This window comes from Alteromonas sp. BZK5, assembly GCF_014349115.1.
Lineage (GTDB): Bacteria > Pseudomonadota > Gammaproteobacteria > Enterobacterales > Alteromonadaceae > Alteromonas > Alteromonas macleodii.
This window is the reverse complement of sequence record NZ_JACSOE010000040.1, coordinates 1-41,131: the sequence shown is the minus strand read 5'-3', so window position 1 is coordinate 41,131 and position 41,131 is coordinate 1. Positions and strand designations below refer to the sequence as shown.

At 45.0% G+C, this 41,131-nt stretch carries 30 protein-coding genes and 2 pseudogenes; 22 read left to right on the top strand and 10 right to left on the bottom strand.

All coding sequences use genetic code 11. The features are described 5' to 3' along the window. Positions 1-212 precede the first annotated feature (212 nt). Positions 213-749 carry a redoxin domain-containing protein gene (locus BIZ39_RS12625; RefSeq protein WP_014975770.1) on the top strand — a complete coding sequence of 179 codons (537 nt, stop codon included), beginning with the start codon at positions 213-215 and terminating at the stop codon, positions 747-749. Between the two features lie 130 nt (positions 750-879). Here BIZ39_RS12625 and BIZ39_RS12620 read toward each other — a convergent pair whose 3' ends face one another. Next, positions 880-1,482 carry a YigZ family protein gene (locus BIZ39_RS12620; protein WP_187447135.1) on the bottom strand — a complete coding sequence of 201 codons (603 nt, stop codon included), beginning with the start codon at positions 1,480-1,482 and terminating at the stop codon, positions 880-882. Between the two features lie 322 nt (positions 1,483-1,804). On the opposite strand from BIZ39_RS12620, the gene BIZ39_RS12615 reads away from it, so the two are divergent. Then, positions 1,805-2,128 (top strand): DUF3718 domain-containing protein, encoded by a 324-nt coding sequence (locus BIZ39_RS12615; protein ID WP_187447134.1) that lies wholly within the window; start codon positions 1,805-1,807, stop codon positions 2,126-2,128. A 125-nt stretch (positions 2,129-2,253) separates the two neighbouring features. On the opposite strand, the gene BIZ39_RS22625 is transcribed toward BIZ39_RS12615, so the two are convergent. After that, a complete protein-coding gene (locus tag BIZ39_RS22625) occupies positions 2,254-2,661 on the bottom strand; it encodes a methyl-accepting chemotaxis protein (protein WP_321825600.1) in 408 nt (135 codons plus the stop codon). A 123-nt stretch (positions 2,662-2,784) separates the two neighbouring features. Beyond that, positions 2,785-3,096, bottom strand: a pseudogene (locus BIZ39_RS22620) (PAS domain-containing protein); the annotation flags it as partial. A 665-nt stretch (positions 3,097-3,761) separates the two neighbouring features. Between BIZ39_RS22620 and BIZ39_RS12605 the strand changes: the two are divergent. From BIZ39_RS12605 to sstT, 5 genes are all read left to right on the top strand, one after another. After that, positions 3,762-5,054 carry a TMEM143 family protein gene (locus BIZ39_RS12605; protein ID WP_187447132.1) on the top strand — a complete coding sequence of 431 codons (1,293 nt, stop codon included), beginning with the start codon at positions 3,762-3,764 and terminating at the stop codon, positions 5,052-5,054. 262 nt (positions 5,055-5,316) lie between these two features. Next, positions 5,317-6,888, top strand: a complete 1,572-nt coding sequence (gene sbcD, locus BIZ39_RS12600) for an exonuclease subunit SbcD (RefSeq protein ID WP_187447131.1) — start codon at positions 5,317-5,319, stop codon at positions 6,886-6,888. A 4-nt stretch (positions 6,889-6,892) separates the two neighbouring features. Next, the gene (locus BIZ39_RS12595) at positions 6,893-10,630 is read left to right on the top strand and encodes an AAA family ATPase (protein ID WP_187447130.1); all 3,738 of its coding nucleotides are present in this window, start codon (positions 6,893-6,895) and stop codon (positions 10,628-10,630) included. Positions 10,631-10,755: 125 nt separating this feature from the next. Continuing rightward, complete coding sequence (locus BIZ39_RS22530; protein ID WP_187447129.1) at positions 10,756-12,177, top strand: S41 family peptidase; 1,422 nt, start codon at positions 10,756-10,758, stop codon at positions 12,175-12,177. A gap of 114 nt (positions 12,178-12,291) precedes the next feature. Continuing rightward, on the top strand, positions 12,292-13,512 hold the full coding sequence (sstT, locus tag BIZ39_RS12585; RefSeq protein WP_187447128.1) for a serine/threonine transporter SstT: 1,221 nt from the start codon (positions 12,292-12,294) through the stop codon (positions 13,510-13,512). 34 nt (positions 13,513-13,546) lie between these two features. Here the strand turns inward: sstT and hutG are convergent, their stop codons facing one another. Beyond that, positions 13,547-14,515, bottom strand: a complete 969-nt coding sequence (hutG, locus tag BIZ39_RS12580; RefSeq protein WP_187447127.1) for a formimidoylglutamase — start codon at positions 14,513-14,515, stop codon at positions 13,547-13,549. Continuing rightward, positions 14,508-15,767 carry an imidazolonepropionase gene (gene hutI, locus BIZ39_RS12575; protein ID WP_187447136.1) on the bottom strand — a complete coding sequence of 420 codons (1,260 nt, stop codon included), beginning with the start codon at positions 15,765-15,767 and terminating at the stop codon, positions 14,508-14,510. Before hutI ends, hutG begins: the two co-directional genes overlap by 8 nt. Before the next feature lie 192 nt (positions 15,768-15,959). On the opposite strand from hutI, the gene BIZ39_RS12570 reads away from it, so the two are divergent. From BIZ39_RS12570 to BIZ39_RS12555, 4 genes are all read left to right on the top strand, one after another. Next, positions 15,960-16,784, top strand: a complete 825-nt coding sequence (locus tag BIZ39_RS12570; RefSeq protein WP_187447126.1) for a UTRA domain-containing protein — start codon at positions 15,960-15,962, stop codon at positions 16,782-16,784. 105 nt (positions 16,785-16,889) lie between these two features. Continuing rightward, positions 16,890-18,629 (top strand): urocanate hydratase, encoded by a 1,740-nt coding sequence (hutU, locus tag BIZ39_RS12565; RefSeq protein ID WP_049589035.1) that lies wholly within the window; start codon positions 16,890-16,892, stop codon positions 18,627-18,629. A 2-nt stretch (positions 18,630-18,631) separates the two neighbouring features. Then, positions 18,632-20,215, top strand: a complete 1,584-nt coding sequence (gene hutH, locus BIZ39_RS12560) for a histidine ammonia-lyase (RefSeq protein ID WP_049589036.1) — start codon at positions 18,632-18,634, stop codon at positions 20,213-20,215. Between the two features lie 131 nt (positions 20,216-20,346). Next, on the top strand, positions 20,347-20,841 hold the full coding sequence (locus BIZ39_RS12555; RefSeq protein ID WP_230962271.1) for a CreA family protein: 495 nt from the start codon (positions 20,347-20,349) through the stop codon (positions 20,839-20,841). Between the two features lie 111 nt (positions 20,842-20,952). On the opposite strand, the gene BIZ39_RS12550 is transcribed toward BIZ39_RS12555, so the two are convergent. Continuing rightward, positions 20,953-21,717 (bottom strand): MipA/OmpV family protein, encoded by a 765-nt coding sequence (locus BIZ39_RS12550; protein ID WP_049589038.1) that lies wholly within the window; start codon positions 21,715-21,717, stop codon positions 20,953-20,955. A gap of 256 nt (positions 21,718-21,973) precedes the next feature. Between BIZ39_RS12550 and BIZ39_RS12545 the strand changes: the two genes are divergently transcribed. From BIZ39_RS12545 to BIZ39_RS12535, 3 genes are read left to right on the top strand one after another with little or no spacing between them, the layout of a single operon-like run. After that, positions 21,974-22,849, top strand: coding sequence for a BadF/BadG/BcrA/BcrD ATPase family protein (locus tag BIZ39_RS12545; RefSeq protein WP_187447125.1), 876 nt, complete (start codon positions 21,974-21,976; stop codon positions 22,847-22,849). Beyond that, on the top strand, positions 22,846-23,988 hold the full coding sequence (gene nagA, locus BIZ39_RS12540) for an N-acetylglucosamine-6-phosphate deacetylase (protein WP_187447124.1): 1,143 nt from the start codon (positions 22,846-22,848) through the stop codon (positions 23,986-23,988). Before BIZ39_RS12545 ends, nagA begins: the two co-directional genes overlap by 4 nt. A gap of 47 nt (positions 23,989-24,035) precedes the next feature. After that, positions 24,036-24,941, top strand: a complete 906-nt coding sequence (locus BIZ39_RS12535) for a hypothetical protein (protein WP_187447123.1) — start codon at positions 24,036-24,038, stop codon at positions 24,939-24,941. A gap of 96 nt (positions 24,942-25,037) precedes the next feature. Here BIZ39_RS12535 and BIZ39_RS12530 read toward each other — a convergent pair whose 3' ends face one another. After that, positions 25,038-26,630: an ABC-F family ATPase gene (locus tag BIZ39_RS12530; protein ID WP_039230708.1), complete on the bottom strand. Its 1,593-nt coding sequence runs from the start codon at positions 26,628-26,630 to the stop codon at positions 25,038-25,040. A 655-nt stretch (positions 26,631-27,285) separates the two neighbouring features. Between BIZ39_RS12530 and BIZ39_RS12525 the strand changes: the two genes are divergently transcribed. From BIZ39_RS12525 to BIZ39_RS12515, 3 genes are all read left to right on the top strand, one after another. Beyond that, entirely contained in the window at positions 27,286-27,666 is a 381-nt protein-coding gene (locus BIZ39_RS12525) for a PA2779 family protein (protein WP_187447122.1), read from the top strand. A gap of 4 nt (positions 27,667-27,670) precedes the next feature. Further along, positions 27,671-28,600 carry a PA2778 family cysteine peptidase gene (locus BIZ39_RS12520; protein WP_187447121.1) on the top strand — a complete coding sequence of 310 codons (930 nt, stop codon included), beginning with the start codon at positions 27,671-27,673 and terminating at the stop codon, positions 28,598-28,600. A 315-nt stretch (positions 28,601-28,915) separates the two neighbouring features. After that, positions 28,916-30,019 (top strand): mechanosensitive ion channel family protein, encoded by a 1,104-nt coding sequence (locus BIZ39_RS12515; RefSeq protein ID WP_061094348.1) that lies wholly within the window; start codon positions 28,916-28,918, stop codon positions 30,017-30,019. A gap of 82 nt (positions 30,020-30,101) precedes the next feature. On the opposite strand, the gene BIZ39_RS12510 is transcribed toward BIZ39_RS12515, so the two are convergent. Beyond that, entirely contained in the window at positions 30,102-30,677 is a 576-nt protein-coding gene (locus BIZ39_RS12510) for an outer membrane beta-barrel protein (protein ID WP_061484841.1), read from the bottom strand. Between BIZ39_RS12510 and BIZ39_RS12505 the strand changes: the two genes are divergently transcribed. Next, positions 30,571-31,050 carry a DMT family transporter gene (locus BIZ39_RS12505; protein ID WP_081106129.1) on the top strand — a complete coding sequence of 160 codons (480 nt, stop codon included), beginning with the start codon at positions 30,571-30,573 and terminating at the stop codon, positions 31,048-31,050. The genes BIZ39_RS12510 and BIZ39_RS12505 overlap by 107 nt on opposite strands. Before the next feature lie 69 nt (positions 31,051-31,119). On the opposite strand, the gene BIZ39_RS12500 is transcribed toward BIZ39_RS12505, so the two are convergent. Beyond that, positions 31,120-33,441, bottom strand: coding sequence for a TonB-dependent receptor domain-containing protein (locus tag BIZ39_RS12500; protein ID WP_230962272.1), 2,322 nt, complete (start codon positions 33,439-33,441; stop codon positions 31,120-31,122). Between the two features lie 312 nt (positions 33,442-33,753). On the opposite strand from BIZ39_RS12500, the pseudogene BIZ39_RS22295 reads away from it, so the two are divergent. The 4 genes and pseudogenes from BIZ39_RS22295 to BIZ39_RS12485 form a co-directional block, all read left to right on the top strand. Next, positions 33,754-33,992: pseudogene (locus tag BIZ39_RS22295) on the top strand (DUF6444 domain-containing protein); the annotation flags it as partial. A gap of 146 nt (positions 33,993-34,138) precedes the next feature. Beyond that, entirely contained in the window at positions 34,139-35,191 is a 1,053-nt protein-coding gene (locus BIZ39_RS12495) for an HlyD family secretion protein (RefSeq protein WP_053103809.1), read from the top strand. Next, the gene (rbbA, locus tag BIZ39_RS12490) at positions 35,191-37,923 is read left to right on the top strand and encodes a ribosome-associated ATPase/putative transporter RbbA (RefSeq protein WP_061484848.1); all 2,733 of its coding nucleotides are present in this window, start codon (positions 35,191-35,193) and stop codon (positions 37,921-37,923) included. The genes BIZ39_RS12495 and rbbA overlap by 1 nt, the downstream gene beginning before the upstream one ends. A gap of 3 nt (positions 37,924-37,926) precedes the next feature. Then, entirely contained in the window at positions 37,927-39,048 is a 1,122-nt protein-coding gene (locus BIZ39_RS12485) for an ABC transporter permease (RefSeq protein ID WP_187447119.1), read from the top strand. A 566-nt stretch (positions 39,049-39,614) separates the two neighbouring features. Here BIZ39_RS12485 and BIZ39_RS12475 read toward each other — a convergent pair. Then, entirely contained in the window at positions 39,615-40,790 is a 1,176-nt protein-coding gene (locus tag BIZ39_RS12475) for an MFS transporter (protein WP_262385757.1), read from the bottom strand. Positions 40,791-41,131: the final 341 nt, after the last annotated feature.

Here is a 41,131-nt window from a genome sequence, read left to right as displayed (position 1 = left end):
AAAGCAGCTCAATTGAGCTGCTTTTTTTGTGTCTGTCGCTGGTATAGAAAACGCGAGAGGAAAGATAATAAAAATTTGAACAATTGTTCAAATAAACGATCTGAAAGTTGGGTACAACGTATAGAATTTTACTTTGATGTGTATCTGTACAAAGCAGTTTATCGCGATCTCGCTTGTACTTTGAAGGATTAAACCGACTTTAAGGAGTTTTTATGTATACGCAAAAAATGCATCCAGCAACGACATTTCCCGATGTCTCAGCAACCCTATCCACAGGGGAAACGGTGTCGCTTACCAATAAAGAAGAGGGATGTGATTGGAAAATGGTGGTCGTTTATCGCGGTAAACACTGCCCAATATGTACTAAATTCCTGAACAAATTAGAAGATTATAAAGGTCGTCTACGTGAGCTCAATATTGATTTGGTGGCTGTAAGTGGTGACAGCAAAGCACAGCTCGATGAGCATCTAGACGACCTGTCGATTACGTTCCCTATTGCTTACGGTCTCTCGCAAGAAGATATGGAAAAACTTGGGCTATACATCTCCAAGCCGCGTTCAGATAAAGAAACCGACCACAATTTTGCTGAACCTGCGCTATTTGTAGTGAATGAAAAAAACGACATTCATATTGCTGAAATAGCAAACGCGCCGTTTGTGCGCCCTGACTTAGAGCAACTTGTATCAGGCTTGGAGTTTATACGTAACCCAGATAACAACTACCCCATTCGAGGCACCTTTAAAGGATAAGGTTAACAGGCCCTAGTTATGTGTGATTAAAAGGTAAGGCTCTGGTGGTTTTCAGAGCCTTTTTTATTTACATATAGAAACCATCAAAAGCTAGCCCTAATTTTATCGCTTGCTTATTGTTTTCTAGGGCTTACTCGTTTTCAACTGACACTGAAAAAGCAATGGGGGCCATCTGCTTTTTAAAGTCTTCCAGTGCATCTAAAGGTAGCTCAACATTTATTACCACACTGCTTCCATAGTTACAGTTCGCAATTTTACCTTGAGCTTGCTCTACCAAGTGACGTACAAACTGCTCGTGTTTGAAATCGATGTCTACGCTAAGCGCTTCCAGCTTTATCTCTTGTCTTACCTCAAGAGCATCTACGGCTTGCTGTGCTGCAGCCGAGTAAGCCCTTACCAATCCCCCCGCACCCAATTTAATTCCGCCAAAATAACGCGTGACAATAATCATGATGTCGCCGATATCTTTGTGCTGGAGTACATTTAATATGGGTTTACCGGCAGTGCCGCTAGGCTCGCCGTCATCAGCCATCGCCGCGCTACTTGGCGAGTTAGGGTTGCCAAAAACATAAGCCCAGCAATGGTGTCTGGCGTCGGGATACCGTTGTTTCACACTATCTAAAAGCGCCATTGCACTTTCACGAGAATTTGCAAAGCCGGCACAAGCAATGAATTTGCTTTTCTTAATTTCGTACAGGGTTTCAACCTGTTTAGCTGGAACGGGATAAGTCATCAGCGCATTGTAAGCTAAGACAATTTTTTATTTAAGCCAAATAAGGTAAGCAGTGTGTTTTATCACTTAATAAAACGAAATTTTAGACGACGATAGGCTCAGATAGAACGCAGTGGTCAAAAATACTACTATTTGGCGAATTATCTTGAAAGGTCGTATTTCGTTTACCGTTCTAGCGAGTCCTTATTTCTGTATTTAAAGTTAAGCATCTGAATTTAAATGTTTTTATAAAGTTGGCGCAGTGATTGTAATAGTGAATATGAGTGTGGCCAAGGCGTAACGCCACAACAACGTAACTTCGTCCCAATAAGGAAATCATGCTATGAAATCACGTATTACTGCTATCGCTATTGTTGCTCTTACCTCTGTGTTCACCGGAAGTGCTTTAGCTTCTGTAGAATTTAAGCCTACCGACGATTCGGTCACCTCTAACCTTTGCGTTGCTGCCGCTACCGGGAACAGGTGGAAGCTTCATGAACAAATTAAAGAATCTGCACTAGATAAAAAGTACGTAGCACAGGACATGACGTGTAACGGACTATCTGTCGCTGCGTTTGTTGATCAATATGGCAAGAACGGGGACAGCATCAAGAAGTACCTCAATATTCAACAGAAGCAGATTGCTAGCGTGGTGCACGCAAAATAACCCCTACAATTAAACGGTGCTAGGCTTGTACGTATGCGTACGCGAAAAATCGTTTGTGTGAAAAAGCGGATTAAAAAAGGGCTGTTGATGATACAACAGCCCTTTTTACTAATTTAACATGACTGCTAGCGTAGAATACCTGATACAGTTTCAGATACATTCAATGCGCCTTTTTGAATTTCATCAATAATGCTTTGCACTTGCGCAATCTGTTGACTATTTTGGTCAACACTGTCTTTAACGCCTGCCATTTTCTTCGTGGATTTGTCAGCAAGCTTTCTGTTCTCTGCCACTACACTTTCAATCTCCACAGTCGAATCGCTGGTACGTTGCGCTAGCTGCCTCACTTCATCTGCTACTACAGCAAATCCTCTACCTTGATCGCCTGCACGTGCAGCTTCAATAGCGGCATTTAGTGCTAAAAGGTTGGTTTGCTCAGCAATGCCACTAATCGTTGTCACAATGGTTTCAATTTTTAGCGATTGCTCACTCAGTTCGTGCATAAGTTGATTGGTTTGCTCAACTTCTAACATGGCTGTATTGAAAATCTCAACGCTTCGTTGAAGTGACGAGGCACCTTCATGGGCAATTTGAGACGTCTCTTCTGCCGTTGATACTGCGAGTTCCGCCGCCTGTGCGATTGCATTCTTTTCGTTAATTGCATCGGTAATGTTAGATGCAAATTTAATAACTTTTACTACTCGGCCCGAAGCGTCAAACACGGGGTTGTACGTTGCTTCCAACCACAATGCGTTACCGTGCGCATCTACACGCTCAAACTGGCCTGAAGAGAAATTACCGCGGGCAAGGTTATCCCAAAAATTAGGATTTTCTTGATAAAACTTATCGCGACAGAACATGCGATGGTGTTTACCTTGAATGTCGGCCAAACTGTATTTCACTGTTGCAGTAAAATTCTCATTTGCCGTGATAATTGTTCCATCAGGATGAAACTCAATCACCGCCATCGACTTGTTTAGTGCGTCAGTCACTGCTTTACCGGCAAAATAGGCGTTTTCATGTTCAGTGATATCGTGGTAAATGGCATGAATTTCTGTAACGCCATGCTTATTCACCGCTACGTAGCTTGCCTTAAGCCACTTCGTTTCACCTAACGCCGATTTTCTTGCAACCGTGTCGCTAAAGCTGCCGCCATTGACCAAGTGTTGCCAAAACGATTTGTACTGTGACTCAGGTTCAACACCTTCAACGCGCATTGCCGCATGGGAAAACGACGTTGCGGTTGAATTTGGGTAATCCAAAATGGAAAGTAATACGGGAGAGGCAAATGTGCACTGTCCACCGGTACTATAAATGGCATAGGCCATTGTGTTTTTGAACGCATCCAGCGTACCAAGCAAGCCTTGGCTCTCGTCCCTAAGAGCCGAAATGTCATTATTGTATCGAGAACTTGATACGAACATAACGTCTCCGAAACTTACAAGTATAATTAAGAATTAGTGTAGTCTATGTTAACTATATTTAACATTTATGTCGTTTAGACATTAGGCGAAGCCTATGTCTAAGGCATTATCAATTAGACTTAATTTATCTATAAGTGGTTGTTTTCATTGTTACAGTACGGTAACTATTTCCATCTAACAAGAAACATACGAACTAATAAGACCACTCGATGCCATTAGAACGCTTTATCCCATTTCGCAAACATGATGTTAGTAGATTGTGTGAAAACGTAATTGTGCAAGAGAGGACTCTTTTTCGTACGCTCTCAACATTGCTCGTTAATCGCATACACTATCAATATCATGAGCAACTTGAGGATCTGAAAGATAGCTATAACGACTTTGATCCAAACAAAGACACCCGCGATCTTACACCTTCAAGTGAAGCTACGAGAAAGCAAAGCCAAAAGGCGTTTTCGAGTGCGTTTGCCAATCTATTAAACGCAGCCAATTTTGAAAAAGTCACAAACGAAGATTTAGAAGCAGCATTAAACGAAGAGTCGCTGTTTAAAGTGCGCCTTGCGGTTAGCTTCGAAGACTTTGAAGATGTGGTGTTTTATCGACGGGGTGAGTCGGTAAAAACTGAAACGCTGCGTACTTTTTTCGGGTTGCGAAAAAAGCAGGTGTCATTTACCAACTACGACAAAGTGGCTGTTTATATCACATTTAAAGATGAAGCCTACTTCAAAGAGAAAGGGCAAACGCCAGTCACCTTTAAACCTGGCTCCACCATAGTAAAGCTTTTCCAAAACGTACCTAAAGCAGACTTGGAGATGCTGTTTCCCAATAGCGAAGTCAAAATGCGTCCCCTAGATAAGTTGATCATTAGTGCATCGGCGGCAATAGGTGGCACCGTGGTGCTAGTGACTAAGTTAGGCGCGTCGTTACTTCTCATGGCATCTTTTCTGGCCTTTTGGCTTGGCTTTAAAGACGATGAAGTGGAATTGACTAAGCAAAGCCTAATCACTTTTGGTATTGGCATGGGTGTATTCGGCAGCTTTATCTTTAAGGAATGGACAAAGTTTAAAAACAGAAAAATCAGGTTTATGAAAGCCTTGTCTGACAATCTCTATTTTAAAAATTTAGACAATAACGCAGGCGTGTTTCATACATTAATTGATGCTGCAGAGGAAGAAGACTGCAAGGAAGCATTGTTGGCCTACACATTTTTGCTGAAGTGTAGTGAAGCCTTTTCTGAAAACTCCGCCGCATTTAGCGCATCACGTTCAGAAAAAGAGATTGCCGCGGGCGGCATGACATTAGCATCTCTTGATAGTGTGATAGAAAGTTACTTTTCAGAAGAGCTTGATTGTGCGCTCGATTTCGACGTTACTGACGCTATTAATAAGCTGGTGGACATGGAACTAGTCGAACAAGACGGCGATGTTTTTGTAGCGCGGCCGCTTAACGATGCTGTGAAGATACTTGATGACTACTGGGATAATATTTATCAGCCTGTTTAATGTGCGCTTACGTCGCCCTTATTTAGAGCAAGTTAGCATATTCCACAATGCGCGCTTTATGACATCAGTTTTCTCGATGAGCAGTACGCAGAAATAACTATTTCAAACGAACAATTACGCTATCAATCCATTGTCATAAAACCACAAAATCTCTATAGTTGCTGTACGGTGCGTTGACCAACCTCGACACTCCATAGCAGCAGCGCCATTGCGCCGAATGCGTTTCTCTATCTCCAATGCAACAAGCCTGGTTCACTTCTACATGAAAATATTGCATACATCTGACTGGCACCTAGGTCAGAGTTTTTTTACGAAAAGTCGCAAAAACGAACACGCCGCTTTCCTTAAATGGCTTCTTCAACAAGTAGAAGTGCATCAAATAGATGCGATTATTGTCGCGGGTGATGTGTTTGACACGGGCACGCCGCCTAGCTACGCCAGAGAGCTCTACCATGCGTTTATCGGTGAACTTCAGGGGATGCAGTGTACATTGGTGGTGCTGGGGGGAAATCACGATTCAGTATCGGTATTGAACGAAAGTAAGGCGCTACTTAAATACTTAAATAGCCACGTAATTGCCAGTACATACGGCGAATTGAGTGAACAAGTCATTACGCTTAACGATCGCAAGGGGCAGCCCAGTGCCGTACTGTGTGCCGTACCCTTTATTCGCCCACGCGATGTGCTTGTTAGTGAGGCAGGGCAAAGCGGCACTGACAAGCGTCAAGCGCTTGGCGATGCGATAAAGCAGCATTATGGGACGCTTTATAATGAAGCCTTGTCACTGCGCGCTTCAATGGAAGAAAAGCGAATAAAAGACGGCAGTGAAAACAGCGCTGCCATTCCTATTATTGCTACAGGGCACTTAACCGCTTTAGGCGTGAGTCAGTCAGAAAGTGTACGTGATATTTACATTGGTACCCTTGAAGGCTTTGACGCCAAAGGGTTTCCGCCTGCCGATTACATTGCACTTGGGCATATTCACAGGCCACAGAAAGTCGCTAAGACAGAACACATTCGCTATTCAGGCTCACCCATACCGCTAAGTTTTGATGAACTAAACACACAAAAGCAAGTAGTGTTGATAACGTTTGAATCTGAAAGCACAACGCCTACTATCTCAACGCTTCCGGTACCGCGCTTTCAGGCCATGGAAGTAATAAAAGGCGACTTAAAAGCGATTGAGGCGGCCATTAATAAGAGCGATGCCATCACGTTAGCTTCTCAAACAGATGATGCCGTTAGCGAAGTGGATAAAGCCCTTAGCGAGGTTAATAACCCCCTTAGCGAGGTTAATAACCCCCTTAGCGAGGTTAATAAACCCCTTAGCGAGTTTAATAAAGCCATTAGCGCAACGGATAACGCCATTAGCTCTAAAGACCCTGTGTGGTTATGCATTGAAGTTGAAACAGAAGACTATCTGACTGATCTACAGCAGCGTATTCAGGGCTTGTTAGAAGGGAAAAACGCTGAGATTTTACAGTTGAAACGCAAGCGTAAGCGCACAGTAAATAGCTTAACGGAAAAGCAAAACGTTCAGCTTAGTGAACTATCGGTAAACGATGTATTTGAAGCGCGTTTGGCATTGGAGAGCATAAAAGATAATCCAACAAGTGAGTCGGCACCAACTGAGTCGGCACAAGGACCCCTGCTAGATGACGACCAAAGCCCTCGAGCAATGAAACAAGCCGGTTCAGAAAAAAGCGCTTCACGCATAAACCGGATAAGGCAGCTGTTTAATGAAGCGCTAGAGCGGGTGCATACCAATGATGAAGATGCTGAAGTATCAGTAAAGGCACCATTGGCAAACACAACAGAAAATAAAGGCGAGTAATACAATGAGAATACTGACCTTACGCCTTAAAAATCTAAACGCCTTAAAAGGGGAGTGGAAGATAGATTTCACCCAATCGCCGTTTATCGACAATGGCCTATTTGCCATAACTGGCCCAACAGGGGCAGGTAAAACCACGCTACTTGATGCCATTTGTTTAGCGCTTTATCACCAAACCCCTCGCTTGGGGCCAATTTCAACGTCTAACAATGACATCATGACCCGCGGCACGGCGGAGTGTTTGGCGGAGGTTGAGTTTGATATTAAGGGGAAAGCATATCGTGCGTTTTGGAGTATGCGTCGGGCCAGAGGGAAAGTTGACGGTAACCTGCAAAGTGCTGATGTTGAGCTGGCCGAAGTTGAAAGCGGCAAGGTACTGGCTACCCAAGTTAGGCCGAAAAGCGAAGAGATTGAAAAGCTGGCTGGCCTTAATTTTGCCCGTTTCACCAAGTCTATGATGTTGTCGCAAGGGGATTTTGCTGCGTTTTTAAATGCTAACGAGGCCGACCGAGCCGAACTGCTTGAAGAGTTAACTGGCACCGAAATTTACGGACAGATATCACAGGCAGTACATCAGCAATTTAGTGACGCTAAACAAAAGAAAAAAGAGTTTGCGATAAAGCTAGAAGGCGTAACCTTACTTAGCGACGAACAAATCACCCAGCTTGAAGAAGAGCAAGCACAAACCAAGAGCCAAGTTTCAGCGTTTAACCAAACACTTGCTGAACTGCAAAAGCAACAGCAGTGGCAACAAGCGTTTAACGCCAATGAGCTCTCCATTAAAGAAGCCAGCGCAGCGCAGCAGACCGCGGATAACGCCATTGATGAGGCAAAACAAGAGCTTGACCTTCTAACCCAAAGTGAGCCAGCTGAAAAGCTTCGCCTGCCATTCTTGCAAAGAAATGGGCTTCAGCAAGACGTAACCCGTTATAAAGAAAGGCTCGATGAGAAGGCGGCTCAGCTTCCCGATTTAAAGACGCAAAAGGCACAACGTAGTTCAGAAGTCACCCATGCCGAACAAGCGTTAGTTCTTACAAAGCAACAAAGCCGTGAGCTTGAAAAGCGCATAAATGAGCAGGTAGTTCCGCTAGATAACCAAATAGCGCAGCTCACTACTGAACAGCAAAAAGCTAACGAAAACGCAGCACGTTTAAGGCAGTCAATAAACGCGTTAACGCTAAAGCGCACAGAAATCGAAAACGCTTCGGCAGATAACAAGACCAAGCTTGGTGAACTGGAAACCTACTTACGTGAACATCACTCACTTAGCGGCATAGCGGAATTTATAAGTGGTTGGAGTGAAACGGCGCGCCATATTGAACATGATAAAAAGCAGTTAGAAACACTGACACAAAGCGTAAATAATCATCGTCAGGCGCTTTCATCCCTAGATGACGCTATCGCAAAAACAAATGAGTCGTTAAGCGCGTTAACGCAGACCCTCGATGACAAAAACGCGCAAGTAGCCAAGTGTGAAAAGGCACTTCAGGCCGCGCTATCTGACAAACCAAGTGATACTAATAGTGCTAATGCAACCAGTAAAGCAAGTCTTCAGCAAGAGCGTGATACCAAGCTTCATCATTGGGATAACGTATTACAGATAGGGCATATTCAACAGCAATATTTGGCACTAGAACAAGAGAAAGTATCGCTGGGTGCGCAAAAGGAAGACTTAGCGAAGAAACTAGCTCAGCAGCAATCTGACCGCCAAGCCTTGGTTGATGCTTACAAGCAAACTCGTAGTAATTTAAAAGACATAGAGGCGCTTATCGCCTTGGATGCTGAAGTGGCGCACCTTCGCGCACAGTTAAAAAGTGGCGAGCCATGCCCTGTCTGTGGGGCAAACGAGCACACCACGTCTACCGTGGTTATTGATGTACCTGAAACTATCCAAAAGCGAGATAGCTTAAAGCAGCAGTTAGATGATATTGAGCAGCAAGGGGCGCGGGCAAAAGAAAGTGTTACACAAACTGAATTCACTCTTGCTCAGGTTAATAAGCAGCTAGAACAGGCAAGCGGGCAACGAGATACGCTGCTAGAAAAGTGGCAGCAGATTTCAAGCGTACTTAGCGCTGATATACCGAGCTTTGAAAAGGTCGACATTAATACATCGCAAAGCGTCTCTCAATTTACCCAGCAGTTTAAAACTCGTCTCGATGATATTAGTGCTCAATTAACCCGTTTAGAAGAGTGCGAGCAAGCTCTAAATGCTGCACTGCAGGCTAAAAATGAAGCGCAACAGGCATTACAAGGCAAGCAGTCAGAACTTGCAGTTTCTCTGCAGCAGCGCGAAACCTTGGAAAAGCAATTTAACGAACGTAATACAGAGTTAGAGAGTAAAACAAAAAGGGTTAACGATGGTATTTTAGCGCTCAGCGAAACTATGACGGCGCACGGTGCTGATATTCACAACTTGGCTATTGATGGAATTGCCACGTGGTTAAATGAAAAAGCCGAAGCGCTAAAAGCTTATAAACACAATCATCAGCTACACGCCAAACTTAAAGATGAGTTGCAAGGGGTAAGTAGCACCTTGCTTGTGGTTAATCGTGATATCGAGAGCGCCGAGAATCAGCTTAAGGGCGTATGCGAAGAGCTTGTGCAGCTAGATAATAGCCTAAAGGCGCTGCGAGACTCGCGCTCAACCGTATTCCCTGAAGGCAATATTGCTGAAACCAGAAATAAGGCAAGCGCTGCCCAAGAACACGCTGAGCGAAATGTAAATGAATGCAAATCTCGCCTGCAACAAACGGACACTATTTTGTCTCGTTTAGAAGCAGAAATTGCCCAGCTTAATGAGCAAATGCGCGAAAAAGAGCAGGCACTTTCAGAGGCAACAGAGCACTTTAGCCGTCAGTTGGCGAGCAGCCCATTTGCCGATGAGCACGCGTTTAGCAATGCCCTTTTAGACGAAGATACCCGCAACACCTTGCTTGAACTGCAAAAGCGATTAACTCAGCAAAAACAACAAGCGGACTTAAAGCTAGAAAACGCGATAGCTACCGAACAATCGCTAAAAGCCCATGCTAACGCAGCACAGTGGCAGAGCGAGTTAGAAGAGCACGGTGCACAGTGGCTCGATTCGAAAATTACTCAGCAAGCTCAGCAGCGTGACACCCTGTTATCGTCTTTAGGGCAAATTGAACAGCAGCTAAGCGCTAACAATCAAGCCCGCGAAAGGCAGCAACAGCTTGTGGATGAGATGGCTGCGTTTGAGGCCTATTACGACGATATTACTTACCTACACTCGTTAATTGGCTCGGCCAGCGGCGACAAATTCAGACGTTTTGCACAAGGGCTTACTCTGGACAACTTAGTGCAGCTTGCAAATCAGCAGCTTGATAAATTACACGGTCGCTATCAGTTAATTCGAAAAGAAAACGAAGGGTTGGGTTTAAGTGTATTAGACACCTGGCAAGGTGACGTAGTGCGAGATACCAAAACCCTGTCTGGTGGAGAAAGTTTCTTAGTGAGCCTAGCGCTGGCTTTAGCTTTATCTGACTTGGTCAGTCACAAGACCAGTATCGATTCACTGTTTTTGGATGAAGGCTTTGGCACCCTTGATGCTGAAACTTTGGATGTGGCCCTTGATGCACTAGACAACCTAAATGCCAGCGGAAAAATGATTGGTGTGATAAGCCATATTGAAGCCATGAAAGAGCGTATTCCTACCCAGCTTAAAGTGATTAAACGCAACGGTGTAGGCTTAAGCGCACTAGAAAAACCTTATGCGGTGGGGTGAACTCACCGCTTTAGGAATTAGTAGTTAAAACGTTTGCTTACAAGTATGTGCTTGGTAAATGCTCGCAAGATCATGGTTTTATGATACTTTATCGGTATTAAAAGTAGATATGGACATCATATTTAGTGAAACGATTTGCGATATTCCCTCTTTTTGCCTCTTTCTGTTCGTTTGGTAGTACCTTTCAGTGTGAAAGTGAGTTTGCATGGCTAAAAAGCACGTTTGAAAACAACGATGCCGGTTTTCAATATACCGTAGAGAATAAAGGGCTGGACCTTTATTCCGCCCACAATAGTGCGATTTTGGCGCGAGTACAAAGCGCCAAAAGCGAAGCGCAATGCCACACAGTGCTTAGCGACTGGCTTACATTTTTTCGCAAGGGGCACATTGGTCTTGCGCTAAATACGAATGGCTCAGAGAAAGCGGTACGCGAATCGGTAGTGCATGATTTCGACTTATCGGCATTTAAACAACATTTGAAAAGCCAACGTGACGAAACTCTTGAGGGGATTTGGCAATTCTCAAGCTATACGGTTGCCTTAAAAAAAGAGGGCAATGTCCATAAAGCTTATATCGTTAAAAGTACCAACCCTTCATGGAAGGCGGGACAAGTAAAGTTCATCGTTAACGACCCTGCTGACAACAATACCGCAGAAGTGACGTTTTTTATGGGCGATCACTCCGCCCGACAAATCGATACCATTACACTCTTGGGTAACAACGAAGTGGTGTTGGGCAATAGCTTTATCGTTATGTCACGTGAGGAACCGCGACAAGAATCATCCCCTGAAATAACACGCTATGTGCGCCTGCTTAGTACAAAAGCTCCGCTATTCGAAAAAATTTCAGAGAACACGGTATTAGTTCGCATACCGGCTTTCGATCACGCCTTCAAAAAAGACATCGATGCGGTTATCGCTGAGCACCTAGACACAATTTTAAAAACTGAACACCTCATTATCGACATCCGAGGAAACGGTGGTGGTAGTGACGTAAGCTATGCGTCTTTACTCCCTATTTTATACACCAACCCTATTCGCACTGTAGGCATGGAATATTTATCTACTGAGCTTAACAACTCTAGAATGCTTGGCTTTTTGCAAAACCCTCATTTTAGTGAAGAAGAAAAGCAATGGGCAAAAGACGGGTACGACATTCTTAATCAACACATCGGCAGCTACATCAATATTGATGAAGACGTAACGGTAGAGACATTCGATAAAATTGAACCCTTGCCGAAGAGTATTGGCGTACTTGTTGATTCAAGTAATGGCAGCACCGCTGAGCAGTTCTTACTGGCGGCTAAACAAAGCAAAAAAGTAAAGTTGTTTGGGCAAACTACCGCAGGTGTACTCGATATTTCTAACATGTATCAAACTGATTCGCCGAGCGGTACTTTTACTTTGTATTACAGCCTGACTAAAAGTTTACGCATTCCGCATATGGCCATTGATGGGGTAGGCATTCAGCCAGACTATTATATTGATGGAGAACTTCCTCTTTACCAGTGGACGTCTTATACGCAAAAGATACTTGAAGGCATGTAAACCCTTATAAACGGCAAGCATACGGTTATTTGCGAGTAACTAAGACCAAACAGGTTCATTTGTGTAACGTTATCCTTTATGGTGCGTCGTCAAAATAATAATGGACCAACATTTATGGATTCAACGGCACGCCCCAGCTTGTTTCAGCGCTACATGAATGGCAGTTTGGTACTGCAAATTATCATTGGTATCGTATGCGGTATTGCGATAGCGAGTTTTTCACCTTCAGCTGCTCAATCAGCAGGGCTATTGGGTAACTTATTTGTAAAAGCCTTAAAAGCAATAGCTCCTTTATTGGTTTTTGTTTTGGTCATGGCATCCATTGCCAACCATAAGCAAAACGAGCAAACCTTTATCAAACCCGTGCTTGTGCTTTATTTGTTGGGCACACTACTGGCCGCGCTCACCGCCGTGTTGGCAAGCTTTGCTTTTCCTACAAGCTTAAGCTTAGTGACTTCAGAAGTTAGCCAAGCTGCGCCGAAAGGTGTATCGGAAGTCCTTACTACTTTGCTTTATAACATGGTAGATAATCCGGTAAATGCATTAGTAAATGGAAATTACATTGGTATTCTCACGTGGGCTGTAGGTCTAGGTTTAGGTCTTCGTCATGCTAGCGAGGCAACGAAAGCGCTACTTCAAAATATGGCAGATAGCGTAACAACTGTGGTGGGTTTTGTTATTAAACTCGCGCCCTTCGGTATTTTCGGCTTGGTAGCTAATACCATTGCTACAACGGGCTTTGAAGCATTGCTTGGCTACTCTCATTTACTAACGGTATTGATTGGCGCGATGCTATTTATCGCACTTGTGACCAACCCCTTGTTAGTATTTCTGGCAACCAAAAAGAATCCCTATCCTTTGGTGTTCAAATGCCTGAAAGAAAGCGGTATTACGGCGTTTTTCACCCGTAGTTCGGCGGCGAATATTCCGGTAAACATGGCGCTGTGTAAACGCTTAAAGCTTGATGAAGACACCTATTCGGTATCTATTCCGTTAGGCGCCACGATTAATATGGCTGGGGCTGCAATCACAATAACCGTGTTGACGCTAGCTGCGGTTAATACCTTGGGAATTTCTGTAGATTTCCCTACTGCTGTATTGTTAAGCGTTATCGCTGCGGTATCAGCATGTGGAAGTTCAGGTGTTGCAGGTGGTTCGCTACTGCTTATTCCGCTTGCCTGTAGCCTGTTCAATATACCCAATGAAGTGGCTATGCAGGTGGTTGCGGTGGGCTTTATTGTTGGCGTACTGCAAGACTCTGCTGAAACAGCATTAAATAGTTCCACTGATGTCTTGTTTACCGCCGCTGCATGTGAAAGGGCAGGCGGCCAGTAAACATAAAAGCGTCAAACGTTAAAGCGTTAACTCGTTAAATGTGCGAGTTTATTGCATCTACTGCTTCAAAAATTAGCCGTGCAGCCAGCTTTGCTGTGCGGCTATCAATATCATAATTGGGGTTCATTTCCACAACGTCACACAGTCTCCATTGATACCCATAAGTACTTTGGTGCTGTGCTAAAAAGTGTAGCGTGTTGATAACAAGTGTGGGGGATATTCCCAATGCACTGGGCGCGCTAACGCCAGGTGCTTGTGCTGCTGGAAATGCATCTAAACATACAGTGACGTAAAGCTCATCGATGTCTTTTAGCATCGGAGATAGTAGCTCATCTATTCGCTGCATACACAGTGATTCATCATTTAACGCCACATCGGTTAAATAGCGCGTGTTGGACGTATTGGCAAAGTTAAACAGCGCTGGTGTATTGGCTGCTTTCGATACGCCCAAACAAGCGTAATGAAACGGTGTGTCGTGTAGCTGGCAGTGATCATACACTTGCCTGAACGGCGTACCTGAACTGGTGTTTGGTGAAGGCTTTCTTAAATCAAAATGGGCGTCGAAATTAATAATTCCAATGCGGGCGCTTTCGGGCTTAGCATTGAAAACCCCTTGATAGCTACCCCATGCAATTTCATGTCCCCCTCCCAGCCCAATGACCAATCCATCATTTTGCTTGAGCGCATAACAAATGGCGTCGGCATATTGGGTTTGTGCCTGGGCTAAGTTCTCTTTAGCGGTAACATTCCCTAAATCAGCCAATGCTGCGCTTGGCCAGTGCCAGGGTAAGTTTGCCAGTGCCTGGCGAATAGCGTTTGGACCAGCCGCTGCACCTACGCGGCCTTTGTTAAATGCCACACCTAAATCACTTTCAAAACCAACAAGGGTAACGGCGTTGGCTAATGAATTATCTTCGCCCACTTCAAGTTCGTTAACTTTTTGATGCCAACGTAGGCCCTCAATGCCGTCTTCACTGTCTATTCTGCCTTGCCACTTAAACATGTTTACCTTCCTTAAACACCGCAACGGGGCGGTGCCCATTAATACAATAGGCGAGCTCTGCCGGCGTTTCGATATCCCACAGCGTTAAGTCAGCAAGCTTGCCTGCTTCAATAACACCTCGGTCGTGCAGCCCGAGTGCGCTAGCCGCGTGAGCAGTAGCACCGCGTAGCGCTTCTTCTGGCGTAAGTTGAAACAGCACACACCCCATATTTATCGCGGTAAGGATTGAGGCTAACGGCGAACTACCTGGATTAAAGTCAGTGGCTAAGGCCATGGGCACATTGTGCGCCCTTAGAGCGTCTACCGGCGGCTTTTGAACTTCACTTAGGTAATAAAAAGCGCCTGGTAAAAGTACGGCAACGGTGCCACTTTGGGCAAGTAAGGGAATATCGCTGTCAGCTAAATATTCGATGTGGTCTACCGAAAGTGCGCCGTATTTAGCCGCTAAAACAGCACCTTTACTGTCGCTAAGCTGCTCTACATGAGCTTTAATGGGTAAATCGTGCTGCTGTGCGCAGCTAAAAACACGTTCTGTTTGAGAAGTTGAAAAACCGATAGTTTCACAAAATACATCAACGGCGTCAGCCAAGTTTTGCGAAGCAATATGAGGAAGTGCCTTGTTGCAAATGAAATCGATATATCCTTCTGAGTCGTCAGCAAATTCATTGGGCAGGGCGTGAGCGCCTAAATAGGTAGTTTTAATACTCACAGGAAGATGCTGCTCAAGGGATTTAGCCACGCGTAACATGCGCACTTCAGTGTCTAAATCCAGCCCGTAACCTGATTTGACTTCAATGGTGGTAACACCTTCTTCGCACAGTCGCTTTGCGCGTTTTATCGCAGTGTGAAGCAGGGTGTTTTCGTCAGAGCGTCGAGTTTTTTCAACCGTCCCTTTAATACCACCGCCGCGCTGCGCAATGTCTACATAACTTGCGCCTTGCAATCGCATTTCGAATTCTTCGGCGCGATTGCCGCCATACACCAGATGCGTATGACAATCGATGAAGCCAGGCAATAGCCACGGGTGTTTGGGCGTTGAACCTTCATTTTGGGGAATTAGGGTAGTGGCATCTATTACGCTTTTGGCCTGCTCAAACACGTTGTCTAATGAGTCATCGCAAGGAAGTAACGCAGCAATTTTGCCGTCTTTTATGGCAATGGCGTGTGGCGGTAATTCGCCATAGGGCAACTTGTTGTCTTGCATAGACGCAATGCGAACATTGTAAATAAGCGTGTCGTACTGATAACCCATATCGTGCTCCACTCTAAGCCACCTCTTGTCTGGTTTTTTCGTCTAACTGGTTGTCTTGTTCTTTGTCTGGCTTTGACCAGAATCTTTACTGAAACGCAGTGTAAATTTTGAGTTCAGTGTACTTGTGCATACTTGTATATACAAGTATGCTGTTAGCATATTATTAACAATTTAATTGTGAATGGCCACGATATGCAACCTCGGTACAGAGTAATTAAGACAGCAATTTTGGATGCCATCGAAAGTGGTGAGATGAAGCCGGGTAGCCAAGTGCCTTCAGAAAACCAACTTGCCCAGCAGCACGGTGTAAGCCGAATGACTGCGCGAAGAGCGTTAAGTGAAATGGTGGACGAGGGCATTTTGATGCGCAGCCAGGGGATAGGCACGTTTGTGTCAGATAGTCGCCCTATGAGCTCAATGCTTGAGATCAAAAGTATTCGCGATGAAATAGAGCAACGGGGGCATAGATACACTAACGAGATATTAGTGTTGGAAACCTCGCCAGCCAGTGATGCTATTGCTCAACGACTGGGAATCGATGTGGGAGAGCCAGTATTTCATAGCATTATCGTACACTGCGAGAACAACCTACCCGTGCAGTATGAAGACAGGTGGGTTAACCCTGCATGGATTAACGACTATTTAGATAAAGATTTTAAAGCTCAAACTGCAAACTTTTATTTGAATCAGGTCGCGCCCCTTTCACAAGCCGATCACAGCGTAGAAGCTGTGGTTGTTGAAAAAGATATTGCACAAGCACTATTGATTAAGCCTAAAGAGCCGTGTCTGAAGATTACTCGACGAACCTTCTCTCGAGTGCCCAGCGCAATAACCAGCGATGAGAGCAATATTGGCGAGCCCTCGACGGCGAATGCCCAGTTAGGGAACGGCTTAAAGGCTACGTCAGATACATCCGTGAATAATAGTCCAAAAGCGAGTTCAAGCGCAGTGGTTAGCCACGCGGTGCTGTATCACCCAGGCAGTCGATACCGCTTGGGAGGACACTTGGAGTTCTAAGTGTCATTGCGCCAAAGGCGCTAGCAACTCATTACTTTCTAAAAAGATGACACTTCCTAATAAAAAACAAATCAGCAAACGTAAGAATATGCCTAGGAGAAGTTTATGAAACGCCTCGACCCTACAAGAGAAATACGTGCCCCAAGAGGCAGTACGCTAAATGCGAAGAGCTGGCAAACTGAAGCGCCGCTTCGCATGTTAATGAATAACCTGGATCCAGACGTTGCGGAGCATCCGCAAAATCTGGTGGTTTACGGCGGTATTGGGCGTGCGGCCCGTGACTGGGCGTCTTACGACAAAATTGTAGAAGTACTCAAGCGTTTAAATACTGATGAGACGTTGCTGGTTCAATCAGGCAAACCTGTTGGGGTATTTCCCACTCACGAAAATGCACCTCGTGTGTTAATTGCTAACTCTAACCTTGTACCGCATTGGGCAAACTGGGAGCACTTTAACGCTCTGGATAAAGAAGGTTTGATGATGTACGGGCAAATGACCGCAGGGTCATGGATATACATAGGCTCGCAAGGCATTGTCCAGGGTACTTATGAAACGTTTGTTAGTGTGGCCAAAACGCATTTTGAAGGAAGCGCTGAAGGACGCTGGATTTTGACTGGTGGCTTGGGCGGTATGGGCGGAGCACAGCCTTTAGCTGCAACCATGGCTGGCTTTTCAATGGTAGCTGTGGAGGTAGATGAAACTCGCATAGATTTCAGAATTCGCACGGGCTATTTGGACAAAAAAGCGCAATCGTTAGAAGAAGCCATGCAACTACTTGAGGAAGCCAAAAAAGCTGGGAAGCCTGTATCAATTGGCCTATTAGGCAATGCTGCTGAAGTCTTTCCCGATATGCTAGCGAAAGGGATTATTCCCGACGTTGTGACCGACCAAACCAGTGCGCACGATCCGTTGAATGGCTATCTACCAGTGGGGTGGACGCTAGATCAAGCAGAGGCGCAGCGTAAAAAAGACGAAGCGGGTGTTGTGAAAAGTGCTAAACAGTCGATGGCGCTGCAAGTTAAAGCAATGCTTGGTTTCCAACAAGCTGGCGCTGCTACTCTTGATTATGGCAACAACATTAGACAAATGGCGCTAGAAGAGGGTATTGAGCATGCGTTCGATTTCCCAGGTTTCGTTCCTGCCTATATACGACCGCTTTTTTGTCAGGGCATAGGGCCTTTCAGATGGGCTGCGCTGTCAGGCGATCCGGAAGATATCTATAAAACGGACGCTAAAGTTAAAGAGCTTATACCCGACAACCCCCATCTACATAACTGGCTAGATATGGCCAAAGAACGCATTCAATTCCAAGGCCTGCCCGCGCGTATTTGCTGGGTGGGGCTGGGTGAAAGACAAAAGCTGGGGCTTGCCTTTAATGAAATGGTTCGCAGTGGCGAGCTAAGCGCGCCAGTTGTGATTGGGCGGGATCATCTCGACTCTGGTTCGGTAGCTTCACCCAATAGAGAAACAGAGGCCATGCTCGATGGTTCAGATGCCGTTTCGGACTGGCCGCTGCTGAACGCCCTATTAAATACAGCGGGTGGTGCAACCTGGGTAAGCCTTCATCATGGTGGCGGTGTAGGAATGGGTTTTAGCCAACACTCGGGTGTAGTGATTGTTTGTGACGGTACGGACGAAGCGGCTGAGCGTATTGCTCGGGTTCTTCATAACGACCCTGCCACGGGCGTAATGCGTCATGCAGATGCAGGCTACGACATTGCAAAAGACTGTGCTGCCAAGCACAGCTTGGATCTTCCCATGGTCAATAGCGTGGCTAATAACCAAATCCCCGATAGAACAGGCACTCATTCAAGCTCGAACAAAAGCTTTGGCGGGGAGAAATAGTCATGTCGCATTCGTCTTTTTTTACTGAAAACGGTGGTGTTAAGCAACTTAATCTTGTGCCAGGTACATTGACGTTAGATCAGTTACGGGAAGTACATCGAAGCCACGTTCATTTATCGTTAGATGAAAGTGCTATACCCGCTATAAATGCCGCTGAGCGTGTGGTGCTTAACGTTATTAAAGAGAACCGTACGGTCTATGGTATCAATACTGGCTTTGGTTTGTTGGCTAATACCCGTATTAATGTTGATGAGTTAGAGCTATTACAGCGCAGTATTGTGTTATCGCACGCGGCCGGTACGGGCGACTTTATGCAAGAAGATACTGTGCGCCTGCTCATGCTGTTAAAAATTAACTCCTTGGCCCGTGGCTACTCTGGCATTCGCCTCAGCGTAATAGAAGCGCTCATTACCTTGTTTAATGCACAGGTTTATCCCGCCATTCCTGAAAAAGGCTCGGTAGGCGCCAGCGGCGACTTAGCGCCTTTAGCACACATGAGTGTGGTGCTGTTAGGGGAAGGGGAAGCGTTTTATAAAGGAGAGAGAATTAGTGCAGCCCAAGCCCTTGAAATTGCGGGTATGCAGCCAATTGCGCTGGCACCCAAAGAAGGCTTAGCACTGTTAAACGGCACGCAAGCCTCGACAGCGTTTGCACTTCAGGGGTTGTTTTATACTGAAAATGCGCTTCATAGTGCTATTGGTATTGGTGCGCTTACTGTTGAGGCCGCGTTAGGTTCCCGCGTGCCGTTCGACGCGCGGATCCACGAAGTGCGTGGCCACAAAAGCCAGAGCGATGTGGCCACTGCGTTTAGAACATTGCTAGACACCTCAGAGATTGGTCATTCACATCAACGATGTGAAAAAGTACAAGACCCGTACTCTCTGCGTTGCCAGCCACAGGTGATGGGAGCGTGTTTACAGCAAATGCGCTATGCCCAAGAGATTTTGGTGGTGGAAGCTAATGGGGTAAGCGACAACCCGTTGGTTTTTGTTGAAAATAATGATGACGATGATACGTCAACTGGCGATATTCTATCTGGCGGAAACTTTCATGCGGAAACCGTGGCGATGGCGGCAGATATGCTGGCTATTGCACTATCTGAAATTGGCGCACTGTCGGAGCGCAGAATGTCGTTAATGATTGATACGCATTTAAGTGGTTTGCCACCGTTTCTAGTTGAAAATGGTGGGGTAAACTCGGGCTTCATGATTGCGCAGGTTACCTGTGCGGCGCTTGCTAGTGAAAACAAAACCCTGGCGCACCCCGCATCTATCGATTCGTTGCCTACGTCTGCGAACCAAGAAGACCACGTGTCTATGGCTACCTTCGCCGCGAGGCGTTTACGAGATATTTTCGATAACGTGGCAGGTATATTGGCCATTGAGTGGTTAGCGGCCTGCCAAGGGTTAGATTTCAGGAAGCCGTTTAAAACCAGCGAAAAGCTCCAAGTGTTGATGCAGCTACTAAGAGACCAAGTGCCGTTTTACGACAAAGACCGTTATTTTGCGCCAGACATTGAAAAGGCAAAGCAACTTATTAAGCAGCACGACCTTATGGATAAGACACAGTTAAACCTGTTAGGCTAAAATGATCACAGGCTCGGTATTTCGAGTAAACAAATAAAGATCATCAATAGAGTAGAGGTGGGAATGATATGAAAACAAATGGACGTTGGTTAAGTTCATACGAGGCTCGTACTTCTATGAATCATACTTCTATGAAAGGCAGATTTAAGAGCGGCTCTTTTGCGAAAAGCACTGTGTTGGGTTTACTCGCCGCGTCGGTGTTTACGTTGGCAGGCTGTAGCGACAGCGAAGTGGGCGATGTGTCTCTTGGTCTTTTTACCACAAAAGACATTAAAATTGATGCGCTTCAAGACCCCATCGTGACAGGTGTAACCTGCCATATTTCAAGTATTGAAGCGAACCTTGATTTGTCGGACCCATCAGACAGTTCAATCGCGTGCAGACAAACCGGCCCTATTACGGCTGAGATGTTAAACGCCATTGATAAGTCAGATTCAGGTGAAGTAATTTTTAAAAAATCTAAGAGCGTGTTTTTCAAAAACATGAAGCTTCGAAGAATTTACGATGCCGACTCAAAAACGCTGATTTATTTGTCTTACAGCACCAAAGAGACATCTGGCAGCTATAAACATAGTTTGTCTACGGTACCACTGTGGGAAACGCTAGCGTTTAAAAAGCCCGCGTAGCGAAACGCATCAACTCAATATTAAAAAGCCCTCTTACATGAGGGCTTTTTGATGCTAGCACCTTGTATTTAATCTATCCACGCGGTTGTAGAGTAGGCTATTAGCAATAGTCTAGAAAAAGCGTGTATAAACCAGCATGGCGTTAAGCGCGGTATCATCGTCTGTCAGCGGGCTATCGCTGATGCTATCGTCAAAGAAGGTGGCGCCAACTTCTAAACGGGTCATGCCGCCCAGAAACTGTCGGGTCGAGATGGCAACGCGTACTTCCGTATTGAGCGCGCTATCGCCGTTATATGCACTTCGAAATGCTGTGGCTTCTTCAGGGCGTACGCCGTAGTAATAGTCGACGTAATTGCTGTCTTGGTAGTTTACGCCTATAGACGGCTCGATCATGACGTTATTTATTCTAAACCTTTTCCCGATACGGGCGGACGCTTGGTAGCCATCAAACTTACCAAGAATATCGGCATTGGTTGACAATGAATAAACCCAGCTACCCGTGTTGTAGTTAAGCCCAACTCCGGCCGCGTAGCTAAAATCTCTGTCGTCCATACCTGTAAATACGGCACTGTCATCTTCTTCATAACCTGCAAATATCGGGACAAGCTGAGCGTCAAGAGTAAAGCCACTTTCGCGAAAAAGTTCATAGCCAATAAATGGTCCGTAAACGCGTAACTTTTCACCGGTGTAGCCGATAATAGGAATAGGAACAACGCGATTATCAAAGTCGGTATATACATCTTGCGATGCTGCGACGCCAAAACCCCACATCCAACCCTGAGGCTGTTGAGCGCCAGCTTGTTGTGCAAAAGCAGGAGTAGAACTAACACCTATACAAGCTAGAGTTATTGCGCCAATAACGGTTTTTAAATTCATAGGTAAATTTCCTTTTTAATCAAGATACTGCTCTGCTGTGTTCTTCGATCATATTCGCTTGTGCCTATTGAGCTAACCTGTACGTTTTTACAGCGGCTTCTGAGTGGGCAATTATCTATGCGGATTAATGGTATAAGGGTCTTCAGGTAACGTGAAAGGCTGCTTTACTGGCAAGAAAGCAAGTTATTCTGTGAAATCGGTGTGGTAAAGTGCATACAACAAGTTGTATTGAATAGTTTAGAGAAGCAGGTAACCCGTGAGTTACAAATATGTAGTGGGTATTGACGGTGGTGGCACCCGGTGCCGTGCATTGTTGCAAGATATTGATGGCAATACATTAGGTGAAGGGGCGGCAGGCCCTGCAAATATAATGACCAACCCCGAACAAGCAATGGGGTCGGTAATAGATGCAACGTTAGACGCAATAGAAAGTGCTGCGTTGCCGATTACATGCGAAGAAGTGTTGCTAGCTGCCGGATTGGCAGGGGCGAATATTCCTCAAGCAAAGCAGTCTTTTTTGGCGTTAGACAACCCATTTGCCGATACCGTGGTAATAAGTGATTTACACGCCGCTTGTTTGGGCGCGCACGATAATCAGTCTGGAGCCCTTATTATTTGCGGTACAGGTTCAGCGGCAACCCATTACGACAAGGGTGTGTTCACTGACAAAGGTGGTTACGGCCTGCAAGTTGGCGATGATGCAAGTGGTGCGTGGTTGGGCTTATCAGCTATAAAGCATGTACTGCTTTCTTATGACGGCGTAGAGCCCGTTAGTGAACTAAAGAAGCGAATTTGTGAGCACCTTAATTTAGCGTCACCTCAGCAATTAGTGACCTTGGTGGCAAATTACAACGCTGCAGATTTTGGTGATATTGCCCCAGTGGTTATACAGGCTTATCGAGACCAGTGTGCCGCCGCGACCTCTCTTATTCGAAAGGGAGCAATTTACCTCAATCAGTTGGGTGAAGCATTGATTAATCAGGCTTCTACATTGCCGCTATGTTTAGTTGGTGGCCTTGCTGATGTTTACACGCCTTTACTTTCGCCTTCTATCTCTTCTAATTTAACAGCGCCGCTAAAAAGTGCTGAATATGGCGCTATCAGCTTTGCCAAAAGAGTAAAAAGCGAATGAAAGAATCGATTACTGTCGAGCAGGTTTTAACGCCAAAAGGTTGGCTTGAAAACCAGACAATCACAGCTGATAGCGGCAAGATAGTCAGTATTAGCGATGCGACCTCAGCAGAGCTCAGTAGTATTTACAACGGAAAGCTCATTCCCGGTTATTTCGACACGCAAGTGAACGGCGGTGGTGGTGTGCTTTTTAACCATAGCCCTTCTGCCGCTATAGTAGAAACCATGGCGCTGGCTCATCTTCGTTTCGGCACAACGTCCATGTTGCCAACTATCATTACCGATAATGCTTCAACAATGGCTCAGGCGGCGGATGCCATTGCGGAAGTAATGGCGGGCGGCCCAGAGTGCATTAAAGCGTTAATAAAAGGAATTCACTTTGAGGGGCCCTTTTTGAGCAAGGCAAAAAAGGGCGTGCACGAAGCACAATTTATAAGAACGCCTTCTGACGTAGAGCTTGCAACCTTATGTCGCAAAGACATTGGTAAAGTCTTACTTACGGTCGCACCAGAAACGGTGAGTACTAGCTTCATAAAAGAAATGGTTGCTGAAGGAGTTGTGGTTGCAATTGGGCACACCAATGCCAGCTATGAGCAAGTTCAGGCGGCTATCGACGCGGGAGCTACAGGCTTTACGCATTTGTACAACGCTATGTCTGCATTAACCTCCCGGGAGCCAGGGGCCGTTGGTGCCGCGTTGCTTAATGACAGAGTATATTGTGGTTTTATTATCGATCATCACCACTTACACCGCAAAAGTGCTGAGTTGGCATTAAACGTGAAAACTGCCAACCGCGCCATGTTGGTTACCGATGCTATGGCGCATGTGGGCAGTGATATTGAGCGTCTTCACTTTTTTAATACCGAGATCGTTAGGCATGGCGATAAACTGACTACGCCAGACGGCAAAACACTGGCTGGCTCGTGCTTAGATATGCATAGCGCAGTTTTGAATACGCACAATGATTGCGGTGTAACGTTAGAAGATGCGAGCAAAATGGCGAGTGCCACGCCGGCTCAATTTATGGGGCTAGCGAGTGACATAGGCAGCATTACCGAAGGTCAGCGCGCAGACTTTTTACTGCTTAATTCCGCCAATGCACTGACCCACGTTTTCAGTAATATGAGAATGGTCTTTTAGGTAGAAATTTAGTATTAACTTAAATGGCTTTGAAATAAGGAAGTGTTATGAAGTTTGTGACAAAGTTTACTGTTCTGTTAGCCGTATTAATGTTGGCTGCAGGGTGTGTTACGCAACGAGGTATGGATTCTGGCGAAAGCGTTCCTTCTCAACCTAATAGCGAGGAAGCCACGCCAACTGAAAGCACAGAGCAAGAAGATGTGGTGCAAGATGGCGACAGCGTAAATGATGGAACCACGAAAGGCGAATCGACTAAAGAGCCAGTTAGCAAGCCAGTAGCGCCACCAAAACAAAAAGTTGGGGTATGGGTTAGCGCTAAAAAGTTTCCCACTCACACGCATATCGGTACCACTAAATTTAACAATTTTACGAAAGAATATAGCTACGACTGGCAATTGAACAACACGCTGTATAGCACATTCAAAAAAGCCATTGAGCAAAACAGTCGTTTCACTGCGGTGGATATCTCTTCTATGGTTGACGATGCAGGCGCCCTAGATTTTGTGATGGGTGAAGGAAATAATGGGGCGTTCAATGACAAACAAAACACGTTAAGAAAATCGTTGTTAGACAAAGGCATTGCCACTGTGATTATCGTTGAAGAAGCGCCGACGGTGGCTATTACCGAGTGCGGTACGTATGGATGTTCAGAGCATCAAAGCAAAGGGTTCGGACTGTTTACGCGTAGTTTTTTGGGTACCGATCACTATATTGCTTCGGCAAGCTTTAACGTTAGTATTGAGCGTTTAGACAAGCCAGTTGATATCTTAACGCTGCCAGTGTTTACCGAATTTCGAGATGATGCGCTAAAAAATGAGCGTGTTGAAGATTTCACACCGCCAGATAACTTTGATGAAATAACAGAACAAGAGTTAGCGCCAATTAAAAATACGATTGTTAACTACTTTGACCGCTTAGCGACAGCGGTTGGCAAGTATTTATCTGGTCAGTAAGCTTTTAATATACTGAAACAAAAAACGGGCACTTAAATAAGTGCCCGTTTTGTTATGTGGCTCACTTCATCTATTGATGAAGGCATCGATATATAATTACGCGTTTTCTTTATGCGCCAAAAACTCTTCGTAGTTTCCATCGAAGTGATTCAGTTTCTTGTCTTTAATTTCGATGATTTGCGTCGCCAGTGACGAAACGAATTCACGGTCGTGACTAACAAAAATAACAGTGCCATCAAACTTGTATAGCGCATTGTTCAAGGCTTCAATCGACTCCATGTCCATGTGGTTAGTGGGTTCATCCATTACTAAAACGTTGATGTCTTGAAGCATTAGCTTTCCGAACAGCAAACGGTTTTTCTCACCACCAGAACATACCTGCACGCGTTTGTTGAAGTCGTCAGACGTAAATAGCAAACGTCCTAACATACCTTTTATTTGCAGGTCATCGTGTTTGGGGCTACGCCATTGGCTCATCCACTCAAACATAGTGATATCTTCGGCAAAGTATTTAGCGTTATCCTGCGGAATGTAACCAATCGCAGCGTTTTCAGCCCACTTATAGCTACCTGCGGTAGGTTCAATGTCATTAACCAAACACTTCAAAAGCGTGGTTTTGCCGGCCCCGTTCTCACCAATAATCGCCAAGCGCTGACCAGCTTCTAATAGCAAGTTCGCGTTATCGAATAACGGAAGATCTGGGTAGCTATGGCCTAAGTCTTCAAGTGTGATTGCAAGGCGGTGAAGTTTCTTATGTTGGTTAAACACAATATAAGGCTTACGACGGCTAGACGCTTTTACCTCAGCTAATTCAATTTTCTCAAGACGGCGGGCACGCGAGGTGGCTTGTTTCGCTTTCGATGCGTTGGCAGAGAATCGCGCTACGAAGCTCTGTAGCTCTTCAATTTCCGCTGACTTCTTAGCATTCTCTGCATGAAGCTGTTCTTGAACGAGCATGGCAGCTTGAATGTAGTCGTCGTAGTTACCCGGATAAACGCGCAGCTCACCGTAGTCGATATCGGCCATGTGCGTGCATACAGAGTTTAGAAAGTGTCTGTCGTGCGAAATAATAAGCATGGTCGATTTACGTTTGTTCAGCTCTTCAGCTAGCCAACTGATGGTGTAGATATCCAAGTTGTTGGTCGGTTCGTCTAGAAGCAGAATGTCAGGCTCGGCAAATAATGCCTGCGCCAAAAGCACACGTACTTTTTTACCGGGCGCGACTTCTTTCATTAAACCAAAATGATAGCTTTCGTCGATGCCAGCAGAGTTTAAGATATCGCCAGCGCGCGCTTCGGCGGTGTAACCATCCATCTCGGCAAATTGGGTTTCCAAGTCCGCCACGCGCATGCCATCTTCTTCGCTCATTTCAGCCTTGCTGTAAATGGCGTCGCGCTCTTGTTTAACTTCCCATAGTTCACGGTCACCCATGATAACGGTATCGACTACGCTAAACTCTTCAAACGCGAATTGGTCCTGACTCAAGATACCTAGCTTTGTACCTGGCGCCATAGAAACGTTGCCCGACGATGGAGTAAGTTTACCGCTTAGAATTTTCATAAAGGTAGACTTGCCACAACCGTTTGCGCCAATTAGGCCGTATCGGTTGCCGTTGCCGAATTTTGCGGAAATATTTTCAAATAATGGCTTAGAGCCAAACTGCATTGTGATATTTGCGGTGGTAATCAAAACAGGTATCCAGGGGTAAAACGATGAGAAGAGATAGTAGTGAAAGCGGTTGTCACTTCACTAATATATAAAAGCGCGCGCACTATAAGGAATTGAGGGCTACATGTCGAGGGAATTTTGAACAGTTTTTGCGCTGATGTGCTTTTCACCCAAACGCTAAAGAAAGTATTAACCCCGATACTGTCTTTTATTGCGTGTTTTTGTCAAAAATTGCACCTGAAACTTAACTCCGTATAGTATGAGGCGTGAAATAGGCGTTTCGAAACACTTGCTCATTCCACAGAGTGACTCTTATTGTTTGTTGCTCTTTTTAAATTAGCGGCAAGCAAATAATTCCAGCATAAAGAAAATATTACATAAAAGTCAGCGCGCGGTGATGCATCAATGCAAAATTAACGAATAGAGCTTTGATCAACATTTTTCGCATAAAGGTCATATAAATCGTTACTTTAAAGAGAAAAAATGGAACCCTGTCTATTATAAAAAAACGCCTTTTTAGTTGGTCTTAATCTTGCTGTGCTTATCTACTGAAAATAAACCGCAGAGCGCAAATGCGTCTGCTGAATCAGTGCGAAGTTTTATTTCACTCTAGTTTATCGTGAGTTAGGTAACGCAAAAGAAGAATAAAACTGGGCATTTTAAAGAGGGAAACATCATGAAATTTTTGAAAAAAATTGCGATTGGTTGCTTTTCGGCAACGGTTTTAATGTCTGGCAGCGTGCATGCAGAAGCAATTAGCTCAGATTCCGTAATGCAAACTCAAGCCGCTCACTACAATAAGCAGCAGCTAATTGACATGGTTAATCGTGCAGACGTGCAGCGTAAATTGGTTAGCTTAGGTGTAGATAGCAACCAAGCTATCGCCAGAATCAACGGCATGACCGACAGCGAAATTGCCCAATTAAATGATGAAATTAATCAAGCGCCAGCGGGTGGCGTTGTGGGCGCAGTGCTTACCGTACTTGCTATTATCGCAATTTTGGACCTAATTGGTGTAACTGACGTTTACCCATTTATTCGTCCAGTGAACAGCTAATTGAATGATCAATTCAGTTAAAAAGGCCTGCGCGTTAGCAGGCCTTTCGCTTCTATTTTTGCTTTCAGGCTGTCAGTCTACACCTCAAGCTGACAAGTTGCGGCAAGAGGGACTTGCCTCTTTACCTGAATCTCACACTATTCAGTCTGTTCCGTTTTTTCCCCAAGAACAGTTTTATTGCGGGCCTACCACACTATCTGAAGTGTTTGGTTACTATGGTGAAAGCACCTCTCCAAATGACATTGCGCCTAAGTTATTCATTCCCAGTAAAGAAGGGAGTTTACAACTAGAAATGGTGAGCGCTACCCGACAATTTGGTTTTTTGCCATATTCTGACCGAGGGACTTTATCGTCAATTATGTCGTTAGTTAAAGACGATATCCCAGTGATTGTTTTTCAAAATTTGTCCATCCAGTTATTACCCCAATGGCACTACGCTGTTGTTATTGGGTTCGATAGTGATAAGGGGACGGTTACTTTACATACCGGTCTTACGCCTAATCACGAAATGTCGCTTGAGCTTTTTGAAAGAACGTGGGGAAGAGGAAATTACTGGTATTTGGCACCCGTTCCTCCTAATGCAACCTCGCCTGAGATGACACCGTTCACTTATGTAAGTGCGGCTTACGACATGCTTAAAGTGGGAGATAAAGCGCGTTCATTGGCGTTTTTGAAAACCGCGTCGCATACATGGCCAACGTACTGGTTAAGTTATTTCTTGGTTGCCAATTATTACTTAGAGCAAAACGACAGCCAAGCTGTGGCTTGGTTTAAGAAAGGCTATGAAGTAGGGCAGAACCAACATGTTTATGTTCACAACTACGTATTAGCTTTACGCGAAAACAACATGCCCGAGAAGGCAAATATAATTCTAAAACAGGGGCTTGAACGCTTTCCCGATAACGAAGCGCTGTTAACATTGGCTGAAAAATAAACCTCAACTTTAAGAGTATTCGCATTTATGTAAATGGAGTAGTCACCGCTCGACTCTGTGACGCGTTTAATGAAAAAAGTGCGGAAGACTACAGCGATCGTCTTTTTAAACTAGTCATAGGACTGAATCAACGACCCTTTTTTCCTTCTGGCAGATATAAGCCAAGTTGAAGGTGCAACTCCTGAGGCCTAGTTTGTACAATGGACTTTGTAATACGAGCAAACAATTGGTGCACCTTTTGCCTCTTCTTTCTCGTACTAAGGTGTAGCTTAAAATAAAAAGTGCCTACTTATATATGCAGGAGCCCCGTCAGCCGTGGACAGCACTCAACTTCTTGAAAACCAGCAGGCAATAGCAATAGCCGGATTAGTAGGCGTTGTTATTGTGCTCTTCATTGTTAAACGACTTATTTTGGTGCGTTTGAAAGCTAAAGCGCGTTCAGAAAACAGCAGTATGTCTGATATCTATCGCGTGCTTGTGCTGTCGTTAAATGCCCCACTTAATTTGCTTATCTGGGTTATTTTCCTGCTGTTGGTTAAAAGTATTGTTTCAGTATTTCAGATAGAAGATGAAGGGGCGATTAAAGCGCTAACCATTGTTATCGAAGCTGGCCTCATCATTACTTTATTTCTCTTCTTCGAGCGTTTTGTCACTTACTCGTTGAGCCGTTATCGCGACCAGTCAACCATAGTTAAAAATACTAGCGCAATTGCTGGTGGAGCAGTTAGAGCGCTTTTTGCTGTATTAGCAATTTTGATTATATTAAGCACCATGGGGGTGTCGGTAACACCCATTGTTGCATCGTTAGGCATTACTTCGCTCGCAGTAGCACTAGCGCTACAGCCAACGCTTGAAAACTTCTTCTCGGGTATTCAGTTGGTAATGGATAAACCCATTCGTATAGGCGATTTCATCGAGCTGGATTCTGGAGAACAAGGTTTTGTTGAGAAAATAGGATGGCGCTCAACGTGGGTTAGAATGCTACCTAACAACATCGTGATCATGCCTAACAGTAAGTTGTCTAATTCAAAGTTGATTAACTACTACTACCCTGAACGCGAACTGTCGGTGCCTGTTGAAGTTGGCGTGCATTATAGCTCTGATTTAGAGCATGTTGAAAACGTATGTTTAGAGGTTGCCAATACAATTCTAGAGCAGCACGAGTTTGGTGTTGAAACTTATCAACCTTTTGTTCTGTTTCACACTTTCGACAATTCTAGTATCAACTTAACAGTAATGCTGAGAACCCGTGAGTACTTCAATCGCTTCTTCATAAAGAGCGCCTTCATAAAAATGCTTAAAAAGCGTTTTGATGAAGAAGGGATTGTCATTCCATTTCCAATTACTGCGCTCAATCTTGAGCAGGAAGGAGCAGCTAACCTGCCGACAGCGCCCGAACACATTAAGCCAAAAGGCTAAAGAGACTGGTTTGCGTAGCTCAATAAAAAAGCCACGTTGTGTAACGTGGCTTTGTTGCGAGTACGTTAACCCATCAAAGGTGTTAGAAGGTGTAACGTGCAGATACGCCTAGAAGGTCAACATCATCAGCGATAACGTAAGTCGCACCGAAAGAGAATTGTGGTGTAAAGAAATAGTCTGCGCCAATTTCAAAAGCTGTTTCGTCGTCTTCAATGTCGATATAGCGGATAGCACCGCGAAGCTCAAATTGCTCTGACAGCATTGAACGAATACCGGCAGTAATGCCATAGCCATTGTCGTCTTCACCCGAAATAGAGTCTAGTTCGACATCGATATTTACATATTCGTAAGTAACTTCACCAAAGAAGTCAGTATTCTGAGTTAGACCATATCTATAGCCGACACCTGCAGACGCGTAGTCCAAATCAATATCAACACCAGATACATCTTCACCTAACTGACCATAACGACCTGTCAGGTATACATTTTCGTTAAGTGATTTGAAGCCTTGAATTTGAAAACCGCTAGGCTCGAAGTCGCCTGCGTCTTCAATGTCTGCTTGTACGTATCCAGCTTTAACAAAGTCATATGAAGGCGAAGCTGCGAAAGTATTTAAAGAAAGCGCGCCAAAGATACTGGCGAGAATAGTACGTTTCATTGTTTCTAATATCCTTTTAACAATAATTACTCCCAACCACTTCGGGAGCCTCATCATTATGGGGATGGATTTTAGAAATCAAATGGGCAACACGACTCGATTTTCACTATTCGACACCTTAAGTGTTGTAAGTTTTATCATTACAACGGCATTGCTATACAACATCGCGATTACCAAAATGGACCTGACCAAGGCGACTATTTTTAGCAATCTCATTCCTGTTTATACCATTGGATTTGCTTTTTGGTTGCTGGATGAGAGCCTGACAAGTAGTCAGTTGATGGCGTGTGGTTTAATTTTGCCTGGTGTGGTGCTGGGGCAATCTCGTCGTCGTAAAGCACCATTAAACGCTGCTCAAGAGGCTGTTGAATAGCCGGCGTAAAATGAAAAAGCGGCCGTGTTTTCCACGACCGCTTTTGGCAAGCTTTGTTAATTCAATGAATTAAAAACTCACCGTCACACCAGCCCAAAAGTTTCTGGCCTTGTCCTTAACGTTATAGTCGTCAGTAAAGTTCACTTCACTGGTCACGCCTCGGCCTGTGAGATATTCAAATTGGCCATCGCCATTGAGATCGTCATAGGTCACAGAGTAAGTGGTAAAGTCTCTATCGAGTAAGTTGTTTACTCGTAAATTTACGACTACGTATTCATTGAGTTGCCAGCGAGCACCTAAATGCAGCATGGTGTAACTTTTAAAATAGAGCTCGCGATCTAACGTAGAGTCGTAGCCACGGTATCTATCTGAACGAACCTCTGCTTGCAGATAAACATTCAAGTCGGCGTTAATATCCCAAGTAAGGTTGGCATTGGCCATGTGCTCTGCGGTATTGGTAAGTGGTAGGCCAATTTGAGAGCCGCTCTTTTGCTCGCTGTCAGTCCACGTATAGTTGGCATACAGCGACCAATCTTCAGTAATGCCATACCGGCCCGCAATTTCCACACCTTGCAGTTCTACTTTGTCGATATTGATGTTTTGGCTATAGGTGTCATAACCCAACTCATCATATTCCCCTAAGTTTACGCAAGGGCGAACGCCACCGGTTGTCGCACAACTTTGTACCGTATCACCACGTGCGATCTTGTCGTCAAAATCAGTTTTGAAGTAGGTAATATTGAAACTGTGGGCATCGCGACTCCAATACAGCGCGATCTCTGAGTTAACACTCGTTTCAGGCGTGAGCTCAGGGTTACCTGCAAATGGGCTGGTACCTTGACCACCGAAACCGGTAATGCCATCGTATAAATCGGTAGTTTCTGGTGTTTTATAACCCGTACTAACACCGCCTTTCACTGTCCAATAATCTGAAATATTGTAAACCGCGTAGATACGAGGGGAAGTCTGGCTACCGAATACATCGTGATTGTCATAACGGAAACCAGCGGTCACTGTCATATCGTCGATGAAACTCCAGTTATCTTCAAGGAACAATGAGTACATCTTTTGTTCCTGCACTGCGCCAGGCGAGCCAGACTCCAGACCGAACACACCGTCTTTTAACTCACCGTCAATAACTTGTGTACCCAATACCAAGTTGTGATCGCCCACAACGTCCTGAATAGGGATATCTAAACGCAAATCAAACGTATATTGTTGACTTTCGAGTGGGCGAGCAGGGCGAGGTAAGAAAGTATCTTCAGCGAGGTCGCGACGCGCCTCTTCAGTTATGCCCTCATAATCGCCTGTACCATCGTACATTTGTTGCAGCAATTGACGTTCTGACACGCTAAGCGGCAAAGTACGTCCATTGTTTTGGGTGTCGACAAAAGACAGTGAGGCGGCAAGGGTACCAAAGTCCCATTTTCCATCATAAGTTAAGGCCCACCATTCACGGTCAAACTCTTGTTCAGCCGCATAGCCAGCACGTGGATTCACTTGGCCTCGACGACTCTGCCAGATACTTTCAATGCTATCGCGAGTACCCAGTGGGTAAATGATTTCGCCAGTTTCAAGGTTGAATTCTGGCGTATTGTCATACTCTTGGTGTGAGTTGTCGTAGTCGAAGCCAAATTCATGACCTTCTGCTGCGGTATAGTTTAAGCTGAATCCATAGTGTTCGCTGTTATTGTCAACGGTGCGGCCGCCACCGCCAAAGCCCAGCGATCGTATGTGCTCTACACCATTGGGATCAATCGCTGGTGCCAACTGTGGTGTTGACGCTTGTTGTTCGTATAAACTTCCACGAATGCCCAAGCTCAATACGTTATCAATCAGCGGGCCTGTTACCGAAAAGTCAGTGGTGATGTCGTTGCCGAAGTCGTTGTTAGTTTGCAGGCTGCGCCCGAAGGTAATATTACCGCCCCATTCGCTGCGATGTTTTTTGGTAATGACATTGATAACACCGCCGAGAGCGTCAGCGCCATACAAAGTAGAAGCTGGCCCGCGAATGACTTCGATTCGCTCAATGGTATCCAGTGGCGGCATGTGATTAAAGGCGTTACCACCGAAGTTGTTGGGGTAAATGTCACCATGGTTATTTTGGCGACGACCATCTATGAGTAGCAGGGTATATTCACCCGTTAGGCCACGCATACTGACGCTGCCTTGCCCTGTTTTGTCTCGCGTTGTACCTATATCAATCCCTTCCTGAAATTGCACCGCGTCCAAAAGAGAAGTAAACGAACGCGCTTTGAGGTCTTCTGCTGTAATCACTGAAATACTGGCAGGTGCCTGAGTCAATTTTTGTTCGTATCCAGTGGCTGTCACAACTACGTGTTCGATGTTATCGGAGTCTGGAATTGCATTGGCAGAAACCATAGATACCATGCCTATATTAACGGCGATGGCTAGAGTTGAATGGCGCATTCTCATTGAGATGTCCCTTTGTGAGTGTGTTTTATATTAGTGTTTTAAATCGGCGTACATAATAACTTTTGTAAAGATTATGTCAACGCTAATGAGAATGGTTTGCATTATAAGGTGAAAAATGTTAGCGATATTTGATAGCACTACCTGAAAGGCAACCGTTAGCTAGGGCCCTAATAACAGTTAATTATATTTTTTCAATGATCTAGCGGTTCCTATTAATTGCTCCCGGCAGCCTGCCAAAGTGACTTTATCTCAAGCTAGAAATAAACATCAAAGCTACCCGTCGTAACGACCCTAGCTGAGGCTAACGAGCCAATCGGGGCGTAGGCGGGCCAGCTAACGACCTCGAAACCCGACTGAATAAGACCAGTCGTAATTCCTCACGTCCCTCCTTTTCTAATGGTACAGGTATGTCCTCCTTTTAACCGGCTGCAAAGGCTTCGGGTCGAAAGCGCGGTGCGCAATCTGGTCACAAAGGCAGTAAACGCATGTTCGCTGGTAGTATTGACATACACGCCAATAGGCAAAATAGTCAACCTACCAGAACTTTGATCCAGCGCAAAGCTTAAAGTACACCACCCAGTATACATTAGCTATTAACCTTGGCGCTTTCGCCACTTTTCACCTTTATTGATAAACCACAGGGAGCGTCACTGTGAAAAAAACGCCGTTTATTCTATCCATTATGTTCGTTGTGTTTTTAATTGTGGTTTTTAGTACTGTTTTCAGTGGCCCTGAAAATGTCGATGTGGTGTCAGGGAATGGCCGCATTGAAGCTACTGAAATTGGCATTTCTGCAAAAGTAGCAGGGCGTGTAGAAGAGATTTATGTCAGCGAAGGTGACAGAGTAACGGCGGGCGATGTGGTCGCCAAACTTGATACCACCACCATTAATAGCCAGCTTCAGCAGGCCAAGGCACAGCACCAGCAAGCCAAAAGTGCGGTAGAAGCTGCAAATATGGCTGTTGCACAGCGCCAAAGTGAAAAGTCAGCGCTTGAAGCCGCGCTGCTGCAAACTAAAGCCGAGCTAAAAGCAGCTGAAGCTCATGCTGCCCGTACTAATGAATTGGCAAAAACGGGCGCAGTGTCTAAACAATTAGCAGAAGATAACCTTACCAATGTTGAAAGCGCAAAGGCGGCGGTAAATGCAGCTAAGGCTCGTTTGACAGCGGCTGACGCCACCATTGAAGCTTCACGCGCGCAATACTACTCGGCACAAGCAGCGGTCAGCGCTGCTAATGCCACTATTGCGCAAATCCAATCTGAAATTAACGATATGGTGTTAAAAGCACCTCGTAATGGGCGTATTCAATACCGCGTAGTAGAGCCTGGCGAAGTTGTTGGTGCAGGTGGGCGTGTACTTAGTTTGGTCGACCTAACAAACGTATACATGACATTCTTTTTGCCTGCCTCGCAGGTGGGCAAGCTTACTATGGGCGGCGAAGCCCTTATTGTGCTAGATGCCGCGCCCGACATCGCTATTCCGGCCACCATTTCTTACGTTGCCGACGTAGCGCAATTTACTCCTAAGTCGGTTGAAACCCAAAGTGAGCGAGAAAAACTTATGTTCAGGGTTAAAGCGCAAATTCCTGAAAACTTATTAAAGCAGCACATTGAAAAAGTGAAAACAGGGTTGCCGGGTGAAGTATGGGTTAAGCTAAACGATACCGCTGAATGGCCTAGCGACCTACCTGAGCTTGTCGACTAATGGGCAACATTATTGAATGCAATTCGCTAACGGTTCGCTACAAAAGCACCACAGCTATTCACAATCTTGCGCTTTCTATTCCAGCGGGCCTAACGGTAGGCGTAATTGGCCCTGATGGAGTGGGCAAATCTACGTTGCTGTCGCTTATAGCTGGTGAGCGAGTTATGCAAAAGGGGCAGTTGCAGGTTCTTGGTGGCGATATGCGTGATGAAAAACACCGCGCCGCGATATGTTCTGATATTGCATACATGCCACAAGGCTTAGGCAAAAACTTATATCCCACGCTGTCTGTAGAAGAAAACTTACAGTTTTTTGCCAAACTTTTTGGGCACAATCGTGCTCAGCGTCGTGCACGAATAGATATCCTTACCAAACGAACCGGACTTTATCCATTTTTATCGCGCCCAGCTGGCAAGTTGTCGGGTGGTATGAAGCAAAAACTGGGGTTATGCTGTGCCCTAATACACGATCCCCGCTTGCTTATTTTAGATGAACCCACTACAGGGGTAGACCCCCTTGCCCGAAGTCAATTTTGGTCACTTATTAAAGATATACGGAAAACACAGCCAAATATTACCGTATTGGTAGCGACTGCCTATATGGATGAAGCCCAACAGTTCGATCATCTAATAGCGTTAAATGCAGGTGAGATACTGGCGAGCGGCTCACCGAGGTCACTGCTTAGTGAAACACAAACCAGTAATTTAGAAGCGGCATTTATTGCGCTTTTGCCGGCAGACGCAAAGCATGAACATCGCAGCGTAGTTGTGCAGCCTTATAAGGCTAGTGAGCATATGCAAACCGCGATTGAAGCTAAAAACCTTACTATGAAGTTCGGCGATTTTACGGCAGTAAATAACGTTAGCTTCACGATTGGTAAAGGAGAGATTTTCGGGTTTTTAGGGTCGAACGGCTGTGGTAAGTCTACCACCATGAAAATGCTTACTGGCCTGCTGCCGCAAACCTCTGGCGAGGCATGGTTGCTGGGCAGCCCTCTTGTTGCTAACGATATTAACACCCGCTACCGCGTAGGTTATATGTCGCAAAGCTTTTCTTTGTATACCGAATTAACCGTTCGGCAAAACCTTACGCTTCATGCCAAACTCTTCAAAGTAGCAAGCAGCGTATTAAATTCCCGCGTTGACGAAATGCTTAACCGCTTTGCATTAAGTCATCACCAACACAGCTTGCCCAACGACCTTCCTTTGGGTATTCGCCAGCGTCTGTCTTTGGCTGTGGCCATGGTGCATAGACCTGAAGTGTTAATACTCGATGAACCCACTTCTGGCGTCGATCCAGTTGCCCGAGATAACTTTTGGCAGTTACTTATTTCTCTGGCGCGAAAAGACGGCGTAACCATTTTTATCTCTACGCACTTTATGAACGAGGCAGTACGCTGCGATAGAATTTCCCTAATGCATGCAGGCGAAGTGCTGGTAACCGATACACCGCAGGCCATAAAAGCGTCTAAATCTGCAGATACGTTAGAGCAAGCGTTTATCGATTATTTAGTTGAGGCGCAAACGCCTGAGAACCAAACACAAAACACAGAGCAAAGCGCACCAGAAGGTGTTAGCGCAGATAAAGCCACGCCACCGAATAAACGAGCAAAAGGCTTACGGCGATTGTTAAGCTACGCCTCGCGTGAAACCCTTGAGCTTATCCGCGATCCCATTCGCTTAACCATGTCGTTCTTAGGCAGCATGGTGTTAATGGTAGTTATTGGCTATGGCATCACTATGGATGTCGATGACTTAAGCTATGCGGTATTCGACCGCGATCAAACTTCCACTAGTCTTAACTATCGCAATGCGTTATCGGGTTCGCGCTATTTCAATGAACAGCCAGTTATTACCAGTTATGCCGATATGGACAGGCGAATGAAAAGCGGAGAACTTTCATTGGCTGTGGAAATTCCTCCCGAATTTAGCCAAAAACTGCATAAAGGCGAACAAGTGGAAATAGGGGCATGGATTGATGGGGCTATGCCTTCAAGAGCCGAAACTATACAGGGCTATGTAACAGGTATTCACCTGAAATGGCTTTTGCAGCAAGCCTCACAAGCTAGCCAAGTGCAGTCGACCAGTAGTATTAATGTTGAGTCACGCTATTTGTATAACCCAGATGTTCGCAGCTTGGTGGCCATTGTACCTGCGGTAATGCCCATGTTGCTGTTGATGATACCTGCGCTTTTAACGTCGTTGGCGGTGGTGCGCGAAAAAGAGCTGGGTTCGATAATCAACTTATATGTTACGCCAGTTACACGCATAGAGTTTTTGTTGGGTAAGCAACTTCCTTATATCGCTACCTCGTTTGTTAGCTTCTTGCTGTTGGTTGCAATGGCGGTGTGGCTATTCAATATCCCACTGAAGGGGGATGTGATAGTGCTATGCCTTATAACGTTGTTATTCGTTACTTTTTCCACTAGCTTTGGTTTGTTGGCATCGGTTTTTACTAATAGTCAAATTGCCGCTATTTTACTTACTACTATTGGCACTATGGTACCTGCCGTACAGTTTGCGGGCATGATAACACCGGTTTCTGCATTAGAAGGGGCGGGGCGCGTAATAGGAGAGCTTCACCCTATTAGTTATTTTTTAACTGCTAGCAGGGGAATATTTAGCAAAGGTTTAGGTTTTGAAACCCTTGATTTTGCTGTGTTTGCCATAGCTATTTCTATACCAATTACACTGTGGCTTGCCACTGTTTTGTTACGCAAGCAGGAGCGCTGAACCGTGGATATTAAAAATGTAGGCCAGCTAGGTGTAAAAGAACTTTGGAGCTTGTGGCGCGACCCAGCCATGCTTATTCTTATTGTTTATGTGTTTACGGTAAACATCTACACGGCGGCCACGGCGGTACCTGAATCTTTGCACAACGCGCCCATAGCCTTTGTCGATCACGACAATTCGCAGATGTCTAAGCGGATAATAGATGCCTTTTTCCCCCCTTATTTTTTAACGCCAGATATTATTGAAAGTAATGAGGCCGACACGTATTTAGACACGGGTAAGTACACCTTTGTTGTGACCATTCCCCCTGAATTTGAAAAAGATATTATGGCCGGGCTGCAGCCCGATGTTCAGGTCAACGTTGATGCAACACGTATTAGCCAGGCGTTTACTGGTAATGGTTACATCACAGAAATAATCACCAGTGAAGTGAACACTTATTTACAGGGTTATAAATCCGACATCGATTACCCTGTCGAGTTGATCATGCGAGCCCGATTTAATCCAGCGCTAGAAGGTTTTTGGTTTGGTTCTGTGATGGAGCTCATTAATGCGGTAACAATGATCGCCATAATTTTGTCTGGGGCTGCGCTTATTAGAGAAAAAGAGCGAGGCACTATAGAGCACCTGCTGGCTATGCCAGTTTCAGACAGTGAAATTATGCTGTCTAAAATATTAGCCTCGGGAGTAGTGGTTTGGGTTACTACTTTGTTTTCTGTTTATTTTATTATTCAGTGGGTACTATCCGTCCCCATTAATGGCGAAATATGGCTTTTCATGGTGGCTGTTGCTCTACAATTATTTGCCGTTTCGAGTATGGGTATTTTCATGGCTACCATTGCGCGATCTATGCCACAGTTCGGATTGTTACTTATCTTAGTTTTACTGCCCCTACAGTTGCTATCTGGTGGGGTAACACCAAGAGAAAGCATGCCTGGGTTCATTCAAAGCGCAATGCTGCTAATGCCCAATACCCATTTCGTGGAGGCTTCCCAGGGCGTGTTGTATAGAGGAGCAGGCATTAGTGTTGTTTATCCTCAGTTGTTAGCGCTTTTAGCTATTGGCTGTGCGTTTTATCTTATAGCGCTTAAAAGGTTTAAAAGCACCGTCGGCAGCATGACTTGAGTTCTAGTATATATTTCGGGGTTGAATTCGCGGTACCCAATATGTAGATCATTCTATCATTTGTAATCTCTGGTTGAGTCTTCACCTGATTCTGAAGTAGTTGTTGCAGACAAAGGCTACGGCAGTCAAGCTTTTCGAGACTTAGTGAGCAGTCGTAACGCTAACCATGTCATCCCAAGAAAAACCAACAGTAAAACGGGTAATGATGATATTGATTGGCGATGTATCGCTATCGCCATTTAGTCGAAAATGCCTTTTTGAAAATTAAGAGGTTTCGAGCCGTAGCGACTCGATATGATAAGATAGCCAGAAACTACCATAGTTTGGTGGCACTGGCTTTTGCGATTATGTGGCTACCAATGTGAATTGACTCGAATATGTACAGCAAAGGTCAACACGCTCTAATATCCTTTTAACAATAATTACCCTCAACCACTTCGGGAGCCTCATCATTATGGGGATGGATTTTAGAAATCAAATGGGCAACACGACTCGATTTTCACTATTAAACACCTTAAATGGTGTACGTTTTATCATTACAACGGCATTGCCGTACAAGAGCTTAGTTAATTCCTCTTCAGTGTTGTACAGATGAGGATACTTGCAACGCTTAAGCCGCAAGAAGACAAACAAAAAGAAATGATAGGTTCTAGGGTAATTAAGGTCACCGCGTAAGCGCCTATTGCTGCCCCTGTTAGGTGAAAAAAGCCGGTTAGTGCCGCTAAAAAGCCTGCGGATTTATCAGAGTAGCCAAGCATGATAGTTACGCTGCAGGGCATTGCGATGCCAATAAAAAAGAAGGTGACATAGGAATAAGTCAAAATACCCACTAACCCTTTTATTGCGAAGGGGGAAATAAGTAACCAAAAAAGCACTGAAAGCACAGCGATAAACAAGCTTGAATACTTGAATTTAAACAATGGTGAAACAGAGGCTAGTCGAATATTGATTATGCTTCCCATCACAAAAGACAGCGTAGCTAGAAGCGAATATATCGAGAACATCGTTTTCGTGAGTCCGAATTGCTGCATTATCATTGACGGCGAGATGGTAATGAAGCTAAACACAATGCCATAAAGTAGTCCGCTGGCCATACCCACTGAGACGATTTTCATCATTGTGGTTTTAATAAGCGCTAAAGTATCGCTAAAGACGTTCTCTGATATTGTCGGCGTATACTGTTTGAGGGTGGTGGAAATTGAAAGCAGTAAAAGTAAGGCGAATACTCCCATTACTAGTACAAAATAAAAGATAGATGAAACGCCGAAGGACTCGCCTATTAGTGTACCTACTAGTGGCGCTATTGCTGGCGCGATAGCGAATGCAATGTTGATAAATGAAAGTGAAACATTTAGCTGCTTTTCGCTAAATATCTGACGTGATAGTCCGCGCGATACTGAAACGCCAACCCCACCGCCTAAGCCTTGAATGACTCTTCCTAAAAGAAAGGTATTTTCTTCGGTGGCAAGTGCCACCGTAAGCGTACCGGCGATGAATACAAAGACTCCATACAGTAGAAACTTTTGTTTGTTTAGGTAGTCGCAGGCGACACCAGACACTAACTGCGAAAGTGAGAACGCGATAAGAAACACGGCAACGCTTTTTTCAAATATTCCCACATAGCTGTCGTATATAGCAGCCAAGTCAAAAAAGAAGGGGCTATAAATGCTGGTAGAGAGTTGGCCAAGAATAGACAAAATGGTGAAGGTTACCGTCAGCGAATAAAACGTATGGCGTGACATGGTGTGCTTCATCTAAGGGGAACCAAACTATGGGTAAAGAGACAGTGCAGTTAGGCTACAGATTTGGTGTTACAGTTTTAATAAAGACGCTTTTTTTAAGTTTGATAAAACTGATAACGTGATGATATAAGCGAGTGGTGACTGGTAATTCTAGGAAAAATGGTGGCCCACCCTGACTTGAACAGGGGACAGCTTTAATAGCATAAAAGAGATAAAACAATAGAGGGAGTTTCTGACTCCCTGAGCCTGTAACAGATTCTGTGTAACTGCCATTAGTTAATGTGCTTTTCGAGTCGTTCCTCGAACTCGATAATAAAACGACTCATCGCCTGACGCCAGTT

Bases quoted from the DNA above. Each gene is read 5' to 3' on its own strand.
- BIZ39_RS12625 (WP_014975770.1), top strand. From the start codon at position 213: ATGTATACGCAAAAAATGCATCCAGCAACGACATTTCCCGATGTCTCA.
- BIZ39_RS12620 (WP_187447135.1), bottom strand. From the start codon at position 1,482: ATGACTTATCCCGTTCCAGCTAAACAGGTTGAAACCCTGTACGAAATT.
- BIZ39_RS12615 (WP_187447134.1), top strand. From the start codon at position 1,805: ATGAAATCACGTATTACTGCTATCGCTATTGTTGCTCTTACCTCTGTG.
- BIZ39_RS22625 (WP_321825600.1), bottom strand. From the start codon at position 2,661: ATGTTAGAAGTTGAGCAAACCAATCAACTTATGCACGAACTGAGTGAG.
- BIZ39_RS12605 (WP_187447132.1), top strand. From the start codon at position 3,762: ATGCCATTAGAACGCTTTATCCCATTTCGCAAACATGATGTTAGTAGA.
- sbcD (WP_187447131.1), top strand. From the start codon at position 5,317: ATGAAAATATTGCATACATCTGACTGGCACCTAGGTCAGAGTTTTTTT.
- BIZ39_RS12595 (WP_187447130.1), top strand. From the start codon at position 6,893: ATGAGAATACTGACCTTACGCCTTAAAAATCTAAACGCCTTAAAAGGG.
- sstT (WP_187447128.1), top strand. From the start codon at position 12,292: ATGGATTCAACGGCACGCCCCAGCTTGTTTCAGCGCTACATGAATGGC.
- hutG (WP_187447127.1), bottom strand. From the start codon at position 14,515: ATGTTTAAGTGGCAAGGCAGAATAGACAGTGAAGACGGCATTGAGGGC.
- hutI (WP_187447136.1), bottom strand. From the start codon at position 15,767: ATGGGTTATCAGTACGACACGCTTATTTACAATGTTCGCATTGCGTCT.
- BIZ39_RS12570 (WP_187447126.1), top strand. From the start codon at position 15,960: ATGCAACCTCGGTACAGAGTAATTAAGACAGCAATTTTGGATGCCATC.
- hutU (WP_049589035.1), top strand. From the start codon at position 16,890: ATGAAACGCCTCGACCCTACAAGAGAAATACGTGCCCCAAGAGGCAGT.
- hutH (WP_049589036.1), top strand. From the start codon at position 18,632: ATGTCGCATTCGTCTTTTTTTACTGAAAACGGTGGTGTTAAGCAACTT.
- BIZ39_RS12555 (WP_230962271.1), top strand. From the start codon at position 20,347: ATGAAAGGCAGATTTAAGAGCGGCTCTTTTGCGAAAAGCACTGTGTTG.
- BIZ39_RS12550 (WP_049589038.1), bottom strand. From the start codon at position 21,717: ATGAATTTAAAAACCGTTATTGGCGCAATAACTCTAGCTTGTATAGGT.
- nagA (WP_187447124.1), top strand. From the start codon at position 22,846: ATGAAAGAATCGATTACTGTCGAGCAGGTTTTAACGCCAAAAGGTTGG.
- BIZ39_RS12535 (WP_187447123.1), top strand. From the start codon at position 24,036: ATGAAGTTTGTGACAAAGTTTACTGTTCTGTTAGCCGTATTAATGTTG.
- BIZ39_RS12525 (WP_187447122.1), top strand. From the start codon at position 27,286: ATGAAATTTTTGAAAAAAATTGCGATTGGTTGCTTTTCGGCAACGGTT.
- BIZ39_RS12520 (WP_187447121.1), top strand. From the start codon at position 27,671: ATGATCAATTCAGTTAAAAAGGCCTGCGCGTTAGCAGGCCTTTCGCTT.
- BIZ39_RS12505 (WP_081106129.1), top strand. From the start codon at position 30,571: ATGTCTGCTTGTACGTATCCAGCTTTAACAAAGTCATATGAAGGCGAA.
- BIZ39_RS12510 (WP_061484841.1), bottom strand. From the start codon at position 30,677: ATGAAACGTACTATTCTCGCCAGTATCTTTGGCGCGCTTTCTTTAAAT.
- BIZ39_RS12500 (WP_230962272.1), bottom strand. From the start codon at position 33,441: ATGGTATCTATGGTTTCTGCCAATGCAATTCCAGACTCCGATAACATC.
- rbbA (WP_061484848.1), top strand. From the start codon at position 35,191: ATGGGCAACATTATTGAATGCAATTCGCTAACGGTTCGCTACAAAAGC.
- BIZ39_RS12475 (WP_262385757.1), bottom strand. From the start codon at position 40,790: ATGTCACGCCATACGTTTTATTCGCTGACGGTAACCTTCACCATTTTG.